Below are 57,671 nucleotides of genomic sequence, written 5' to 3' on the forward strand. Positions count from 1 at the left end.
TGCGCAGGGCGGGCGCGTGGACGACCTCGGCGCCGCGCCGCTCCAGCAGCGCGCCCAGCTCCTCGGCCCGGCGCGCTGCAGTGACCGCGACGGTGAACCCCGCCAGCGGGGGAACGGATCCCGTACGGCTCCGCGACGGGTCAGGTGCCGACACCGCGTCTCCTCTCAGTCCTTACGTGGGGGCTGCGTGCTGTTCATCGTCCCCCGACCAGCGTTTCCACCGTGTTTCGCGGGGCCGAGACCTCGATCACTCGGCCGGTCAGCCGCACTTCGTGGACGGGGAGCCGGACGGCCTCGTCGTCCAGGCAGCGGCCGGTCGACAGCTCGAAGGTCTCCTTGCCCAGCGGCCCGGTGACGACGGGGACACCGTTCCGGTCGCCGACGATGCCGTGGCAGATGACGGGTGCCCCGCTGAAGGGGTCCAGATTCCCGACGGCGTAGATCTCGCCGGTGTGCAGCCGGAAGAGGGCGACCGCGCTGCCGTCCGGCAGCAGTGCCGCGCGGCCCTGCTCGACGGGGAGGACGTCCAGCGGGCAGACGGCGGCCCAGTCGGTCGTGGGGCTGGTGGTCATGGCGGTCATGGCAGTCACCTTTCGGCTCGCAGGGACGGATGTCTTCATCGGGCGCTCGCGCCCTCGGCGGCGGGCATCTTCGGCATGCCGAGGGCCACCGGGCCGGGCACCGGGACCGGCTGCTCCCGCTCGACGGCGAAGGAGATCGCCGGGTCGGGGGTCTCGGGGGCGTTGACGAAGGAGGTGAAGCGGGCCAGCTTCTCGGGGTCCTCCAGGACGCCGCGCCACTCGTCGTGGTAGTCGGCGACGTGCCGTTCCATGGCGGCGTCGAGTTCGTCGCAGATGCCGAGCGAGTCGTCCATGATCACGGCCCGCAGGTGGTCGAGGCCGCCTTCGAGGGCTTCGAGCCAGGCGGCGGTGCGCTGGAGGCGGTCGGCGGTGCGGATGTAGAACATCAGGAAGCGGTCGATGGTGCGGACGAGGGTGTCATGGTCCAGGTCGGCCGCGAGGAGTTCGGCATGGCGGGGGGTGAAGCCGCCGTTGCCGCCGACGTAGAGGTTCCAGCCCTGCTCGGTGGCGATGATGCCGAAGTCCTTGCTGCGGGCCTCCGCACACTCGCGGGCGCAGCCGGAGACGCCCGCCTTGAGCTTGTGCGGGGCGCGCAGCCCCCGGTAGCGCAGCTCCAGTTCGATGGCGAGGCCGACCGAGTCCTGGACGCCGTAGCGGCACCAGGTGGAGCCCACGCAGGACTTCACCGTACGGACGGCCTTGCCGTAGGCGTGCCCGGACTCGAAGCCGGCGTCGGTGAGCCGGCGCCAGATGGCGGGGAGCTGTTCGAGGCGGGCGCCGAACAGATCGATGCGCTGCCCGCCGGTGATCTTGGTGTAGAGGCCGAAGTCGCGGGCCACCTCGCCGAGCACGATGAGGCGGGCCGGGGTGATCTCGCCGCCGGGGACGCGGGGCACGACGGAGTAGGTGCCGTTGCGCTGCATATTGGCCAGGTAGCGGTCGTTGGTGTCCTGGAGGCCGCCGCGTTCGCCGTCCAGGATGTGGGTGCCGCTGTCGCGGGAGGCGAGGATCGCGGCGACGGCGGGCTTGCACACGTCGCAGCCGCGCCCGCGCCCGTGCTCGGCCACCAGCTGCGAGAAGGTGGTGATGCCGGTGGCTGCGACGATCTCGAACAGCTCGGCCCGCGAGTGGTCGAAGTGCTCGCACAGCGCCTTGGACTGCTCGACGCCCGCTGCTTCGAGGATCTGCTTGAGCGCGGGTACGCAGGAGCCGCAGCCGGTACCGGCCTTGGTGCAGGACTTGAGTGCGGGGACGTCGGCGCAGCCCTGTTCGGCGATGGCCTCGGTCAGCGCGCCCTTGGTGACGGCGTGGCAGCTGCAGATCTGCGCGCTGTCCGGCAGCCCGGCCACCCCTCCCCCGGCTGCCGCGCCGCCCGCGGACTCGGGGGCCAGCAGCGTCGCCGGGTCGGCGGGCAGCGTGCTGCCGACCAGCGGGCGCAGCAGCGGGTAGCCGGAGGTGTCGCCGACGAGGATGCCGCCGAGCAGCGTCTTGGCGTCGTCGGAGACGACCAGCTTGCCGTAGGTGGCGGCGACCGGGTCGTTGAGGACGACCTCCAGCGCGCCCGGCGTGGTGGCGTGCGCGTCGCCGAACGAGGCGACGCCGACGCCGAGCAGTTTGAGCTGGGTCGCGGTGTCCGCGCCGGGGAAGCCGGCCTCGCCGCCCAGCAGCCGGTCGGCGACCGTCTCGGCCATGGCGTACCCGGGTGCGACCAGGCCGAGGGTCCGCCCCTCGATACAGGCGACCTCGCCGACGGCCCACACCCGCGGGTCCGTCACCGACCGGCAGCTCTCGTCCACGACGATGCCGCCGCGCTCCCCCACCTCCAGCCCGGCCTCCCGGGCGAGTTCGTCGCGGGGCCTCACGCCTGCGGCGAAGACCACCACATCGGTCTCCAGGAAGGTGCCGTCGGTCAGCTCCACGCCGCTCGCCGCGCCGGTCTCCGGGTCGGTGACGACCTGCTTGGTGCCGGTTCCGGTGTGCAGGGCCACGCCCAGCTCGCCCACCATGCGGCCGAGCAGCGCGCCGCCGCCCTCGTCGAGCTGGACGGCCATCAGATGCGGGGCCATCTCCACGACGTGGGTGGTCAGCCCCAGCAGCCGCAGCGCGTTGGCGGCCTCCAGACCGAGCAGTCCGCCGCCGACGACGACACCCCGACCGGTGGCCGACTTCTCGGCTGCCGCGCGGATGGCGTCGATGTCGTCCAGGGTGCGGTAGACGAGGCAGCCGGGGGACGTGGAGCCGGGCAGCGGCGGCACGAACGGCCGTGAGCCGGTGGCCAGTACGAGCGCGTCGTACGGCACCCTCTCGCCGGACGCGGTCAGTACGGCGTTCGCGTCGCGGTCGATCTCGGACGCCGGGTCGCCCAGCCGCAGGTCGATCCGCTCGGAGTCGTGCTCGGGCAGCCGCAGGGCGCTCTCGTCGGCACCGTCGAAGCAGGAGGAGAGGGCCACCCGGTCGTAGGCGGGACGCTGCTCCTCGGCGAGCACGGTGATCTCCCACTGCCGGTCCGCGTCACGGGAGTCGAGGGCTTCGACCAGCCGGTGGCCGACCATGCCGTGGCCGACGACGACGAGCTTGCGCGGGGCTTCAGGGTGCGAGTTGGTCATGGGGTTCACCTCGGGGCGGTCGTGGCAGGGGTGTCACGGCTGGAGAGCGGGTCGGTCTCGGCGAGCCATGCGGCGAGCTTCTCGACGGCGCCGCGGCAGCCGCCGCAGCCCGTGGTGGCGCGGGTGGAGTCGGCCAGTTCGCGGGCCGACCGGGCGCCGTCGTACCAGGCCGAGCGCAGGGCGCCCTTGGTGACGCTGTTGCAGCGGCACACCATCGCGTGGTCGGGCAGCGCCTCGCCGGTCTCGCCCGCCGTCTCGGGCGGCAGTGCCCGGCCGAGCATGAGGGCGAGCCGGTCGGAGGGGGCCGGGGCGCCCTTGTCGTAGAGCTGGACGAGACCGGCGGCGGCGTCGGGCACCCCGAGCAGGATGGCGCCGGTGACCCGGTCGCCGTGCAGCACGAGCTTGGCGTACCGCTCCCGAGACGGGTCCTCCAGCCGCAGGACCTCGGGGCCGCCGTCGTCCGCGAAGTCTCCCTGGGCTGGGCCGCCACCGGCCGGGGCGTGCCCCGCGAAACCGTCGTCGGCCACGAACGGGTCGCCCAGGCAGGCCAGTTCGATACCGGCCGCCTTCAGCCGGGTCACCCGCGGGCTGCCGAGGTAGCGCGCGTACGGGTCCTCGCCGGTCAGCCGGTCGGCGAGGACGGCCGCCTGTTCCCAGCCGGGCTGGATGAGCCCGGGTTCGGCGTCGGCGCAGTCGCCGAGCGCATAGATGTCCGGGTCGGAGGTGGTGAGGGTGTCGTCGACCGTGATCCCGGCCGGGCCCACGTCCAGCCCGCACTGCTCGGCGAGCCCGGTCTCGGGCCGCGCACCCGTGCACAGCAGCAGCCCGGCGGCGTTCAGCACGCTGCCGTCGTCCAGGTGCAGGCCCTTGCCGGGCTCCCAGCGCACCGCCATCACACCCAGCCGCTGCTCGATGCCGGTACGGCGCAGCGCCCGGCCCAGCACCCGCCCGGCGGGCGCGTCCAGCTGCCGGTCCATCACATGCGGCGCCGGGTGTACGACGGTCACGGCGACACCGCGGGCCACCAGCGCGCGGGCTGCTTCCAGCCCGAGCACGCCGCCGCCGAGCACGGCGATCCGGGCGCCGACAGCGCGGGCCCGGTCGGCGAGGCGGCGCAGCCTGCGCGCGTCCGCGAGCGTACGCAGCGCGGTGACGCCGCGCGCCAGTGTGCCGCTCCCCTCGTCCGTGTCGTCGCGCAGCCCGGGCAGCGGGGGTACGGCGGTGGCGGCGCCGGTGGCCAGTACGAGCCTGTCGTACGGGAGTTGCCGTCCGTCGGCGGTGCTGACGGTGCGGGCCGCGCGGTCGATGCCGGTGACGGTGGTGCCGGTCGCCAGCGGGCTCTCGCCGGGCGCTTCCGGTGCCAGATCGGCCTCCGTCAGCGAGCCGGACAGCAGCCCGGGCAGCAGCACCCGGTTGTAGCCGCCGACCGGTTCGGCGCCCAGCACGGTCATCCGCACCCGCCTGCTGCGCGGGTCGCGCCGCAGCGTCTCCTCCTGCAGCCGCGCGCCGACCATTCCGTTGCCGACGACCACGACGTTCAGTGCCCGGTTCACGCTGCCTCCCTCCGGCCGGCGGCGCCGCCCCCGTCGGCGCGCTCCAGCCGTACGGCGCTCAGCTTGAACTCCGGCATCCGGCTCACCGGGTCGAGCGCGGGGTTGGTGAGCGCGTTGGCGGCCCCGTCGCCCGGGAAGTGGAAGGGCAGGAAGACGGTGTCGGGGCGCAGGCTCGGCACGCAGCGGGTACGCGCGAGGACGGCCCCGCGCCGGGAGACGATCCGCGCGGTGTCCCCGTCGGCGAGCCCGGCGCGGCGGGCCGTGTCCGGGTGCACCTCCACGTACGGCTCCGGTGCGGAGGCCAGCAGTTCGGGCACCCGGCGGGTCTGCGCGCCGGACTGGTAGTGCTGCAACTGCCGCCCGGTGGTGGCGTACAGCGGGTGCTCGGCGTCGGGCAGCTCGGCCGCGTCCCGGTGCTCGACGGGCAGAAAGCGGGCCCGGCCGTCGGGGTGCGCGAACCGGTCGAGGAAGAGCCGCGGCGTGCCGACGGTGTCCGTGCCGCCGTCCCCGCCTTCGCGTACGGGCCAGTACACGGCCTCGCCCGCGTCCAGCAGTTCCGGTGCGGCGCCCGCGTAGTCGGCGGTGCCGCCGGCCGAGGCGCGGCGCAGTTCGTCGAAGACCGGCGCCGGGTCGGCGGGGAACTCCTGCTCGGCGCGGCCCAGCCGCACGGCGAGCCCGTGCAGCACCTCCAGGTCCGTCCGTACGCCCGGCGGCGGGGACTGGGCCGCGCGGCGCCGCAGCACCCGGCCCTCCAGATTGGTCATGGTGCCGGACTCCTCGGCCCACATGGTCACCGGCAGCACCACGTCGGCCAGTTCGGCCGTCTCCGAGCGGAGGAAGTCGGCGACAACGAGGAAGTCCAGCGCCCGCAGCCGCTCGACGGCGCGGCGTGCCCGGGGCGCGGAGACGGCCGGGTTGGAGCCCATCACCAGCAGCGCCGCGGGGCCGTCCGGTGTGCCGAGCGCGTCCAGCAGCTCCCAGGCGCTGCGTCCGGCACCCGGCAGCGACTCGGCCGCAACTCCCCAGATACTGGCGATGTGTTCGCGGGCCGCGGGGTCCTCGATGTGCCGGTAGCCGGGCAGCTGGTCGGCCTTCTGGCCGTGTTCCCGGCCGCCTTGCCCGTTGCCCTGCCCGGTCAGGCAGCCGTACCCGGAGCCGGGGGTGCCGGGCAGGCCCAGCGCGAGGGCGAGGTCGATCCAGGCGGAGACGGTGTCGACGCCCTTGCTGTGCTGCTCGGCGCCGCGCCCGGTGAGGATGTGGGCGCGCCGGGCGCGGGCCAGCGTGCCGGCGGCGCGGCGCAGATCGGCCGCTGCCACCCCGGTCAGCCGTTCCGTCCGCTCCGGCCACCAGCGCGCGGCGCACTGCCGCACGTCCTCCCACCCCACGGTGCGCTCCCGGCGGTAGGCGGTGCGCTGCGGCGTGTCCAGGTAGCCCTCCACCAGCGCGACATGGAGCAGCCCGAGCGCCAGCGCGAGGTCCGTGCCGGGAGCAGGCTGGAGGTGGATGCCGCCACCGTCCAGCGCGGCCTGCGCGGTCGCCGTACGGCGCGGGTCGACGACGATCAGCCGTGCGGGGTCGAAGTGGCCCATCAGCGGCGGCATCGTCTCGGCGGGATTGGCGCCGACCAGCACCACGGCCTCGGAGTCGTCCAGGTCGGTGACGGGGAACGGCAGCCCCCGGTCGAGCCCGAACGCCTTGTTCCCGGCCGCCGCGGCCGACGACATGCAGAACCGTCCGTTGTAGTCGATCTGCGAGGTGCCGAGCGCGACCCGGGCGAACTTGCCGAGCGTGTACGCCTTCTCGTTCGTCAGCCCGCCGCTGCCGAAGACGGCAACGGAGTCCGCGCCATGCGTCTCGCGCAGCGCCGCGAAGCGCCGGGCCACCAGGCCGAGTGCCTCGTCCCAGCCCGCCTCGCGGAGCGGAGCGCCCTTGGCGTCCCGTACGAGGGGGGTGGTCAGCCGCTCCGGCGAGTCCAGCAGATGTGCGGAGGTCCAGCCCTTCTGGCACAGACCGCCCCGGTTGGTGGGGAAGTCCCGCGGGGTGACGGTCAGCCCGGCCGGTGCGGGCCCTGAGCCGGTCTCGGGGGTCAGCGTCATGGCGCACTGGAGGGCGCAGTACGGACAGTGGGTCGGGGTGCCGGTCCCGCTGCCGGTCGTGGTGCCGGTCGCGGTCCCGGGGGCGGCGGCGGCCGTGGTCACGTCAGGCCCCCCGCTCGGCGCCTGCGGGCTCCGGCTGCCGCGTACCGACCGCCCGGTCGGCGCGCTCCGCCGCGGGCCGCCGCACGTATCCGACCAGGGTCACCACCAGGCACAGCAGATAGAAGGCGAGGAACGCGCCGATGGCCGCGTCCGCGCCGCCCGTCGACTGGTACGACTGGCGGAAGGCGAGGTTGATGGCCACGCCGCCCAGCGCACCCACCGCGCCGGAGATGGCGATGACGGCACCGGAGATCCGGCGCCCCCGGGCGCGGGCCTCGGCCGGGTCGGCGCCCGCCTCCACCGCGCTCTCGGCGCGCGCCGCGTAGATGGCGGGGATCATCTTGTAGGTCGACCCGTTGCCCAGCCCGGTCAGTACGAACACCACCGTGAAGACGGCGACGTATGCGGCGAACGAACCGGCGGCCGAGGCGATCAGCACACCACCGGCGCCGACCGCCAGCGCGAGGAACGTCCACGCGGTGACCCGCGCCCCGCCGAACCGGTCGGCCAGCCGACCGCCCAGCGGCCGGGAGAGCGAGCCCAGCAGCGGCCCGAGGAAGGTGAGCGCCGCGGCCTGCGCGGGGGTCTTGCCGAACTCGTTCTGCAGCACCAGCCCGAAGGCGAAGCCGAACCCGATGAAGGAGCCGAACGTCCCGATGTACAGCAGCGAGATGGTCCAGCAGTGGCGGTCCCGCGCAGCACTCCGGTAGGCGCCGTAGTCGGTCCGGTTGGTGGCCAGGTTGTCCATGCCCCGGCGCGCCAGCAGCGCGGCCAGCAGCAGCGCCGGTACGAACAGCAGCGGCAGGATCTCCGGGTGCGCGACCCCGGCGGTGGCCAGCACCCCCAGCCCGAGTATCTGCACCATGGCGACCCCGAGGTTGCCGCCACCGGCGTTCAGCCCGAGCGCCCAGCCCTTCTCACGCTCGGGGAAGAACTGGTTGATGTTGACCATGGAGGAGGCGAAGTTGCCCCCTCCCAGACCGGCGACGGCGGCGCACAGCAACAGCACCCACAGGGGCGTCTCCGGGCGCTGCACCAGCACGGTCGCCAGCAGAACCGGTATCAGCAGCACCAGCGCGGAGCACACCGTCCACGTACGCCCGCCGAACCGGGTGACGGCGAACCCGTACGGCAGCCGCAGCAGAGCGCCGATCAGGGAGACCACCGAGACCAGCAGAAACTTGTCGTCCGGGGTCAGCGAGAAGCCCGCCTCGGGGGTCATGAACAGCACCAGCACCGACCACAGGCTCCATACCGCGAACCCGATGTGCTCGGCGAACACGGACAACCACAGGTTCCGTCGCGCCGTGCGCCGCCCCTCGCGTTCCCAGAACCCCTGGTCCTCGGGCTCCCATCGAGTGATCCACCGTGCCCTCACGTCGTCTCCTGTCCGCTGGAAGGAAGACCGACGCTAGAAGCCCGCTGTTTCGACCTGCGTGTCCTCCCGTAACACGCAGGAAAGGGACTGCTCACTTCATCGCAGGCTGCGATGTGAGAACCACGGCCCGCTCACGGAGCGCAGCCGGCCCCGCGGCGACGGCGGCCCGGCGCTCGCCACCCCGCCGCACCACGGTCAGCACCCGCCGGAACGGCGGCGGACTTCCCTGCACGGGCACCCGGACGACCTGCGGATATCCGGCGGTCGACATCAGCCGCGGCACCAGACACACCCCCAGTCCGTACCCGATCATCGCCAGCACGGCAGGCCACTCGTCGGAGTGGTGCACCCGGCGCGGTGCGAAGCCCGAGGCGGCGCACAGCGCCTGGATGAGGCGGTCCTGGTAGTGGTGCGGAGTGATCCAGTCCTCCCCCGCGGCGGCGGCCAGATCGACCGGTCCCCGCCCGGCCAGCGGATGCCCGAGCGGGACGACGAGGTCCAGAAAGTCGTCCATGAGCGGACGCTGTGCGAAGCGGGGGTCGTCGACGGTGGGGCTGTCGGGGTGCGGAGTCAGTACGGCGATGTCCGCCTGATCCGCCAGCAGCCGCTGGTAGCTGCGCTGGGTGTCGGACTCGTGGATATGGACGCGGAGGGGCGGCCGTGCGCGCAGCAGTTCGCAGGCCGTGGGGGCCAGGAGCGAGGCAATGGTGGTGGTGAACCCCTCCACGCGCAGCGTCCGCAGCCCCTCCCCGCCGTGTTCGGCCAGGTCGGCGCGGGCCTGTTCCCACGTGCAGTACGTCCGCGTGCCGCAGCAGCACCCTCCCGGCGGAGGTCAGCCGCAGAGTCCGCCCGTCCTGGCGCAGCAGTTCGGCATCGGCCTGCTGAGCGAGCTGCCGCAGCTGCTGGGAGACGGCCGAGGGGGACAGATGGAGGGCCCGCGCCGCGGCGGTCACGGTGCCCTCGGAGTGGAGGACCCGCAGGGTGTGCAGGAGCCGTAGGTCGATCATGCACCAATTCAAAACGATCGCGTGCACAAAGATGCGATGGACCTGCATGCTGACCGGGGGTAACGCTGTCCGCATGGACAACCTCCGCAACCCTGGCGACGGGCGGTGCGCAACCTGCAGCTGGCCGCTGCACGACCCGTACGAGACCGTCTCCCGCCACCCGGTCACCGAGGGAACCGTCGTCTACTCCCGATGCGCCTGCGGCACCCTTCGTGTCTGGCTCCAGCGGCCCGGGGACACCGACCGGCTGCTCGTCGGCGCCCGCCACACCCTCAGGAACGGCACACGGGCCGGCTCCGATGGCCTCGGAGACTGAACCGGCCCCCTCCTCGGCCGGACCACGGCCGCGCACCCCGGCAGTCCCCGCGCCGCTGCTCGTCCTCGGCAGCGTCGTCAGCGTCCAGACGGGACAGGCCCTGGGCAAGGGCCTGTTCGACGCGGCGGGCGGCCCGCTCGCCGTGGTGGCGCTGCGCCTCGGCCCGGCAGCCCTGATCCTGCTGGCGCTGTGACGCCCCCGGCCGCCCACCGACCGCCGCACTCTGCTGCTCGTCGTGGCCTTCGGCACGGCCATCGCCGGGATGAACCTCTCCTGCCTCGCCATGGCGCATCTGCCGTTCGGCGTCGCCATGACGATCCAGCTCGCGGGCCCGCTCGCCGTCTCCCTGCTGATGTCGCGCCGCTGGACCGACGCGGCCAGCGGCCTGCTGGCGGCAGCCGGTATCGCGCTGTTCGCGCTGCCGGGCACGGGAGGGCAACCGCTCTCCCCCGCCGGGCTGGCCTGGGCGGTGGCCTCCGCGCTCTCCATGGGGGCCTACCTCCTCCTCAGCAGACGGGCCGGCGCGCGGATGGCAGGCGGCGGCCCGCTGGCCCTCGCCGTGTGCTGGGCCGCCGTGCTGACCCTGCCGTTCGGGCTGGCCCAGGCCGGAGCGCGGGTCGACGAGCCCCATGTCCTGCTCGCCGGACTCGGCGTCGCCCTGCTGTCGGCCGCAGCCCCCTACTCCCTCGAACTCGCCGCACTGCGCCGCCTCCCCGCCCGCGTGGTGGGCGTCCTCCAGTCCCTGGAGCCGGTCGCCGCGGGCTGCGCCGGACTCGTCCTGCTGGGCGAGCATCTGAGCGCGGCCCAGTGGCTGGCGGTCGGCTGCATCACCGCGGCGTCGAGCGGTACGGTCCTCGGCCACTGGGCCGGTGGACAAGGAATTCCGCTTCGCCAAACCGGAGACCAACGGCGAGTAGACGCGGCCACCGCCGGGCTACCGACGGCTATGGCATGCACGCGTGATGGCAAGGAACCGCATCCACCTGTCGACCAGCTCAATTCCATCGAATCCACCCTCGATCTGATCAACAGCTCATGAGCCGCTGGGGTCCAGCCCGAAGGCAGGGCCCCAGCAATCCGCGTGAAGGCGCACCAATGAGGGCGGGCACTCGCTGCTTGCCCTGGAACGCACGGCGTATCGTCGACAGGATGATGGATCTGTTTGGACGCGGCAGACGGCGAAGGGCCGCCGCGGCGCAGTGGGAAGCGCTCCGCGACGCGGCCGTCCGGCAAGCCGGTCAGAATGTCCACATCGCCTGGGTCGAGTCCATCTACCAACGGGCGAGGGCGGGTGACAAGGCCTGGATCATCTGGCAGAGGACCGGCGTGCGGCAAGACACGTGGTTTCACGGACGCGCACCATGCCCTGCCGGTACGTACGTCCTGCTGGGCGGCTCGGTGGGATTCGGGCCTCACAACAACAACCCTCGGGTGCTCTACGTCAGCCCAAGTGCCGTTCGCGGTACCGCTTCCGCCAAAGCGCTCAAGGAATGGCAGCGGCAGGCCGACCGCGGCTGACTCAAGGGAGCCACCGGCGGGCCTGCTCACGGCTGATGCGCGCCGCGTCGACGTGCCACAGACGCTTCTTGTTGTCCCATCGCGCGCGGAGCTGTTGCTTCGCCTCATCCTTCTCGCCATAAGGAACCTGGAGATAGAGCCGACCATCCACGACATCGCCGGGCGAAACGCTGTTGGGTGACGGCGTTGGCGACTTGGCCGCTCCACGCACATGCCCGCTGCCACTGTCACTGTCGCTGCCCACCGCTGTGCGCGGATTCCACGCGGCACGCTCCTTGCGGGCGCGTTCGATGACTCGGCTGACCCGTTCACACGACGCAGGGTCCGTGAACCGCATCATCAGGTCCGTCGGCCCATTGTTCGCCAGGAGGTTGAGCGAGCCGTGCCACAACACCTCGCCGTCGAGGATGAGGACCTTCTCGTGCATGCGCTCCCGGAAGTCCACCTCGCAGCCGACCGACAGAAGTTCGTCGATACGCTGCTGGTGGCGCTGGGCAGCGGCTTCGTCACGCTGTTCCTCAGCGGCTCGGGTGTGGACGACGACCTTGACACCGTCGGCAACGCGCCCACCCAGCAGGACAGACCATCTGCGGACCGGTCGCGGGTCGAGGAACGGGCAGTAGAGCTCGATGCTCGTGACCGCTCGCGCGATGTCCCACTCCACCGCCGCGTAGACCTCATCCGCTGGAAAGAACGCGGGCCTCGCCAGCTCCTCCTCGGAGAGTGTCGAAAGCTGGGCCGCGTCTCTCGTGGGCACAAGCTGATCGGCGGAGATCAGCTGCGCCTGGCCTTCCAGGTGGTCGAGCATGACCCGAGCCTCGCTGTGCGGGGCGAGATGCTTTCGCAGATGATCGAGGTCAGCCACCACGATCAGATGGTCCTGGGCCCGGCTGAGGGCGACATTGAGCAGCCGACACGTATGGGACGACAGGCCCGTCCCCTGGTAGAAGAAGCCGGGGTTCTTGCCCGCGCCGACCGCGGTGTCGAACACGACAATCGGGCGCTGGCTTCCCTGGAACCGGTGAATGGTGTCGACAAGGCCCTCGTACTCTTCGCCGAATCGGTACTTGAGACTGCCCTTCAGGGCCTGTACCTGCGCCTTGTAGGGAGCGATGACCCCCAATCGGTCGGTCGCACGCTCGCCCGTCTCGACGCCCTCCCACTTCCGGCCCGGGAGGACGCCTTCGTACTGGAGCCCGCGGACCAGTTCGTGGACGACTGCCTCGTTCACCGTGTTGGCCTTGTGGTCGGGCCCTGGGATGCGCTGCTTGGAGGTGTCGATGAGGATGACCGGCGCGTCGACCAGTGGGTTGAAGGGGATCCGGCTGTGGCGGTCGCGGCCAGTGGAGAGCGGCGCGTCGGGGTAGGCGACGACGTTCACGACGTCGCAGATCGGCTCGCGCATCCGGTACTGCGTGTCCAGCGCGACGAGTCGGGGGTCCTGGCGTACCGATCCGGACTCACTGACGAGGCCGGCCGCGTGGAAGGCGTCGCGGGACGCCCACTGCCGGGAGTGTGCACGCTCCCGCTCCGTCGCCTTCTTGTCACCTTCGCCCTTGGTCACAGCGGGGAGCTGCCGGAAGTCTCCAGCGACGACGACGCGCTTCCCGGCGAGTCCTGCGGCAAGCCAGGCTGACGGCAGATCGACCATCCCCGCCTCGTCCATGACGACGACATCCACCCGGTCCAGCAACTGCCGCGACTGGACAGCCTTGGCGACAGTGGCACCCATCACCCGACACCGGGAACGCACGGTGTCGTGGATCTTCCTGCGCTGTTGATCGAGGTCGTCGATCTGTTTCTGCAGGGCTTCGGCTTGCTGTGCCAGTACCTGGCGTGTCGCGACGCCGACGAGTCTGGCTCGGGCGGCGGCGAGGCGCCCGGTCAGCTCGCTGATGTTCGCCGCGGCCTCCCTCGCATCCCGTTCCACATCTGCGGCCTGCTTCCGCGCACCATGAGCAGCCGCCTCGGCCTGCGCGAGCTCACCGCTCAAGGTGGCGAGCTGGGCTTCCTTTCGTTTCGCGAACAACCCGCCCGGGGTACCCAATTCACTGATCTTGAGGCGGAGCCTCGCCACATCGGCTTCGGCTCGCAGCCCGTCCTTCTCAGCGGCCTCCTTCGATGTCGTCGCCGCGGAGCGAGCCGTACTGGCAGAGGCAAGCGCCTGTTCCAGCGATGCGAAATCGTCGTGCAAGGCGATGGCCGAGCGGGCGTTCTTCAACGCCTCCGTCGCGCGGGTGAGGTTTTCGTCGAGCTGAGCGGAGACCCGAGCGGCGATCCGGCCGGGGTCGACGAATTCGCCGTATCGGTCACGCAGGGACGGCACTTCGATATCCCCGGCACGTTGAACGAGTCCCTCAGCGAAGCGGTCTTCCGTCTTGAGGAGATCGCACACCCGCTCCAACGCCTGGTCGACGGCGACCTTCGTCGGCGCGAGGAACAAGATGTTGTGCCCTTGCCGGAAACATCCTTCGATGATGTGCCCGACGACATCCGTCTTCCCCGTGCCGGGAGGGCCCCAGAGGAAGAGGACCTGGCTCGCGAGGCCATGTTCGATGGCGAGCCTCTGGCGGGGATTCAGCCTCAGCCCCTGCCAGTTGGACACCCAGCGACCGGGGTCGGCTTCCCTGGTGACGGCGGGCTCCCCGAGTCCCACAATCCAGCCGGCGCTCTCGGCGCGGACGGGACTGTCCGCCTGTCCAACCGATTCCAGCCGCTCGGCCACCAGGGCCAGACCGGCCGTGTCGTCCTGCCGGATCTGGACGTTGGGTATGGACTGTCCCAAGTCCTCGGTGGCGATCAGCCGCACTTTCCCGTCCGGCATACGGGATGCTTCTGCCGTTGTCCAGAGTCCCCGGGAGCGCGAAGCGCGAACGAGCACGGAGGCACCATCCAGGGACTGATCCCACTTCTTGCATACGAAGACGTATTCGAATCTCCCAGCGGAAGAAGAGACAAGTCGACCGCCGGAGAGCGACACCTTTTGCCCGCCCTGGCCATCGCCGCGCCGCTCGGCCTGAATTTCCGAACGGACCGCCGTGAGAAGCTCCCCCACCGGATACGGCTGCTTGGCCCCCGTCATGCCACGTCCCCCATAACTCCCCCTGTCAGCGCAGCCGCTCCCCACCACGCGATACAAACATTCTTGAGTCGCCCTGTGAAAGTACGCGAGCGACATATCCGCCCAACCGCAGTGATTCCGCCTCAGCGGTGCCGGACTCAAGACCGGATTCCACCACGCACCACGGCATGGGGCAGCCCCAGCTCCGCGAAAGCCGTGAAGCCCCGGACCAGCCTCGCAACCATTACGATCTGGGCTGGGGATATTGCTGCCGAGCAGCCGAAATCAGTACAGATCGGCACAGATACGAAGCGGGGATGGCGCATGCGGGAGGGCCGGTGGGTCACGGTCACCGAATCCGAGTTCCAGCACGAGCGCCGGGGGCTGGAGGCCATCCGGGAGAAGCTCCCCGACAACGACCCGTGGCGGGCCTGGTCGAACTTCACCTTCACCGCGCACGCCGGCCACGTCAGAGAAGTGGATCTGCTCGTCGTCGCCCCGGGCGGGGTGTATCTGATCGAGTTGAAGGACTGGCACGGCTCGGTCGAGTCCCGTAACGGCACCTGGCTGCAGACCCAGCCCAGCGGACGGCAGATCACGCACGGCAACCCGCTGCACCTGGCGAACAAGAAGGCCAAGGAACTCGCGGGGCTACTGGCGCAGGAGGGCGAGCGGGTGTGGGTATCGGAGGCGGTCTGCTTCACCGACTCCTCGCTGAAGAACCGGCTGCCCGCCCACGACCAGCACGGCCTCCACACCATCCACCAGCTCGTCAAGATGCTGGAGGCTCCCCCGCACGACGAGCGCCGCCGCATCGACCGGACAAGGTCACGGCGGATCAAGTCGGCCCTGGAGCGGGTGGGCATCGCCCGCAGCGACGCCGAGTACAAGGTCGGCCCCTACCTGCTGAACCGGAAGTCGTTCGACTCGGGTCCGACCTGGGCGGACTACCTCGCGCGGCACAGCGAGCTGCCGGAGACCGCCCGGATCCGCGTCTACCTGCGAGAGCGCGGCTCCGACGCCGAGTTGCGGGCCTCGGTGGAGCGCGCCGCGCGGCGCGAGGCCGCAGTGCTGCGGCGCTTCAAGCACCCCGGAGTCGTCCAGCTGAAGCAATACGACCCGTCCGGGCACTCGGCAGGGCCCGCGCTGATCTTCGACTTCGATCCGCGAACGCTGCGCCTTGACGAATATCTGGCGCAGTACGGCGAGAAGCTGGACATTCTGAGCCGCATGGCGCTGGTACGGCAGCTCGCCGAGACCGTGCGTTCGGCTCATGGCCGCCGGATCTACCACCGCACGCTCGCGGCCCACGCCATCCATGTGATGCCACGCGCCCGGGGCCGGGCGGCGGGCGCAGACGGGAACGGGAACGGTGAGGAGGCGGCCTGGCTCAGCCCGTATCTGCAGATCTCGGACTGGCAGGTCGCCGTCCAGCGTGGCCCGGGGTCCGGCGCGCCGAGCGGTGGTGAGCGGTTCGCACCGACCACGCTTTCGCGTGCGGGCGCGCATCTCGCGGAGGGCGCGGACCCGTACCTCGCCCCCGAGCTGACCGCGCTGAAGGCCGACCCCGTGGCACTGGACATCTACGGCCTCGGTGTCCTCACCTACCTGCTGGCCACCGGCAAGGCCCCTGCCGCCAGCCAGGCCGAGCTGCTGGCCCGTTACGAGGCGGGCGAGGGGCTGCGGCCGAGCGCCGTGGTGGACGGCCTGTCGGAGTACATCGATGAGCTGGTGCAGGCGGCCACCGCCTACCACGTCGACGACCGCCTGGATTCGGTGGACGACTTCCTGGAGATGCTGGAGGTCGTCGAGACGGTCCTGACCGAACCCGCCCCCGCGGAGCCCGTACGACCTGTCGAGCCCGAGAAGGACCCGCTGGAAGCAGTCGCGGGCGATGTGCTGGCAGGCCGCTGGGAGGTCAGGCGCCGCCTCGGTACGGGGTCGACCAGCCGCGCGTTCCTCGTACGGGACCTGGCGGCAGGCCCGGACGTTCGCTTCTCGAAGACCCTCGCGGTGTTGAAGGTCGCCAACTCGGACAGCAAGGGCACAATGCTCGCCCGCGAGGCCGAGATCATGGGACGGCTGCGCCCCGATTCGCGGATCATCCGCCTCGTCGAGCCGGAGCCGCAGCGTATCGGCGGTCGCACCGTTCTCGTCATGGAGTACGTCGGGAACGAGCGCGAGGCCGATGGCGAACCGGCTGCGCCCGGGGAACGGAGGAGCAGGCGGCGCGAGGAGACCGTCGCCCGCCAGCTCCGGGAGTTCGGCCGCCTGTCCGTGGACCAGCTCGAGGCGTACGGCGACTATCTGTTCGGCGCGGTGGACTTCCTCGAGGGCGAGGGCGTGTGGCACCGCGACATCAAGCCGGACAACATCGCGATCCGCATCCGCCCGAACCGGACCCGTGAGCTGGTGCTCATCGATTTCTCGTTGGCCGGTTATCCGGTGCAGGAGACCGGTGCCGGGACGGACGGCTATCTGGACCCGTTCATCGGCACCCTCACCGAGCGCTCGGTGTACGACGGACACGCCGAGCGGTACGCCCTGGCCGTCACCCTGCACGAGATGGCCTCGCGCGAGCTTCCCGTCTGGGGCGACGGCAGGGTGTCGCCGCGCCAGACCGATCCCGAGAAGGAGCCACACCCCAAGATCGCAGCCGATGCCTTCGACCCGGCGGTGAAGGACGGACTGGCCGCGTTCTTCCGGAAGGCGCTGCACCGGGACGCGGCACAGCGCTTCCCCGACCTCAAGCCGATGCGGGACGCCTGGAAGAAGATTTTCCTGGCGATGGACGAGGCGAAGCCGTCGTCGCGCCGCTCCTGGCAGCCCGCCGCCGCGCCGGGCGGCGCGGTCGATACCAGGGAGGCGCCGGCAGAGGCCCAGAAAGCTCCGATCCCGGCAGCCGAGGAGGAAAGCGCCGAGCAGCAGCGCGACCGGCTGGCGGCCGAAGCCCATCGCAAGACTTCTATCTCGGCCTCGGGCCTCAGCCCGGCCGCCCAGTCCTTCGTCTACGGACTGCAGGTCAACGACGTGGGTGGTCTGCTCGACTACAGCCGCCATCAGCTCGTCAACGCGCCCGGCCTGGGCGCCAAGACCCGTAAGGAAGTCCTCCGCCGCATCAAGGAGTGGCGGCAGCGGCTCGCCGAGCAGCCCGCCGCCCCGCTCACCCCCGAGGGGCGCAAGGCGGCGAAGGAGGAGCTGTCGGCCGCGGAGACCGCGATCGCGACCGCGATGGCAGAAAACGGCGGCACGGAGGGCGTGCCCGAACGTGCCCTGCGCAGGGTCACCCTGGACACGCTCGCGACCATCTTCGTACCGGAGCTGAAAAAGGACGGGGCAAACCGCAACGAGTGCGAAATGGTTCGGCTGCTGCTCCGGCTCCCCGATGAGTCGGGCACGCTGCCCGACATCGGCGTCTGGCCCAAGCAGAAGGACGTGGCGAGTGCGCTGGGGCTGTCGGCGGGCCGCATCCCGCAGATGTTGAGGACTCAGCGCACCCGATGGAAGAAGCGCCCGGCGGTGCGGGTGCTGCGCGCCGAGATCCTCGGCCTGCTGCGGGACCTGGGCCGGGTGGCGTCCGCGGCCGAGATCGCCGATGCCCTGGCGGTACGCCGCGGCACCCAGCTCCCGGAGCGAGAGCAGCGCCGGGCGCTCGCGCTGGCCGCCGTACGCGCGGTGGTCGAGGTCGAGCAACTCGTACCGGACGAGGCCGAGTTCCAGCACGCGCCGAACCGTAACGCAGCCGACGAAGGCATGGGCGCGGGGCTCCTGGCCCTCGAGGTCGGCCCTGACGACGCTCCCGAGACTCCGTCCGGGCCGGGTCTGCTCCACTACGCCCAGCGGCTGGGCAAGGTCGCCGACCGACTGGCGAAGCTCGACACCCTGCCGACCGCGGCCACGGTGCTGGCCGAGCTGGGCGCCATCACACCTCCGAGCACGGCCGTGGAGTGGGACGAGCGGCGCCTCGTCGAGATCGCCGCAGCCGCCTCGCGCCGGGCCGCCGCGACGCCCCGACTGGAGATCTACCCCCGCAATCTGCCGCTCGTGCGCGCGCTGCGCCTCACCCAGGCCGGCCTGGTCCCGCTCATCCCCGGCATGCCCGACGAGCGGCAGCCGGGGCTGACGGCCAAGGACATCCACGAGCGGGTACGGGCTCGCTTCCCCGAGCTGCTGAATGAGCGGCGCGGTCACTCGCTGCCAACGGACGGGCCGCTGACGCGGGCGTTGCGGAAGGCCGGGTTCGACCTGGAGCTGAAGACCCGTGAGGGCCACGGGACGTTGCGCTATGTCCCGCGCCAGCGGGATGGCGGCTCCTCGTACCTGTCGTCGGGCGCCGCCCGGCAGGCCACCGGCCTCCTCACCGCCCACCGCTACTCCGACGATCCGCAGCTCGCGGGCGCGGCGGTGGCCGAGGAACGGCTGCTGTCCTCCGCCGACCGAGACGGCTTCCGGGTGCTGACGGTACGGACGGGGCTGGCGAACCACGCAGTGCGCGAGCTGACGACGGACCGCTTCGGTGCGGAAGCGGTGTCGGTGACCGACCTGTTCCTGCAAGCCCTGCACGAGCAGGTCGACCCGCGGCCGAAGCCGACATGGGAGACGATCCTGCGCGCGGACGCGGCGGAGCCGGGTTCGAGGGCAGCGATGCGGTTCGGTGAGTACGCGCGGACCAGTTGGGGTGCGGTGGAGCCCCGGCTGCGGGAGCTGGTGTCGGGGGCGCGGGGGGCGTCGGGCTCTCCTGTGCTGCTGACGGACGCGGGTGCGTTCGCACGGTACGACGCGATGGCGGTCCTGGAACGGCTGGCCGACGCGGCGCGTGACGGGGGGCGCGGGCTGTGGCTGCTGTGCCCGCAGAGCGACCCGGCGCGACCGCCGAGACTGGGCGCGGTCGCTGTGCCGTACCAGTCGGGGCTGGGAGAATGGATCGAGTTGCCCGAGTCGTGGGTGGCCAACGCCCACCGGGCGGAGGCGCTGGCAGCGCGCGCGGGCTTGTCGGGGGACGGCTAGCGGCGGGGTGGGAGCCGCCGGGGCAAAGGGCAATTGGGGACAACGGGGAACACGGGAGATGTGACGACGTGATTGACGCTCCAGCGCTGCGGACCGACCTGATCAAGCAGGTCAAGGCGATCGAGCTGGATCTCGCCAAGCAGGTCAAGGACGGGGAGTCGGTCCTCAAACCGCTGCGGCAGGAGTTCGAGAAGGCGAGCAAGGCGGATCCGGCGACTCCGAGGTGGAGTGCTTGGCTGGATGCGCGTTTGGGTTCGGCTGAGGGTGAGTTGTCGGCGGACCGCGTAGAGCGGGTGCGGGCGGCGGACTCGGTCGCGGGCAGGCTGCGGGCCGAGTACGACGAGGCCCGGAAGCTGGGGCGTACGGCGGCGACGTGGAACGCCTGGCTGGACGAGCGGGTCACGCAGGTCGCGGTGGCATGGGTGCTGGGCACGGTGTTCGTACGGTTCTGCGAGGACAACCGGCTGATTGCGGAGCCGTATCTGACGGGGCCGGATACGGAGCGCCGGGACCTGGCGGAGGCGCGGTACGCGCAGTACGTGGAGGAAGACCCGGACCCGACGTATCGCGGGTGGCTGGAGCGGGCCTTCGACGAACTGGGCGCGGGCCAGGCCGGGAAGCTGCTGTTCGACAAGCGGCGCAATCCGCTGTACCAGATTCCGCTGTCGCATGACGCGGCTCGGGCGTTGGTGGAGTTCTGGCGCGAGCGGGGTGAGGGGGAGGACGCTGACCGGCTGGTCCATGACTTCACCGACCCGTTGGATGAGGACGACCCTACGAAGGGGTGGGACACCCGGTTCTTGGGCGACCTGTACCAGTGGCTGTCGGAGTCGGCGCGGAAGACTTATGCGCTGCTCCAGACGCCGGAGTTCGTGGAGGAATTCATCCTCGACCGGACGATGGACCCAGTGGTGCGGGAGCTGGGCGGCAAGTTCGGCGAGCTGAAGATGATCGACCCGACGTGTGGGTCGGGCCACTTTGTGCTGGGTGCGTTCCGGCGGATGGTCCGGCTGTTCGCGGATCGGGAGCCGGGGCGTGATGTGCATGAGCGGGTGCGGGATGCGCTGAACGCGGTGCACGGGGTGGACATCAACCCGTTCGCGGTGGCTATTGCGCGGTTCCGGTTGCTGGTTGCGGGGATGACGGCGGCGGGTGTGCGGACGCTGGCGCAGGCGGGTAAGTACGACTGGCCGATTCACCTGGCGGTGGGTGACTCGCTGATTAAGGCGCGGCAGCTTGAGTTGACGCTGCTGGGTGAGGAGTCAGGGGACCCGTTGGCGGAGTTCTCGTACGCGACTGAGGACGTGCACGAGTACCCGGGGATTCTTGAGGTGGGGCGGTATGACGTGGTGGTGGGGAACCCCCCCTATGTGACAGTAAAAGACAAAGAACTCAATGCAGTCTATCGAAATCTATACAAGACATGCACAAGAGAATATGCACTGTCAGTTCCGTTCGCCGAGCGATTTTTTGAGCTGGCCAAACAAGGAGGCATCGAGGGCCACGACTTTGGAATGGTCGGGCAAATCACTGCCAACTCCTTCATGAAGAGGGGTTTCGGAACACGGCTAATCGAAGAGTATTTCGCCCACAAAGTCGAACTGACGGAAGTCATTGACACATCAGGGTCGTACATTCCAGGCCACAGCACGCCTACGGTCATTCTAATCGGAAGGCGACGCTCCGGTAGCGACCGTTCGACGACCATTCGGACAGTCCGAAGCATTCAAGGTGAGCCAACTACACCTCATAATGCCGAGGAAGGGGTGGTCTGGACAGCTATCACTGATCAGATCAACACTCCAGGATCCGCAAGCCCCTGGGTCTCCGTTGACGACTTGGAGCGTCAGCACTACTTCGGAAAGCACCCTTGGATCCTCTCCGATGGCGGCCTGGAACTTGTCGAGCAGATGGAGAAGAATAAAAGCCATAAACTCCAAAGCGCCCTTTCAATGAACATCGGCTTCGGCGCCATTTCCGGCGAAGACAACGCTTTCCTCCTTCCCGATTTGTCCACAACTCAACGCAAGGGTGTTGAACGGGCACTACCGATGGTTTCGGGCTCCTCTGTCCGTGACTTCTGCATCACCCCCTCAAGCGTAACAATTTGGCCGTACGATGATCAGTTCACTGCCCTCCAAGAAGAGCACGCGAAAGGGATCATCAAGACGCTTTGGCCATACCGTCGCCCCCTCCAAAAGCGTAGGCGCTTCGGCAAACCCCTCGAAACTATTTCGTCGCTCAAGTGGTTCGAGTATCGCGAGCTGTACTCCGAAAAGTTCGACACCCCCACCTCGATCCTCTTTGCAGAAGTTGCCACCCATAATCACTTTGCACTCGACCGTGGCGCAACGGTCTTCAATCAAACCGCTCCGGTGATCAAACTAGCGAAGAGCTCCAGCGATGAGGACCACCTTCAGCTACTCGGATTCCTCAACAGCTCTACAGTTTGCTTTTGGCTCAAACAGATTTGTTTCTGCAAGGGAAACGCCACGGCGTCAAGCGGCATGGCCGATCAGCCATGGTCATGGAATTACCAATTCAACAGTACCAATGTTGGACAACTCCCACTCCCGGAAGGGTCCGCAACCCCCCTCGCTACGACTCTCGAAGCCCTCACCCAGCAGCTCGCTACTGCCCACCCATTTACTCTAATTAAAACCGACACCCCGACCACGCATGTCCTTCGTGAAGCTCGCGCTCGGTGGGAAGCAACCCGGGCTCGCATGATTGCGGTACAAGAAGAGCTGGATTGGCAGGTGTACACTCTCTACAATCTCCACTCCGAAAATCTCCAATCCCTGGAAGCCGAAGCCCCCGAACTCGCACTCGGGGAGCGCGCCTTCGAGATTGTGCTCGCTCGACGTGCCGAGAAAGGTGAGGCATCCGGGGAGTGGTTTAAACGGCACAACTCCACGCCCATTACCGAACTGCCTGACCATTGGTCCGACGCCTACAAGGCCGTCGTCCAGAAGCGCATCGATGTCATCGAGACATCCCGCGCCATCGGCATGGTGGAGCGCCCCGAATACAAGCGCCGCTGGGCGACCGAGGGCTGGGACGTCCTCCAGGAGCGCGCACTCAAGTCCTGGCTGCTGGATCGGATGGAGAACCGCGAGCTGTGGTTCCCGGACGGGCAGCCGACCATCCTCACCCTCGACCAGCTCACCTCGGCGCTATCTCTCGATGAGGACTTCGTGTCCGTCGCGGAGCTGTACGCACCCCGGACGGAGCTAGCAACCATCGTCGCCGACCTCCTCACCGAGGAGCACGTGCCCTTCCTCCCCGCGCTCCGCTACAAGCCCAGTGGCCTGAAGAAGCGCGAAGACTGGGAGCACGTCTGGGATCTCCAGCGGAAGGAGGACGCCGCTCTGGACGAGCCTGCCAAGCGGAAGATCCGGGACACCATCCCGGTGCCGCCGAAGTACACCTCGGCCGACTTCCTCAAGCCGTCCTACTGGCGAGCCCGAGGCAAGCTGGACGTGCCCAAGGAGCGATTCATCTCCTATGCGACCGGCCCGATCTCCGGGACACCCAAACTGTTCGGCTGGGCGGGCTGGGACCACCGGGAACAGGCGCAGGCGCTCGCCACGTACTTCACGAACCATGACGGGCTGTCCTCCGAGGAGATGACGCCGCTGCTCGCTGGCCTGCTCGAACTTCAGCCCTGGCTCGACCAGTGGCACGACGACTTCGACCCGCTTTACGGCAGCTCACCCGCAGCCTTCTTCGCGGGCTACCGCGCCACCCAGCAAGGCGAACACGACCTGACCGATGACGATCTGCGGGCCTGGCGGCCCGCCCCGGCCACTCGCGGCCGGCGCTCGACCAAGGGCTGATCGCCTATCCCGGTGTGTCCTCGCCGTCTCTGCGCGGGGAGGACACACCGGCGTCTCGTACGGTCAACGGCGCGGTGGGATCGACCCGCAGCGCCGGGCCGTCGTCCAGCTCAAGCACGACAGTGCATCCATCGCCCGACGCAGAGCGCTTGGTACCCACGCCTCGGACCGTCCGCCAAGCACCCCACACCCGTACGCACTGACCCGGGCGGACCGCTGACGCAGCGATCTCAGCTCCGTCGCGCTCAGGAACGCGGTTTGGGGCCTGCAGCTCGGCCCAGACGGTTTTTCCAATCCCGCAGGCGCGTTGTTCGAAACCCCAACGATCAGCCAGCGCCTCCACGAGCATCAGTCCGCGCCCGCCTGTCTCGTCCTCGCCGGGCGCCCGCACCTCGGGCTTCCCTTCACCGGCGTCGCTGGCTTCCAGGCGCAGCAGGCCGTCTTCCGTCAGCCATGCGATCCGCACTCCGACCAGCCGGTCATGCGGCACACGCACTCGCATCGCGTTGGTCACCAGCTCCGAGAGGACCAGCTCAGCAGTCTCCGCCGCCTGCCCAATCCCCCAGTCACCGAGGGCGGAATGTAGTAACGCACGCGCTCTGGGCACGCTGCTCCGCCGACGAGGCAGCCGGAACTTCACTTCGTAAGCGGTGGAGTGCTCTGCCATGACGCCCCCTGGGGGTCGGTAGCTGTCGATCAAGTCCCTGTGGACTGGTAGCGGTTCGAACCGTCCTGAGCAGATTGCCCTCGCCACACAGACTTGCGCAACGTTGCATGAGTTATCGCTTCTCGATTCACTCGTTCGTGCTACTTGGGGAGCCATCAAGCCCCAGGCCCTGATAGGTAGTGACGTATGCCAACCGTCAAACCCTCCACCGTGCTGGGGCGCCAACTCGGCGACGAACTCCGCAGATTCCGCGAGAGCGCGGGCCTCTCCACCGCCGATGCGGCAGAAGTCCTCGACTGCACCAAGGGGAAGATCAGCCGCATCGAGAACGGTCACGTTCCCGTCCGCACGCCGGATCTGAACGCCCTCATGCACGCATACGATGTCGATGACAGCGAGGCACGCGAGCGCCTCGCTGCACTGGCGCGCAGGGCCAATCGTCGGCGACGCGACGGCTGGTGGCGTCAGTACGAGTCCGTGCTCGGCGACGCGTACCGCGACCAGATCGAGATGGAGGCCATCTGCGACAGCATCCGCACGTACGAAGTGCAACTCGTCCCCGGACTCCTGCAGACTGAGGAGTACGGGCGCGCAGTGACGGTGGCCTCGCGCTCCTGGCAGACGCCCGAGGAGATCGAACAGTTCGTCCAGGTGCGGCTCACCAGGCAAGAACGACTGGTCGGCGAAACGCCCATGGACTTCTGGGCCGTACTGTCCGAAGGGGTCCTGCGGCAGCAGGTTGGCGGCCCGGCCGTGATGCGAGCACAGCTGGAGCACATGGCCGTCATGACGGAACAGTCCAACGTCACTGTGCAGGTACTGCCGTTCTCACGCGGTGCGCACTCAAGTATGTTCGGGCCGTACCTACTTCTCAGCTTTCCGCAGTTGGCATCGCTGGACCTCGTGCTGTCAGAGACTCCGACCGGCAACATTTGGATGGAACGGGAGCTCGAAGTCGCTCGCTATCGAGAACTCTTCGATGACGCACGCACAACAGCTCTGCCGCCGACGGAATCGCTTGCCCTGATCCGTCGCGTCGCCAAGGAGTACCAGCCATGAGCAACGAAACCAGAATATCGCCAGACCTCATGGAAGCGGCATGGCGTACGAGTAGCTACAGCGGCGGGCAGGGCAACTGCGTCGAGATCGCTGACAACCTCTCCCGCGGTGTCTGGCTCCGCGACAGCAAGCGCCCCGCCGATCCCGTCATACGTGTCAGTCGCACGGCCTGGGACGCGTTCCTCAAACACCTGAGCTGAGACAAATCGCCCGCCACGCTCGTCGGCCCAGGGTAGACCCGCACCGCGCCCTCCCAGCCCCTTCCACCGCAACCCAGCCCGCCCCGCACACCGGTTCGCTCCCCCATCCAAACCGTTACGATCGTGGACGGGCCGCAGCCGTCTCACGACGACTGACGACAACACACCGGGGCCGCACGGAGACCACCCGTAACCGTCGCCGCCCCGGGCCAGGGGGGAGACCCTGCTGTCCAGGCCCACGCGCTCACGCGCACACAGGACGCAGGAACCAGGAGAAGCGAGACACAGATGGCCCCGAACGCCACCGGCACGGCACCTCTCCTCCGCGACGTCATCGACATCAAGACGTCGATCTCCACCTCCGACTTCGTGCTGAAGCTCGCCGAGGCCGTCACCGAGGAGGGGGCCGCCCGCGCGCTGCGGGACTACGTCGTCACGGAACGCCTCCTGGAGAACTTCGACGAAGCGCTCAGCCTCATCAAGGCGTCCCTCGACGGGCACACCTCGAAGGCCGCCTATCTCCACGGCTCCTTCGGTTCCGGTAAGTCCCACTTCATGGCGGTTCTCCACGCCCTCCTCCGGGGCGACACGGCCGTCCGCAGCCGCGGGGACTTCGACCCGGTGCTGACCAAGCACGAGTGGCTGGGCACCGACGGCAAGCGGTTCCTGCTCGTCCCGTACCACATGCTCGGCGCGAAGTCCCTGGAGCAGCGCGTCCTCGGCGGCTACGTCAGCCACGTCAAGTCCCTGCCCCAGCACAAGGACGCCCCGACCCCGCAGGTGTACCGGACCGACTCCCTCTTCGAGGACATCCGCTCCCACCGCCGGCGCGTCGGCGACGAAGCCTTCATCGCCGGTCTCGCCGAAGCCCCCACCCCCGGCGCAGCCAATGACGACGGGGACGACGACGAGTGGGGCGATCCGTTCACCTGGACACCCGAACTGCTCGACGCCGCGCTGGCCGCCGAGGAGCTGGACGGCGGCGAGGTGAACCTGAACCTCGTCAACCCAAGCACCCCGGCCGAGCTACGCGCGAAGCTCGTCCACGACGCGAGCATGACCTGGTTCCCGGGGTTCGCCCGGAACGCGGCCGAGGACGAGCACGGGTTCGTCTCCCTCGACGCCGGCCTCGCCGTCATCGCCGAGCACGCGAAGTCGCTTGGCTATGACGGGCTGATTCTCTTCCTCGACGAGCTGATCCTGTGGCTCGCGAACCGCATCCACGACCCGAAGTTCGTCTCCCGCGAGACGGACAAGATCACCAACTTCGTGGAGGGCGCCGACTCACGCCGTGCCATTCCCATCGTGTCGTTCATCGCCCGCCAGCGCGACCTGCGCGAACTCGTCGGCGAGGAGACCTCCGGCGCGGCCGAGACCGCGATCCAGGACAGTCTGAACCTGGCCTCGGGTCGCTTCGACAAGATCACGCTTGAGGACCGCAACCTCCCCCAGATCGCCCACGCGCGCCTCCTCACCCCCAAGGACGCGGAGGCCGCCGCCAAGCTGGACGCCGCCTTCGCGAAGGTCAAGCGGGTGGGCCCGCAGATCTGGGACGTGTTGCTCGGCTCGGACGAGACGACCACCGGGGCCGACGAGGAGTCGTTCCGGCTGACGTACCCCTTCTCCCCCGCGTTCATGGACACGCTCGTCCACATCTCCTCCGCGCTCCAGCGCTCCCGTACCGGCCTGAAGCTCATGGGACAGCTCCTCGCCAACCACCGGGACGACGCGACGTTGGAGAATCTGATCCCGCTCGGCGACCTCTACCCCGTGATCGCCGACGGCGGGGACAAGCCGTTCGTGGACAGACTGAAGGTGGAGTTCAAGGTCGCGGACAAGCTGTACCGGACCAAGCTGAGGCCGCACCTCCTCGGGACGTACGAGATCGACGAGAAGGACGTCGAGCGCTACCAGCACCGCCGCGAGACCATCACCGACCAGCAGCTCCTCGAACGCTGCCGGGGCTTCGTCGGCGACAACCGGCTGATGTGCACGCTGCTGCTGTCCGCGCTGGCCCCCGGCGTACCCGCCCTGCGCGATCTCACCATCCGGCGGCTCGGCGCGCTCAACCATGGCTCGGTCCTCTCCCCCATCCCCGGCGCTGAGGTCGGGATGATCAAGGCGAAGGTCGACGAGTGGGCCACGCATTTCGTGGAGATCAAGGCGACCGGCACCAAGCTGAATCCCGGCGTACGGCTTGAACTCGCCGGGGTGGACGTCGACTCCGTCATCGCCAATGCGAACGTGAACAACAACCGCTCCAACCGGCGGGCCCTGGCCAGGCGGCTTCTGGCCAAGGAGCTGGGGCTGGACGTGCACGAGCGGTTGGGCAGCGCGGACGATCTGACGCTCGTCTGGCGCGGTTCGAACCGCACAGCAGAGGTCGTCATCGGGGATGTCAACGACCAGGAGAACCTGCCCGACCATGAGTTCTCCCCCAGCCAGGACGGGCTGTGGCGACTGGTCATCGACCTGCCGTACCACGAGAGCGAGCACGGTTCCGTCGAGGCGGTCAACCGGCTGCGCGGGCTGCGCGAGCAGTCCGGAACCGGGCCCCGCACCGTGGGCTGGATCCCCACCTATCTGTCGGCCGCCCGCTACAAGGACTTCCAGAAGCTGGTCGTCATCGACTACGCACTGGCCGACCAGCGGCGCTTCGACACCCACTACGCCCAGCACCTCAACGCCGACAACCGCGCACGGGCCAGGGTGCTCCTCGAAGAGCAGCGGGAGTCCCTGGTCAAGACGGTGACGGCGGCCTTCAAGCAGGCGTATGGCTGTGCGGAGAAGAAGGCGTCCGATGTCGATGTGTCCTTCGAGGACCACTTCGAGTCGCTGCGTGACATGCCCGATTTGAAGGTCTCCATCGGCCAGACGCTGTCCGACGGTGCCCGGCACATCGTGAAGAAGCTGCTGGCGCACCAGTTCCCCGCGCACCCCGACTTCGACCCGGACGGCACCAGCACGGCGGTCGCGCCTGTGCAGGCCCGTACCGTGTTCGGGTACATCCGGGCGGCGGCGGAATCCGCCGAACGGCAGGTCGAGGTGGTCTCGAAGGACCGGATGCTGATGCGGCGGATCGCCGCGCCCCTCGGGCTCGGCCAGCAGAAGGAGGTCTTCTTCCGGCTCTCCAGCCGCTGGGTGGACCACTTCAACCTGCAGGCCCGCACCGACGGCGGTCCGGGCGACCTGAGCGTGGTCAAGCTGGCCGAGTGGATCGACCGGCCCGAGCGGATGGGCCTCGACACCTTCCTCGTCAACCTGGTCATCGCCTCGTACGCGGAGATGGACGACCGGGTGTGGGTGCGCGCCGGGTCGCTGCTCGACCCCGCGCCCGAACTGGCGGCCATCAAGCCCCAGGACGGCCTGCGCTCCCAGCCGCTGCCGGACGAAACGGTCTGGGAGGAGGCGGGGCGCCGGTTCTGGGACATCTTCGGTGAGCAGCCCCCGAAGCTGCGCCGCAGCCGACTGGTCAGCCACTTCGCCCGGCAGATCACCGCCAAGGCCCGCGAGTACAAGCCGCATGTGGACACGCTGGTCGAGGAGCTGGAGAAGCATGCGAAGCTGCTCGGCCTGGACGGGGCCGACGAATCCGCGTCGGGCAGGCTGACCCTCGCCCGCCGCTCGCGTGACCTGCTCAAGGAGCTGCGCGACCTCTCCGAGAGCACAGCGGGAGGTTCGGCGGCTGCCAAGCAGGTCATCACCTCCTTCGCCGAATTCGATCTGGACGAGGTGTCCGCCAGCCGCTACGGGGCCTCGATCAAGCAGGCGAAGGCCGTCGCCGACGCGCTGGTCGTCGCGGCCTGGGACATGCTGAAGCTCGCGCCCAACTACGGGCCGCAGGGCGAGGCGGTGCTGGAGGCGCTGCGCGGCGCGGCGCGCGCGGATCAGCGCACGATGCGGCTGGAAGACGCCTTGCGGGACGCACGGAAGTCCATCGTCTCGGTCATCGAGCGCAGCCAGGCGGCCGCACGACCCCAACCGGCCGCGCCTCACTCGACTCCCGCGTCCCCGGTGGCCCCACTCACCGAGCCCAACGCGGTGAGCCTGAGCGACGACACCGCCCAGCCGCCGGTGTCCACCAACCACCCGCTCCCCGGTCCTCGTACGGCGCGCCGGTCGGGCGGCGGACGGGCCAAGGCATCTCAGGCGATCGCCCAGCTGCGGGCCGAACTGGACGAACTGACGGCCACCGAACCCGACGTGACGATCGAGATCAGCTGGCGGGTCGTGGAATGAGCGGAACGAGGCGTGTGCGGTGACGACCACGACGACGAACACGAGCGCGAAGGCCATCACCAGTGCGGTGCGGCTCAACTCCGCCACCATCGCCCAGTACCTGGCGTCCCAGCGCGGCCTGAGCCCGGACAAGCGCCGCGCCGTACTGCTTCGCGCCGCGCCGCGCTGGGACGGCCCGGCCGAGCTGGCGTGGGGCGAGCATCGGCACGCGTCGGTGGCCACGGCGCCCTCGCCGCTCGCCGCGTACGAGCTGGTGCTGGCGCACCAGGCGACTGCGGCGCCCGGTCCCAATGTGCTGGTGGTACTCACCGACCGGGAAGAGGCCGAACTCGGCCCCGACCTGCTGGCCAAAGTGCACCGGCACCGTGTCAATGCGGTGGACACGTGGGACGTCGTCCGGGAATCCTTCGGCGCGGTCAGTACCGACCGTCGGCTGGTGGACGAGAACTGGGCTGCCGAGGCGCTGCTGGATGCCACCCCGCCGGGCGGCTGGCCGCGGCTTCCGGGCGGGGTGCTGTCCCGGAACAAGGCACTGAGCGAACTCACGCTTCGCAGGCTCGGCATCGGCCGGTACGACCCGGATCGCGACGAGCGGCATGCCCTGTCTGCGAACGGCGACGAACTCGACATCCACGCGCTTCTGCAGTGGTCGCTGGCGTCCGGCGGCCCGGACCGCTATCTGGCGCTGCGCGCGCCCGAGCGGGCCGGTATCCGTGAGTTCCTCGGCTCGTCGGACCAGGCGGGCCAGGCCGGACGGGCATTGCTTGCCCTGGTCGAGGCCGAGCATGGGCCGGACGCTGTCGCCTTCGGCCTGGTCTGCGCCGCGCTGTGGGTGCATGCTGACGCGGCTGCGGACGCGGAGAACTACCGGGCCCGGGGGCGGGCCGAGCGCTGGTTCGGGGAGGAGCCTCCCGCTCATGGCGAGGCCCTGGACATGCTGGTGGCGGCCTTCGGGCGATCCTGCGAGGAGTTCGTCTCGGGGCTGCTGCTGACGGGACGGTCGGTCCACGAGGAGTCGGCGGCATCCGCGCGGCGCCTCTCCGGTTCCGCACGCGACCGCGCGGCCTCCCTGGCGCGGCAGTTCGGCGCGGAGCAGGCCATCCGTACGAGCCCCCTGCTGGCCGCGGGGCTCGAGGCCCGTTTCACCGGCGTCGGGGAAGCGCTGCTGGCCGGAGAGCAGGTGCGGATCGCACAGGCGGTGGCGGCGCTCGACGACCACCGGCTCGCGCCTGAATCCGATGTCCGGCCCCGTATCGAACGGGCGCGTATGGCGCAGCGGCTCACCCGCTGGCTCTCCGCCCGGCCGGCGGTGGAGAGCGAGGCGGAGAGCCTGAGCGTGAAGGACAGCATCGGCCGGCATGTCTCCGACACCGGCTGGGTGGACCTCGCACTCGACCACATCGAATCCGGCGGGGACCCCGATGCGACGCTGAAATCCGCCTACGACGCTCTGGGCACCTCCGTACGCGACCGCCGTCGCGACATCAACCGGCACTTCGCCCGTTCCCTCGCGGCCTGGACGGCGGGCGGCAGGCCCCCGGAGGACATGCTGACGGTGGAGACCTTCCTGCCCAAGGTCGTCGCCCCCGTGGTGAAAGCGGGGAAGCGCCGGGTGCTGCTTCTGGTGCTCGACGGGATGAGCGCCGCCATCGCCGCCCAGCTCGGCGAGGAACTGCGCACCCACTGGGTGGAGTACGATCCGCTGCCCAAGGCGAAGGACACTCCCGTGCGCCGGGCGATGGCCGCCGCGCTGCCCACCGTGACGGCCGTGTCGCGAACCTCTCTGTTCGCCGCCCGCCTCACGAATGGCACCCAGGCAGACGAGAAGAGACTCTTCCCGGAGCACCGTTTCTGGGGCGAAGAGAGGGCCGCCGTCTTCCACAAGGACGACCTGCGTGGCGACACCAGCGGTGCCCCTCTCGGACCCGAGTTGCACGAAGCGCTGGTCAGTGACCGTACGCACGCAGCCGTTGTGCTCAACACCGTCGACGACCGGCTCGCCACTGAGCAGAAGCTCGGAGACGGCGCCTGGCGACTCGCGGACATAGGGCGGCTGCAGGACTTGCTGCGCTTCGCCGCCGCCCAGGGCCGAGCGGTCATCATCACCAGCGACCACGGCCATGTCATCGACCGGCACGGGGTGCGGGTCGAGGCGGACCCCGACCGTGTGGAATCCGCCCGGCACCGGTCCGGTGGGGGCGCGCTCGCCGAGACGGAGATCGCTCTCTCGGGACCGCGCGTGGTCGCCCCGGACTCCGGCGGGGAGATCGTCGCGCTGTGGGACGCCGACTCCCGCTACACCTCGCAGAAGGCCGGCCACCACGGCGGTGCTTCCCTGGCCGAGGTCGCCATCCCGGTGCTCGCCTTCCTCCCCTTCGGCGCGGAGCCGCCGAGCGGTTGGCGCGAGCTGGGCAGCCAGCAGCCGCCGTGGTGGTCGCTTGGCCCGGACACCTCCGAGCAAGCGCCCGTACGGCCTGTCGCAGCCGCCACCCCCGCGAAAGCGCCGTCGAAGCAGGCCGTCGAGCTGGCCAGGAGCCACGACTCGCTCTTCGAGGTGGCGTTGGGGCCCTCGAAGAACGAGGATGCCCTGCTCTCCGCCGAGCTGGTGTCCCCCGACGACACACTGGTCAGCGGCTTGCTGGCGTCCGAGGTCTTCGCCGCGCAGGTGCAGCTGCTCGCCCGCAAGCCCGATCTGCCCCGGGTGGAGAAGGCCGTTCGGGCCCTGCTGGACGCGGGCGGCACGCTCCCTGTGACGGCCCTGGCCCAGCGGATCGGCCTGCCAGCGTCCAGGGCGGCCGACGGATTCGCCGCCGTACTGCGGCAGTTGCTCAACCACGACGGCGTGCAGGTGCTGGAAACCCTGCCGGACGGCCGGACGCTGCGGCTGCACACGGGGCTGCTGCGGGACCAGTTTGAACTGATGTAACGGGCCCCGCGGCGAACGGCCGATGTCAGGTGAGCTGCCGCAGCAGCCCGACGAATTGGCGCAGCTCGTCGCTGAGTCTCTTCGACAGCGGCTCGGGGTCGAAGTGCGCGATCATGTTGCGGATCGCCCGCACCCGGTCGAGCTGGTGCACGAACTGGACCCGGTCCACTCCCGCCCAGCCGAGGGCCTGCCAATTCTGGTCGGCGAGAGGGCGGAGTGCCGGGTTCTGCTGGTGACCGTCAAGAAGCTTCACGTAGCCGTTGAACATCAGATCGGTTATCTGACCGGTCTTCTTGTTGTTGGGTTGCACCGCCCGGATATTGTCCGAATCAAGGGCCGTCCCCAGACACTTGCGGAGCCGGAACTCGATCTCTCCCACAACGAAGAAGGGCCATGCCGTAGCGTCGAAGCGCTCTGTGATATCCGCGCCCGTCACGATGCCGGTGAACTGCCCGCTGCTGTCGCGGACCAGGACGTACCCGTACTCACTGATGATGGGCAAGAGGGAGAAGAAGTCCTGGCGGGAGTCGGCGATCGGCGGATCGTCCACTATTGCGTTCACCAGCCCCGTCGCCGCATTGGTCTCATACATCTTGGCCACAGAACTCCAGGTGACCGCACCGTGCAGGGTCGTCATCCCCTCGATGACGGGAACTTGGGAGTAGTTCTTGGTGCGCATGAGGTACGTGGCCTGAGTCACCGTCGCGTCGGGCGGCACGGAATCGACTCCGCTATGCGAGGCCGGAAGGTCCCCGATCCGGAAGGACTGATGGGGCAGCGCTCCGGGCGTCAGCCCGTCCCCCTCTTGTTCTCCACCCTGAACGTCCGGCTCCTGATCCGGCTCGGCCACTGATTCGAGGGGCACGATATGTACATGAGCCCGGCCATTACAGTTCGCGAAGTAGGGAACGGTCGAAAGCCCGGCATCCTTCAGCGTCTGCGTGATGAACAGTACGGACTGGTCGTTTCTCACTCGCGTGCCGAAGAGCGTGAGAAGCTCGGCAACCGGGATCATCTTGCCCTGGAGCTCGCGAAGCCGCTCCTCGGACGGTGCCTGCGACATGTCTCACTCACCAGCCCGCCGTGTCACGGAAGACGGTGCGCTTGCCCATGGCGGACCTCACCAAGTCGAGCAGTTGCCTGGCCCGGTTCTCGTAAAAACGCTCAAAATCCGCTTCGTGCAAAGCCGACGGATCGATGAGATGCGTGGCGAGGACATCGTCGAACCACTCCGGTCGCATCCCGGACTCCAGCGTGAGCGACTTGAGGTATACGGCGGGAGATCCCACAAGGCTTCGGCTCACTCGGGCGGAAAGCGGTGCCTTGTTGACGATCGAGTCTGCCTTCTTCGCCTGCTCAGGAGCGTGCTTGGCGACCCATCCCTTGGGGAAAATCTGTCGCACGTCCACGTTGTACTCGAGCAGACGGCCGGCAGTGAGGGGGGCCTCGGTGAAGTACCAGTCCACTGCACCCTGCTTGACCAGCAACGCGTAAACGCCCTTGTACGCAGCGCTGTTGCGGGTGGTGAGGCTGTCCAGCCGGTCGTCCAGAAAGGCGGCTTCGGTGATCGTGTCGGGGACGGCCCGTTCCTCGCCGCGGATCCAGCCGATGAGCTGCTCCACATCACGTGTGAAGCGGCTCTCGGTCGATCCCCCGTACATCTCACCGAGCACGCCGCACCAGTACCACTGGGCGATCCGCTCATCCGCGCCAGGCGTGTCCAGTGCCTCTTCGAGGACGGCACGAACGGCGGCCAACGGCACCAGTTGGGTACGGTACGGAAGGTCGCCGGTGCGGACGATGCACTGCTGCTCCAGGAAGGACCCCACCCACTTGAACGCCTCCGCCACGCGGGGCGCGAGACGTCGGAAGTCTGCCAGGGGCAGGCGCAGCAGGTCGCGACGCTTACAGGCCACCGAGCTGCGCTGGCCGGCCTGCTTCTCCTCCCAGGTGCGGACCAAAGCCACCGCCTGCAAGAAGTCGCTGCTGCTCAGGCCGTCCTCGACACCAGCCTCCATGCGGCCGAACACCGGGTAGGAGGAGGTCAGATCCTTCTTGATCTGCTCCCACTCGACCGGGAGCCGGTAGTAGTCGCCGCGCTCCGCGACATGCTCCTGATTGCCCGCGTAAGTGGCGGTGAGCAGCTCAAAGACGTTGAGCGACACACCACCGGTGTTCACACGCTCGAACACGGCGCAAACGGCGTCCATCGTTGTCGAAGCCGAGAGCTTGATCATCGGTACCTGGAACTGCTGCACGTGGTTCAGAACAAGCTGCTGGAACTCACTCCAGACGCTCCAGTTCGCCGAATCGGCCTTCACGAACTCCTGGAGCCACTGGTTCACAAGGTGGGGGTGGAATGCGAGGTGGAGCGGGAAGTATCCTGCCGCGCACTCCTGCTCGACCGTGCTCAGGTCGCGGACGACCTTGCGAGCGAAGTCACCCCTGAGGATCCGGTCCTCGGGTACGGAGACGATGGCATCGTCACGGTCGGCGGGTGCACCGATGGCCTTGGTGATGTCGATGTAGTACCAGCGCTCAAGAGGCTTGTTTCGCCCGTCGACGGTCTCAACCGGTCGGTTTCGGTACAGGGCCTGGTACAGGGAGGTCAGTCGCTGTTGCCCGTCAAGGAGCAACAGTTCCGGCATGGTCCCCTCTGCGCCCTCAGCACCGTTGAGCGTACGAGGCTTGAACTGCGCGGTGCCGCCGGTCTGCAGCGCCATCACGACGCCGAGCGGGTAGTCGAGCGTCACCGTCGCGATGAGGGCCCTGATCCGCTCGTCGTCCCATTTCCAGTCTCGCTGGAAATCTGGGAGCTGAAGGGCTCCGGATGCGACGTCCTTGAGAACAGCGCCTAGATTCAGGCTGTCGAGCGCCACGCTGGGTCTTCCCCCCGATTGAGGCTGAACGGTGTGAACAGACGATTGCATCAAGTGACCAACTGCGCGTCAAGTGCTGCGACAGGCCGCCCGAGCCGACCGCCGCAGTGCGAGACTGATGGGGTGAGTGCAGACAGCCCCGGCCGAAGCGGACCCGTCAGCGCTGCCCGGCGCCGTGACGTGATCGATGCCCTGCGGCGCGGTGCCGTCCCAGAGAGCGGACTCGATCTTCTCGCAACTGGTCTGCAGCGGTTCGAGCAGGCTCTGGACACGGAACTCGACGCCGTCGCGTCGGGGGCGTCCGTCTTCAAGGCGGTCCGAGGTGAGTACGGATCCGGCAAGACATTCTTCGCTCGGTGGCTCGGCGAACGCGCCAAGCGCCGTAACTTCGCCGTCGCCGAGATTCAGGTCTCCGAGAACGAGACACCTCTGCACAAGCTGGAGACCGTCTACCGCCGCCTCACCGAACGGCTGGCCACCCCCGGTTTTCCGCCGAGCGCCCTGCGGCCCGTGGTGGACGCGTGGTCCTACGCCCTCGAAGAGGACGCCCTGGCCGCCGGAGCGGCAGAGGAGGAGCTGCCTGACGAGGTCGAACGGTTGATGACGGCCCGGCTCGCCGAGGTCTCCCGGCACGCCCCCTCGTTCGCCATCGCACTGCGGGGATACCGGAACGCTCTGGCGGCGGGGGACGAAGCCACCGCGTCAGCAGTCATGGCCTGGCTGGGCGGGCAGCCGCATGTCGCCGCAGCGGCCCGTAAGGCTGCCGGGGTGCGCGGGGATCTGGACCACTTCGGCGCGCTCGGCTTTTTGCAGGGCCTCCTCACAGTGCTGCGCGATTCCGGGCACGCGGGGCTCTTCGTCGTCCTGGATGAGGTGGAGACGCTTCAGCGGGTCCGCTCCGACGCACGTGATAAAGCGTTGAACGCGCTGCGCCAGCTCATCGACGAGGTGCATTCCGGGCGCTTCCCCGGACTCTATTTGATGATCACGGGAACTTCAGCTTTCTTCGAAGGTCAGCAGGGTGTACAGCGTCTGGCCCCCCTGGCCCAGCGTCTGGCCACCGACTTCACTACCGATCCCCGCTTCGACAATCCCCGCGCGGTGCAACTGCGCCTTTCCGGCTTCACTTTCGACTCGCTCGTCGGCCTCGGGTTGACCATCCGCGACCTGTACGCGAGCGGATCGTCAAGCCCGGAGCGCATCAAGGCCATCGCGGACGACGCCTACATCGCCGATCTGGCCAAGGCCGTAGGCGGAGCGTTGGGCGGCAAGGTGGGCATCGCGCCCCGGCTGTTCCTCAAGAAGCTCGTCGGCGATGTCCTGGACCGTATCGACCAGTTCGAGGACTTCGACCCGCGCGAGCACTACGTCCCGACCATGAACACGGCGGAGCTGAGCGAGGTCGAGCGTAACGCCGCCGCGGCTGGAAGCGCCGACGACATCGCGCTGGAGCTTCCGTGACGGACACGACCGAAGGCCCGGCTCCCTTGGACCGACTGCACCGAGGTCTGGTCCACCACATCGTGAACTCGCTCGGCTGGCCCGGTCTGCGGCCGCTTCAGGAGGAAGCGATCGCACCGCTGTTGGAAGGATCGGACGCCGTGCTGCTCGCGCCCACCGCCGGCGGGAAGACCGAGGCCGCTTGCTTCCCCCTGCTGTCGAGAATGGAGCAGCAGAGCTGGACCGGCACCTCGGTGCTGTACGTCTGTCCGCTCAAGTCCCTGCTCAACAACCTGCTGCCCCGGCTGGAAACGTACACCTCATGGCTCGGGCGCACGACCGCGCTCTGGCACGGCGATGTTCCGCAGACGCGCCGCAAGCGGATCCTGCGGGAACGGCCGGATGTCCTGCTGACCACCCCCGAGTCGCTGGAGGCGATGCTGGTCAGCGCGAACGTCGATCACCGGGCCTTCTTCTCGGGGTTGCGGGCGATCGTCGTCGACGAGGTGCACGCCTTCGCGGGTGACGACCGGGGCTGGCACCTGCTGGCCGTACTGGAGCGGCTGGAGCGCGTGGTCGACCAGCCAGTCCAGCGCGTCGGCCTCTCCGCGACGGTGGGGAACCCGGACGAGCTGCTGACGTGGTTGCAGGGGTCCGGGGCGGGCAAGCGCACCGCTCGGGTAGTCGCTCCGCACCTGCGTGAGACAACACCGGCTCCTTCTCCGTCCGGGGAGATAGAACTGGACTATGTAGGTTCGCTGACCAACGCGGCAACGGTGATCGCAGCCCTGCACCGGGGCGAGAAGCGGCTGGTGTTCTGCGAGTCGCGCCGACAGGTCGAGAAGCTCGGCGAGACGCTGCGCGCGAAGGGCGTGACCACCTTTCTGTCCCACGCCTCACTCTCCGTAGACGAACGGCGCCGTGCGGAGGAGGCCTTCGCCGAGGCCCGCGACTGTGTGATCGTCTCCACGAGCACACTGGAGCTCGGCATCGACGTCGGTGACCTGGACCGGGTCATCCAGATCGACGCACCCGCCACGGTTGCCTCGTTCTTGCAGCGCCTCGGCCGCACCGGACGACGCCCCGGCTCCACACGGAACTGTCTTTTCCTGGCCGTGGACGAGGCGGGTCTGCTGTCGGCGGCCGCCCTTCTTCTGCTCTGGTCCCGTGGCTGGGTAGAACCGGTCGTCGCGCCCCCGGAGCCGCGGCACATCGCGGCCCAGCAAGTCCTCGCCCTGTGTCTTCAGGAGCACCGGGTCGGGGACCAACTGTGGCGGGAGTGGTGGAGCGAGCTCGGCCCGTTCGGTGCTTCAGCGGAGCCGATCGTGCGTCACCTGATCGACGAGGGCTACGTGGACCTTGATGACGGGCTGATGTTCATCGGTCCGGAAGCGGAACGCCGCTTCGGATTCCGCCACTTCATGGATCTCACCGCGGTGTTCACCGCCCCGCCCGAATTCACTGTGCTGTCCGGCCGCACCCTGATCGGCACGACCGATCCCGGACTGCTCACCGACGAGGTGGTCGGACCGAGACGGCTGCTGCTGGCTGGACGCAGCTGGCAGGTGACCTACATCGACTGGTCACGGCGCCGCTGTTTCGTCGAGCCGGTGGAGGGCGGCGGCAGGGCCCGCTGGGGCGGGATGGGCTTCGCCCGCGCCGCCTCGTACGAACTGGCACAGGCGGCCCGAGACGTACTGCTCGGCGCGACTCCACCGGTCACCCTCACCCGTCGCGCCAAAGGCGCCCTCGCGCAGGCTCGCGACGCGTCCGCCGAGTTGGTGTGCCCCACCGGCACGGTGATCATGCGGGGCAGGCGCGACACGAACGTCCGCTGGTGGACCTGGGCCGGATACCGGGCCAATGCCACCCTGGCCGCCACGCTCACCTCCCTCGCCGACCCGCTACAGCGCCCCACGGACGCGTACGTCAGGCTGCGCGAGGACATCACCGCCCGGGAGTGGAAGCAGGCCGCAGCGGAGGGCTCCGAGCACCTCTGCCTGCCCGCGGTGGACCCCCGCGCTCTGACGGGCCTGAAGTTCAGCGCGGCCCTTCCGCAGCGCCTGGCAGAGGCGACGCTCGCCTCCCGCCTGGCCGACCTCGACGGAGCAGCGGCGGCACTCCGCGAGCCCGTGAGGTTCACGACCCATAGCGTCAGCGATGGTGGGTGACCAGACAACCGAAGCCGCAGGAGTCCGAGGTCTGACGTCGCCTCACGTCATCGCACTCCATGCGTCACCTCAACACACGGGGAATCGATGAACGCTTGAACGGCCGGATCGTCGAGGGAGTGGACCCGAGCCCGAGCGGCGCTCAGGTCACCGCCGTCCTGGACGACCGCTGCCGGGCCCCCAGATCAGTAACAGCGCGCGAAACAGCTAGCGGCCCCGGAGCACTCGAATAATTCGGCCGGTTCTACGAAGCGTGAAGCCCGTGCCTGGGTCCGCCTGCCGACGGCAGCAACAACCAAGAGCCCAGTCCAGTCCATGGGAGCACCTGCAGGTCAGGCTTCGGACATCCGATTGTTGAGTGTCTGGGGCGCAGCCTTGTGGGGCAGCAGTTCCTGCGCACTTGCCTGGGGCACAGCGGGCTGCTCCCCGCCCGCATATCGGTGTGCTCCAGTCCCTGGAACCGGTCGCAGCGGGCTGCGCGGGGTTCGTCCTGCTCGGCGAACGCCTCACAATGCTCCAGTGGACGGCGATGAGCTGCATCACCGTGCCATCGACAGGCACGGTCCTCGGCCACTGGGCCGGTCGGCGGAGTCCGCCCGGCGGGTCCGGAGTGTCGCGAGGTGCCACCGGCCCGTCCCGGTGGGGTGGAGAACGAGATGTCCGCACCGGCCGATGAGTTCTGCCGCCGGGGCGGGTCTGTATCCACAGACATCGCACCGACCCACCAGGAGGTCGCACCATGAAGCCGCAGAAGATCAAGACGTTCCTCTGGTACGACGGGCAGGCCGAGGAGGCCGCGAAGTTCTACACCTCGCTCTTCGACGACTCCCGCATCCTGGAGACCACCCACTACAACGAGGCGCACAACGAGGTGGCCCCCGGCAGGGCCGGCTCCGTGCTGACCGTTCTCTTCGAGCTGGCGGGACAGCAGTTCGTCGCCCTCAACGGCGGCCCGGAGTTCCAGTTCACCGAGGCGATCTCCCTCCAGGTGGACTGTGGCTCCCAGGAGGAGGTGGACACCCTCTGGGCCAAGCTGACCGCCGACGGCGGCGAGGAGGGCCCGTGCGGCTGGCTCAAGGACAAGTACGGCGTCTCCTGGCAGATCGTCCCCCGCCGGCTGTTCGAGCTCCTCGACGAGGGGGCGCCGGCCCAGGCCGAGGCCGTCACCAAGGCCATGCTCGGCATGCACAAGCTCGACATCGCCGCCCTGGAATCCGCCGCCAAAGCCTGAGGCCGGGCCACCGGGCCACCGGGCCGCACCCGAAAGGCGCCCCTCGGGGCACGCAGGGTGCGGCCGGTGTGCGACGGCGGCCCGCCACCAGCGGGTCAGCGGTTGCTCGCGGCCACCCACCGCTCCAGCACCGCGCGGGCCGACCCCGAGTCGATGGCCTCCGCGGCCCTCTCCATGGCCCCCGCAAGTTGCTCGGGCAGCGAACCGGCACCCGGCGACAGTGCCACCAATGCAGCGGCGGCGTTCAAGAGCACCGCGTCCCGCACGGGCCCGCGCTCCCCCTCCAGCAGCCGACGCGCGACATCCGCGTTGTACGCGGCGTCCGCGCCCCGCAGCGCCTCCACGGGAACCAGCTCGATGCCCACGTCGCGCGGGTCGAAGCTCTCCTCCCGTACGGCACCGTCGCGGACGACCCACACGGTGGATGTCGCCGTGGTGGTCAGCTCGTCCAGCCCGTCGTCCCCGCGGAAGACCAGCGCGGAGGAGCCGCGCGCTGCCAGTACCCCGGCGATGATCGGCGCCATCCGCGCATCGGCCACCCCGGTGGCCTGCGCGGCGACCCGGGCCGGATTGGTGAGCGGGCCGAGGAAGTTGAAGGGGGTGGCAACCCCCAGCTCCTTACGGGCCACACCCACATGCCGCAGCGCGGGGTGGAACTTGACCGCGAAGCAGAAGGTGATGCCCGCCTCGTCCGCCATCGCGGCAACCTGCTCGGGCGGCAGCTCCAGGTTGACGCCCAGCTTCTCCAGCACGTCCGAGGCACCGCTGGCGCTGCTCGCGGCGCGGTTGCCGTGCTTGACGACCTTGGCGCCGGTGCCCGCGACGACGATTGCCGACATGGTCGAGATGTTGACGGTCTTCGCCCGGTCACCGCCCGTACCGACGATGTCGACGGTGGCCCCGGGAACCTCGATGGTCCGGGCGTGCTCGTACATCGCTTCCACGAGACCGGAGATCTCCTCGACGGTCTCGCCCTTGGCCCGCAGCGCCACCGCGAAGCCGGCGATCTGCACATCGCTGGCCTCACCGCGCATGATCCGGTCCATCGCCCACGCGGTGGCGTCCGCGCTCAGGTCCTCGCCCGCGAGCAGCGTGCTCAGTACGTCGGGCCAGGTACGCGCCGCCATGGTGTCGCCTCCGGCGGGGGTAGCAGCGCTCATGGTGACCACTTCCTGGCAATAGGACCGACGCATTGGTGCCGCCACCCTACCGAGTCCGTGGGCCGAACCGACGGGCTGCTCAGCAAAGGCGGGAGGGGCTCACGGGACGTACCCGTGAACCCCTCCCGATGTGGCGGATTCAGCTGACTCAGCTGCGCGAACCGGTCAGTGGTGCCCGTGACCGCTCTCGATCTCGCGGTACTCCTCCCGGGTCGGCTTCGGGATCTGCCCCGACTCCCCGTAGTAGCCCTTCGAGAGCTTGGACCGCAGCTTCTGCCCGCGGGAGACCTTCCGCTCGACGCCGTTCTCGTCCTTCAGCGGGCCGATCTCCACCGGCTCGTACTGGTCGTGCGCGGTGAGCGAGTGCAGCTGCTCCTGGGAGAGCGGCTCGTGGATCTCGACGAACTCACCGTGCGGCAGCCGCTTGATGGTGCCGGTCTCGCGGCCGTGCAGCACCTTCTCCCGGTCCTTGCGCTGGAGACTGAGGCAGAAGCGCCGGGTGATCCAGAAGACCAGGACGGGCAGGACGAAGAACGCAATCCGTACGAACCAGGTGATCGCGTTGATCGACAGATGGAAGTGCGTCGCCCACAGGTCGTTGCCGCCGCCGACGAGGAGCACGAAGTACCAGGCGATCCACGCGGCGCCGAAGGCCGTACGCGTAGGTGCGTTGCGCGGCCGGTCGGCGATGTGGTGCTCACGCTTGTCCCCCGTCACCCATGCCTCGATGAACGGGTAGACGGCAATCGCGACCAGCACCAACGGGAAGATGATCAGCGGGATGAACACGCCGAGCACCAGCGTGTGACCCCACAGATTGACTTCCCATCCCGGCATGAACCGGATCAGGCCCTCGGAGAAGCCCATGTACCAGTCGGGCTGCGCGTTGGTGGACACCTGGTCGGGCCGGTAGGGCCCCAGCACCCAGATCGGGTTGATGGTGAACAGCGCCGAGATGGCCGCGATCACACCGAAGACCAGGAAGAAGAAGCCTCCGGCCTTGGCCATGTACACCGGCAGCAGCGGCATGCCGACCACATTGGTGTTCTTCCGGCCGGGGCCCGCGAACTGGGTGTGCTTGTGGTAGAAGACCAGGATCAGATGCGCCACCAGCAGCCCGAGCATGATGCCCGGCAGCAGCAGGATGTGGACCGAGTAGAACCTGGCCACGAAGTCGTGCCCGGGGAACTCGCCGCCGAACAGGAACATCGACAGATACGTGCCCACGATCGGCACGGACAGGACCGCGCCCTCCATGAACCGGACACCGGTGCCGGAGAGCAGGTCGTCCGGGAGCGAGTAGCCGGTGAAGCCGGTGAACATGCCCAGGACGAAGAGCAGGAACCCGAAGACCCAGTTGACCTCGCGCGGCTTGCGGAAGGCCCCCGTGAAGAAGACGCGCATCATGTGCACGAACATCGCCGCGAGGAAGATCAGCGCCGCCCAGTGGTGGATCTGCCGCACCAGCAGACCACCGCGTACGTCGAAGCTGATGTCCAGCGTCGAGGCGTACGCCTCCGACATCCGCACCCCGTGCATCGGGGTGTAGGCGCCGTGGTATTCCACCTCGTTCATCGACGGGTGGAAGAACAGCGTCAGATAGACGCCGGTCAGGATGATGATGATGAAGCTGTAGAGCGCGACCTCACCCAGCATGAAGGACCAGTGGTCCGGGAAGATCTTGCGCATGTTGGCCTTGGCGAGGCTGTAGATGCCCAGCCGTCCGTCGGCCCAGTCGGCGACCCGCTCGCCCGCGGGTGCCTTTTTCTTGCCCTCGGCAGCCGCGCTGCCCCCGGGCTCGGTTCCAGTACTCATCCGCGCTCCCAGAAGGCCGGACCGACGGGCTCCGCGAAGTCGCCCTGCGCTTCGAGGTAGCCGTCCTTGTTGACGCTGATGTTGAGCTGCGGCAGCGGGTGGCCGGCGGGTCCGAAGAGCACGCGCGCACCGTCGGACAGGTCGAACGTCGACTGGTGGCACGGGCACAGGACATGGTGGGTCTGCTGCTCGTAGAGGCTGACGGGGCAGCCGACGTGCGTGCAGATCTTCGAGAAGGCGACGATCCCCTCGTGCGACCAGTCCAGCTCGCGCTTGTCCTTGATGTCGTTCGGCTCCAGCCGCACGATCATCAGGGCCGCCTTGGCGATCTCCTTCGCGAACTCCTCGTCGCCGTGCTCGAGGCCCTCGGGCTTGGCGAAGGTGAGCGAACCGACGGCGATGTCCTCGGGGCGCAGCGGCTCGTCGGTGTTCTCGTTGACGAGCAGCTTGCCCTTCTTCCAGGCAGTGTGCCGCAGCTTGTCCTCGGGCAGCGGACCCAGATCGCGCAGCAGGACGACGCCGGAGAGCGGCACCAGGGCCACGGCACCGAACATCGTGTTGCGGATCAGCTTCCGGCGGCCGAAGGCCGACTCCTTGGCACCCTGCTTGAAGTCGGAGAAGACCTTCTCGCGCACCTCCGGGGAGGCGGCGATGGCGTGCCGCTCGTCGACCATCTCCTCGTCGGACATCAGCGTGCGGGCCCAGTGGACCGCACCGGCGCCGATACAGAAGAGGGCGACACCGAGGGTGAGGCCGAGTGCCAGGTTCAGCGCGCTGACGTTTCCGATCGGCCAGGCGTAGACGATCTGGTCGATCGGGAAGGCCACGAAGGAGGCGATGAAGCCCACCGTGGCCAGCATGGACAGCGTGAAGAGGAAGGCGACGGTGCGCTCGGAGCGCTTGGCCGCCCGCTCGTCGATGTCCTGGATGCGGTGCTCGTGCGGCGGCAGGCCGGGGTCCGCGAAGGGGTCGGTCTTCGCCAACTCCGCACCGTGGGATTCCTGCTCTGCAGGCAGGTTCTCGTCTGACACGTTCTCGTCTGGTCCAGTCTGGCTACTCATGACTTCTTGGCCTTTGCGGTCCGAGCGGCGACCCAGACAGCGACGGCGATCAGCGCGCCGAGACCGAAGATCCAGGCGAACATGCCCTCCGCGACGGGGCCGAAGCCACCGAGCTTGAACCCGCCGGGGCTCTCCGACTTGTCGCTGTTGACCTCCTTCACGTACGCGACGATGTCCCGCTTGTCCTTCTCGGGAAGCGCACCGTCGGTGAAGGACGGCATGTTCTGGGGGCCGGTCTGCATGGCCTCGTAGAGGTGCTTGGGGTCGACATCTTCGAGGTCGGGCGCGAACTTGCCGTGCGTGAGGGCACCGCCCTCGCCGGTGAAGTTGTGGCACTGCGAGCAGTTGGTGCGGAAGAGTTCCCCGCCCCTGGCGACGTCGGCACCGCTCGGGTCGTACATGTCCTTGGTGGGCTTGGTCGGGCCCGAACCCAGGGAGGCGACGTAGGCGGCGAGCTGGTTGATCTCGTCCTGGTCGTAGATCCTCTTCTTCTTGGGCACCTGGGCGCCGGGCTGCTGGGCAGGCATCCGGCCGGTGCCGACCTGGAAGTCCACTGCCGCGGCCCCGACACCGACCAGGCTGGGACCGTCGCTGGTCCCCTGGCCGCCGGTCCCGTGGCAGCTGGAGCACCCGGTGGCGTAGAGCTTCTTGCCCTCCTCGATGGCGAGGGACTTACTCGACTCCTGCTCGGCCTTGGCCTCGCCCGCGGGAGCGAACGCGGTGTACAGCCCCCCGGTGGCCGCCAGCGCGAAGAGTAGAACGACAAGCGCCGCCAGCGGATGGCGCCGTCGTGCGGAGAGCTTTTTCACGGATTACCCCGGTGTCAGGATCTTCTCGTCGATGCTGTGTCTGTCCGTCTGTTCCGTAGTCCGCCTGTGCGGTACGGCGCGCGGCGGTGCCGCGCCCGCGCGGTTACCGGATCAGGTAGATCGTGGCGAAGAGGCCGATCCAGACGACATCGACGAAGTGCCAGTAGTAGGACACGACGATGGCGGCGGTGGCCTGGTGGTGAGTGAACCGCCTGGCCGCGTAGGTGCGCCCCAGGACGAACAGGAAGGCGATGAGACCGCCTGTCACGTGCATCCCGTGGAAACCGGTGGTCAGGTAGAACACCGATCCGTACGGACTCGAGGAGAGTGAGGTGCCCTCCTTGACCAGCTCCGTGTACTCGAAGACCTGGCCGCCGATAAAGATCGCACCCATGACGAAGGTGACGATGAACCACGCGCGGAGCTTCTTCACGTCACCGCGCTCGGCAGCGAAGACGCCGAGCTGACAGGTGAGCGAGGAGAGCACCAGGATCGTGGTGTTCGTCGCCGAGAAGGGAAGGTTCAGCTCAGCGGCATGCTCCTTCCAGTACTCGGCTCCGGTCACCGACCGAAGGGTGAAGTACATCGCGAAGAGGGCCGCGAAGAACATCAGCTCGGAACTCAGCCAAATGATGGTTCCGACACTGGTGAGGTTCGGCCGGTTGACCGACGGGTGCGCGTGCCCGGTTTCTACTGCTGTTGCTGTCGCCACGACCGACATTATGTCGGTCGCTTATCCCGGCCTCACTTCGGGGGGTCCCGTTCGGTGTGTCCGTACCCGGCTCCTGCGCTGTGCCCTGGGAAGACGGCCCTCGCCCGGTCCTCTTACGGCCAAGTATCAGGGTGTGCTGACCGGTGTTGACGGTGCGTCGGAGGGAGTAGCATCCGAGCGGCGCCACCGCGAAAAGCGGCTTCTTGCCGCCCGGTGCGTCACGGTTCGCCCGATACGGACGCGGAGGAACGATGCAGCCGACCGCCACGGTGCTGGTCTACAGCGACAACGCCACCACCCGCGAGCAGGTGCGGCTCGCAGCAGGCCGCAGGCCCGCCACCGATGTGCCCGAGGTCCGCTACGTGGAGTGCGCCACCCTCCCCGCGGTGCTCGCCACGCTGGAGGAACTGCACGTGGACGCGTGCGTGCTGGACGGGGAGACCGCCCCGGCCGGCGGCATGGGCGTATGCCGGCAGATCAAGGACGAGATCTTCGACTGCCCGCCGGTGCTGCTGCTGATCGGCAGGCCGCAGGACGCCTGGCTGGCCACCTGGAGCCGGGCCGAGGCCACCGTCTCGCACCCGATCGACCCGGTGGCGCTGGCCGACGCGCTGGCCGGGCTGCTGCGGGACCGTACCGGCGACGGCACCCTCGCCCCGGCCTGAAGCCCGCCTGACGCTCCCGCCCTCCCCAGCCTCCGGCCGGGGCCCAGCTGAGCACCGGGCCGGGAGGCCCGCCAGGAGAAACGCCGCGCCCGTCTGTCCCCCGCGCGCGGGGGACAGACGGGCGCGCCTTTCTGTTCACAGATTTCCGGTCTTTCCCAGATTTCCGGTCACACCGGGACAGGTCATACCTGGGGACGCAGCCGCGCGGCGTCCGCGGGGCTGCTTCCAGCGGGTATGCCGTGGTTGACGGCGCTGCCGGCGCGCCATTTCTTCCAGCCCAGGTTCCAGTCCCCGAAGCCGTTGCCGAAGGGGACCATCTTCTCGCCCGCCGAATTGACGTGCTGGACGATGTCGCCCTGGCGGACGTTGTCGAAGAACCACTTGGCGTTGGCGCTGCTCATGCCGGTGCAGCCGTGGCTGGTGTTCGACACGCCCTGGGAACCGACCGACCAGGGGGCGCCGTGCACATACTCACCGCTGTTGGTGAGGCGGGTGGCCCAGTGGACCCCCAGGTCGTAGAAGTCGCCGGCACCGATGCTGGCGCTCGTCATCCGTACGAAGGGCTCCTTGGTGAGGATCACCTTGATGCCGTTGCGGGTCTCGTAACCCGCCTTGCCCGTGGTGACGGGTATGGAGCGGATGGTTCTGCCGTTCTTCCTGACGGTCATCACGTGCGAGGAGGCGTCGGTGATCGCTTCTATTCGGTCGCCGGTCTTCATCCGAACGGATTCGGCCTTGCCGCCGTAGAGGCCGTCGCGCACCTTCAGCCCTTTGAGTGACGAGCGGAGGGTGACGGAGGCGTGCGCGGGCCAGTAGGAGCTGGGCCGGTAGTGCAGCTCCTTGCTGTCCACCCAGTGCCAGGAGCCGTCCACATAGGGCTTGGACTCCACCTTCAGCGCCCGCTCGACGAGCTCGCGCTGTTTGCGGCCCTTGACGGGGTGGCTCAGCTCCGCCGTGAGGGGCTGTCCGACGCCATAGGTGCCGCTGTCCGGGCCCAGCTTGACGTCCAGATGCCTGGAGGCGGGCTTGGTCTCGAAACGCAGTGTGCGCCGCCCTGGGGCACCCTCGTCGTTCTCCGTGCTCACCTGGAGGGTGTAGCGCGCGCCGGCGGCCAGCGGCCCGGTGCTGTGCCAGCGCTTGCCGTCGGCGGACAGTTCGCCCGGCACCACATGGCCCGAGGCGTCGGTGGCGAAGATGTCGGTGAGGGAGTCGCCGTGCTGGGCGGTGACTTCGAGCGGCTGGTTCGGGTCGACGTCCTTGCTGTCGGCGTCGGCGTTGACGGCCACGGCGTCCGTGGCGTCGTAGGGGGTGGCGGCGAGCGAGTTGCCGCCGCTGCTGCCGCTGCAGGCGGCGAGCCCCACGGAGAGGGGTGCCAGCAGCAGGGCGCAGCTCTTCACCACCCGGCGCTTGTACTTACGGGACAGGGTTCGGGGGGTGAGGACCCCCTGTGCTATCGCAGTGCGTGGGCTGTGGCTCATGGGCCCAAAATATGAAGAATCGTCATTTCGGGCCCGCTGAGTGCGTACAAACGGGTCGGCCCCCCGGAGTGTCGGGGGGCCGATCCTTGCTTTCTCGGTTGTGTGGTGCTGCCGGTTGTGTGGTGCCGTCGGTTGCGCGGCGCCGCGTCCGGCTACTGGGTGCGGTTCTGACCGTGGTAGTACTCGAACACCCAGCCGAACAGGCCGATCAGCAGCACCGGGGCCGAGACGTACACCAGCCACCAGCCGAGGGCCACGCCCAGGAAGGCGAAGGCGCCACCGAGGCCCAGCACCAGCGGCTGCCAGCTCCACGGGCTGAAGAAGCCCAGCTCGCCGGCGTCGTCCGCGACATCGGCCTCTTTGTTGTCCTGGGCTCCGGTGTCGACCCGGCGCGCGGTGAACGCCAGGTAGTAGCCGATCATGATGGACAGACCGAAGGCCAGGAAGAGGCCGGTGGTACCGACCGGCTCCTTCGACCAGAGCCCGTAGGTGATGGCGACTGCCAGCAGGAAGACCGACAGCCACAGGAACATCTTGCCCTGGATCTTCACTTCCCGGCCTCCTTGCTGCCGGCGAGCGCCTTCTGTTCCCTGTCCACGTTCTCCAGCTCGTCAAGCGCGGAGATCTCCGGGTGGTGCAGGTCGAAGGCCGGGGATTCGGAGCGGATACGGGGCAGGGTGAGGAAGTTGTGCCGCGGAGGCGGGCAGCTCGTCGCCCATTCGAGCGAACGGCCGTAGCCCCACGGGTCGTCCACCTCGACCTTCTGACCGTACTTGTGCGTCTTCCAGACGTTGTAGAAGAACGGCAGCAGCGACATGCCCAGCAGGAACGAGCTGATGGTGGAGATGGTGTTCAGCGCGGTGAAGCCGTCGGCCGCCAGGTAGTCGGCGTACCGGCGCGGCATTCCCTCGGCGCCCAGCCAGTGCTGCACCAGGAAGGTGCCGTGGAAGCCGATGAACAGCGTCCAGAAGGTGATCTTCCCGAGCCGCTCGTCCAGCATCTTGCCGGTGAACTTCGGCCACCAGAAGTGGAAGCCGGCGAACATCGCGAAGACCACGGTGCCGAAGACGACGTAGTGGAAGTGCGCGACGACGAAGTACGAGTCGGAGACGTGGAAGTCCATCGGCGGCGAGGCCAGGATGACACCGGTCAGACCACCGAAGGTGAAGGTGATCAGGAAGCCGATGGTCCACAGCATCGGTGTCTCGAACGACAACGAGCCCTTCCACATCGTGCCGATCCAGTTGAAGAACTTCACACCTGTCGGCACTGCGATCAGGAAGGTCATGAACGAGAAGAACGGCAACAACACGCCGCCCGTCACGTACATGTGGTGCGCCCAGACGGTCACCGAGAGGCCGGCGATGGCGATGGTGGCGCCGATCAGACCGATGTAGCCGAACATCGGCTTACGGCTGAAGACCGGGATGACCTCGGAGACGATGCCGAAGAACGGCAGCGCGATGATGTACACCTCTGGATGGCCGAAGAACCAGAAGAGGTGCTGCCACAACAGCGCTCCGCCGTTGGCCGAGTCGAAGATGTGCGCCCCGAACTTGCGGTCCGCCTCCAGGGCGAACAGCGCGGCGGCCAGCACCGGGAAGGCCAGCAGCACCAGCACACCGGTGAGCAGCACGTTCCAGGTGAAGATCGGCATACGGAACATCGTCATGCCGGGTGCGCGCATGCAGATGATCGTGGTGATGAAGTTGACCGAGCCGAGGATGGTGCCGAAGCCGGAGAGGGCGAGGCCCATGATCCACATGTCGGCGCCGACGCTCGGCGAACGGACCGCGTCCGAGAGCGGCGAGTAGGCGAACCACCCGAAGTCGGCCGCGCCCTGCGGGGTGAGGAAGCCGCCCACCGCGATCAGCGAACCGAAGAGGTAGAGCCAGTAGGCGAACATGTTCAGCCGCGGGAAGGCCACATCGGGCGAGCCGATCTGCAGCGGCATGATCCAGTTCGCGAAGCCGGCGAACAGCGGGGTGGCGAACATCAGCAGCATGACCGTGCCATGCATGGTGAACGCCTGGTTGAACTGCTCGTTCGACATGATCTGCATGCCGGGACGGGCCAGTTCGGCGCGCATGAAGAGCGCCATGACGCCGCCGATGCAGAAGAAGACGAACGACGTGATCAGGTACAGGCTGCCGATCTTCTTGTGGTCCGTCGTTGTCAGCCAGTCGACAACGATCTGTCCTGGCCGCTTGGGGCGCCTGGGGGTTGTCGCCTCAGCCGTCGCGGCGGCGGCACCCTGGGGTTCGTTGAGGATGCTCACGGGTTATTCGTCTCCGCATTCTTGGCGCCGCCCGTGGTGGCGGTACCCGCCGGGATGTAGCCGGTCTGGCCCTTCTTCGCCAGATCCTCCAGGTGCTTTTGGTAACGCTCCGGGGAGACGACCTTCACGTTGAAGAGCATCCGGGAGTGGTCGACGCCGCACAGCTCGGCACACTTGCCCCTAAAGGTGCCCTCCCTGTTGGGGGTCACCTCGAAGCGGTTGACATGGCCCGGGATGACGTCCTGCTTCATCAGGAACGGCAAGATCCAGAAAGAGTGGATGACGTCGCGGGAGGTCAGGATGAACTGGACCTTCTCCCCCTTGGGCAGCCACAGGGTCGGACCCGGGTTGCCGTTCTGCGGGTTCTTGTCCGCCGGAGTACCGGCCGTGTAGACGCCCTCGGCCCCCTTGGGGAAGCCCTTGGTCATCCGGTCCGGGATGGCGCTCAGCTCCTTGTCCAGCGCCTTGTCCGTGTTGACGTCCGTCTTGGGGTCGCCGTCCACGTCCTCGACGTAGTTGAAGCCCCAGCTCCACTGGTAACCAACGACGTTGATCACGTGGGTGGGCTTCTTGGAGGTCGCCAGAAGCTTGGTCTCGTCCCGGGCCGTGAAGTAGAACAGCACCGCGATGATGATGATCGGGACCACGGTGTACAGAGCCTCGATCGGCATGTTGTACCGGGTCTGCGGCGGGATCTCGACCTTGGACCGGGAGCGCCGGTGGAAGATGACGCTCCACAGGATCAGACCCCACACCAGCACGCCCACGGCGAGCGCGGCCGCCCAGGAGCCCTGCCACAGGGAGAGGATCCGCGGCGCCTCGTCCGTTACCGGGGTGGGCATACCGAGGCGGGGGAAGTCCTTTGATGTGCAACCGGTCGCGGTCGCCAGGACCAGGCCCGCGGCCAGCGCCTGCTGCAGCTTCCGCCGCATCGGGCGCCGCGACGTGGGGGTACCGCCCACGGCGCCCGAAGGGCGCCCGTGGGGGAGGTCGGAGCCGTTGGGACTCACGTAGCGCCTTCCCGAGAGTCTCGCCCGCGTCGGTCGGGCGCGGCCCTCTTACGTGGTCGGGCGCCGGCCCAGGCGCGGGCAGGGGTTTGGATGTTTATGCGGACCAAACCCTAGCCGACGCCATTTGGGGTCGCGCGGGGAGGGGGCGTAACGCGCCGCGCGCCACCCTCGCGCCACCCTGATGGGGTGGAATGCCGCCCGGGCACCGCTGAACTGACGCTCTGCAGGCCGGTTCCCGGCTGATTGCGGCGCCGGATTCGCGCGGTGCGGATGCGGCGGTAGCGTACAAGTGTGTCCTATTTTGATGCCGCTTCCTCGCTCCCGCTCCATCCCGTCGCACGACAGGCGCTGCTGGCGTCGGTGGACGAGGGGTGGGCCGACCCGGGCCGTCCGCACCGCGAGGGCAGACGGGCGCGGATGCTGCTGGACGCCGCGCGCGAGACCGCGGCCGAGTCCGTCGGGTGCCGTCCCGACGAGCTCCGTTTCACTTCTTCGGGTACGCAGGCGCTGCACACCGGGATCACCGGGGCGCTGGCCGGACGGCGCCGGGCCGGGCGGCGGCTGGTCGTCTCGGCGGTGGAGCACTCCGCGGTGCTGCACACCGCCGAGGTACACGAGCGGGCCGGGGGTTCCGTGCGCCGCGTCGGCGTCGACCGTACGGGGCGGGTGGACGCACAGGAGTGGGCCCGGGCGCTCGGCGAGGACTGCGCGCTGGCCTGTCTCCAGTCCGCCAACCACGAGGTCGGCACCGTCCAGCCGGTGGCGGAGGTGGCCGCGGCCTGCGCCGAGGCGGGCGTCCCGCTGCTGGTGGACGCGGCACAGTCGCTGCCCTGGGGGCCGGTGGAGGGGGCCTGGTCGCTGCTGACCGGCAGCGCCCACAAGTGGGGCGGTCCTGCGGGCGTCGGGCTGCTCGCCGTACGGAAAGGGGTGCGCTTCGCTCCGCAGGGGCCGGTGGACGAACGGGAGTCCGGGACCGCGCCCGGCTTCGAGAACATCCCCGCCATCGTCGCCGCGGCGGCGGCGCTGCGGGCCGTGCGGGCCGAGGCCGACGCCGAGGCCGCCCGGCTGCGGGCGCTCGTCGACCGGATCCGGGCCCGGGTGCCCGAGCTGGTGCCGGACACCGAGATCGTCGGCGATCCGGTACGGCGGCTGCCGCATCTGGTGACCTTCTCCTGTCTGTACGTGGACGGCGAGGCCCTGCTGCACGCGCTGGACGCGGCGGGCTATTCGGTCTCCAGCGGCTCGTCCTGCACCTCCAGCACGCTGACTCCGAGCCATGTGCTGCGGGCCATGGGGGTGCTGTCGGAGGGCAACGTAAGGGTGTCGCTGCCCCCGGGGACGGCGGAGAGCGATGTGGACCGGTTCCTGGAGGTGCTGCCCGGCGCCGTCGAGGGCGTACGGGCACACCTGGGCGCCGCGGCCGGCACCGCCGCCGGACCTTCGCCGTCCGGTGCCGCATCCGAGGTCACCGTCGATGCGCTGGGCAAGCTGTGCCCGCTGCCGGTGATCGAGCTGGCCAAGGTCATCGAGGACGTGCCCGCCGGGGGCGTGGTCCGCGTCCTCGCCGACGACGAGGCGGCGCGGCTCGACATCCCCGCCTGGTGCGAGATGACGGGGCACGCCTTCGAAGGCGTGGAGGGCGTGGAGTACCGGGTGCGGCGGGCGGAACAAGACGCCGGTTGAGCCGCCCCGGCCGCCCTCAGAGGAAGGCGCCGGACGGGATGTACGGCGACGGAGGCCGCAGCCCGCGGAGGCAGACGAATCCCTCGGCGCGGAGTTCCAGCCCCGCGCGGAGCCCGACGTCGACGGCCCACTGCTGGTCCGCGGTGACGTCCTCCACCTCCACGACGACGCCCTCCGGCACGCCGAGCAGTGCCGCGCTCAGTACCCGGGTGGCGAGCCGCCGGGAGGTGGCGCCCAGCAGCTCGACCTTGCCCTCCTCGCTGATGTAGCAGTAGCCGCTGCCGGCCAGGTCGTCGGCGACGACCAGCCGGTTGTGCCGCATCAGGAACTCGTGGTCGGGTCCGTGTGCGCCGCCGCGCAACCGCCGGTCGACGGAGTCGAGCAGGTCGCGGTCGCGCGGGCCGCCCGCGACCGCCGCGCCCTCGACGGTGCCCAGCCCTGCCCGGTCGACGACGCCGCGCATCCGGATGGTGGGGTGCAGTTCGAACCCGGCCTGCCGGTAGATCCGGGCGGCGGCCGGGTGCCGGGAGCAGCAGATGATGCCGCGCAGACAGCCGCGCCCGTACTCCAGCGTGCGCTGGAGCAGCGCACGCCCGACACCCTTGCCCTGGAGGCCGGGCAGCACCACGAGGAGGGCCAGGCCCCAGGTGCCCTCCCGGATATGGGACTGCGCCGCGCCGACGGCCTGGCCGCTCTCGTCCTCGGCGAGCCAGCTGCCCGCGGGGTCGTGCCGGACGATGTGCCTTACCTTTTCGCGGCTGCGGGTCGCCTGCGGCGGGGCATCCCCTTTGAGGGCGTGCGGGGTCCCGAACGCCGCCTCGGCCAGCTTCCGTATGGTCTCCGCGTCGTCCTCGGTGTCCCTGACAGGTCGCAGCAACATCCGCGCACGCTACGCTGCGCGACGGGCCGCCTCAATGGTGTTGCTGAGGGGGTGCCCCTGCCCGACGTCGCAGACTGCGGGTGCACTGTGGCCGAGCGCGCAGTTCCCCGCGCCCCTTCGGGGCTACGGCAGGGCCAGCATCCGTTCCAAAGCCAGCTTGGCGTACTTCTCCGTTTCCGCGTCGACCTGGATGCGGTTGACGACGGTGCCGTCGGCCAGCGATTCCAGCGCCCACACAAGGTGGGGCAGGTCGATGCGGTTCATCGTCGAGCAGAAGCAGACGGTGCGGTCGAGGAAGACGATCTCCTTGTCCTCGGCGGCGAACCGGTTGGCCAGCCGCCGTACGAGGTTGAGCTCGGTGCCGATGGCCCACTTGGAGCCGGGGGGAGCCGCTTCCAGCGCCTTGATGATGTACTCCGTGGAGCCGACCTGGTCGGCCGCGGCGACGACCTCGTTCTTGCACTCGGGGTGCACCAGCACATTGACGCCCGGGATGCGCTCGCGTACCTCGCGGACCGACTCCAGGGAGAAGCGGCCGTGCACGGAGCAGTGGCCGCGCCACAGGATCATCTTGGCGTCGCGGAGCTGCTGCGCGGTCAGTCCGCCGTTCGGCTTGTGCGGGTTGTAGACGACGCAGTCGTCCAGCGACATGCCCATGTCGCGGACGGCGGTGTTCCGGCCGAGGTGCTGGTCGGGCAGGAAGAGCACCTTCTCCCCCTCGGCGAACGCCCACTCCAGGGCCCGCTTGGCGTTGGAGGAGGTGCAAATGGTGCCGCCGTGCCGGCCGGTGAACGCCTTGATGTCGGCGGAGGAGTTCATGTACGAGACGGGGACGGTCACTTCGGCGACCCCGGCCTCGGTGAGAACGTCCCAGCACTCGGCGACCTGTTCGGCGCTGGCCATGTCCGCCATCGAGCAGCCGGCCGCCAGATCGGGGAGGACGACCTGCTGCGCTTCGGAGGTGAGGATGTCGGCGGACTCGGCCATGAAGTGCACGCCGCAGAAGACGATGTACTCGGCCTCCGGGCGGGCCGCGGCGTCCCGGGCCAGCTTGAAGGAGTCACCGGTCACATCGGCGAACTCGATGACCTCGTCGCGCTGGTAGTGGTGGCCGAGCACGAAGACGCGGTCGCCGAGCTTCTCCTTCGCGGCGCGGGCACGGGCCACCAGGTCCGGGTCGGAGGGGGCGGGGAGGTCGCCGGGGCACTCGACTCCGCGCTCGCTCCTGGGGTCGGCCTCACGGCCGAGCAGCAGCAGCGCGAGCGGGGTCGGCTGTACGTCCAGCGGCTGGGCGGCACTCACAGGACCAGCCCTTTCTGTAGCTCAGTTCGACTTCGCGTCGGATTCTCGTCTAAGTGACGTTATCTATCATAACCGCTTCATGTCAGTTTGACGATGGCCATCGCGTCGATGTGACGCATTCCCAGCCGCTCCGGCGGTGTGCGAGCATGAAGTGACGCTCCTGGAATGAATCCGGGATGCCGACGGTTGAGCCGACGGTAAGAGAGCAGTCCGTACAACCCGGGAGAGAAGCAGATGTCCGTTTCGGACGAGACCGCTGTAAGCGAGGGCATCATCCTGTCCGACGCCGCCGCCGCGAAGGTCAAGAGCCTGCTGGAGCAGGAGGGCCGCGACGACCTGGCGTTGCGCGTCGCCGTCCAGCCGGGTGGCTGCTCCGGCCTGCGGTACCAGCTCTTCTTCGACGAGCGCGCGCTCGACGGCGACGTGGTCAAGGATTTCGACGGCGTCAAGGTCGTCACCGACCGGATGAGCGCGCCCTACCTCGGCGGCGCCTCCATCGACTTCGTCGACACCATCGAGAAGCAGGGCTTCACGATCGACAACCCGAACGCCACCGGCTCCTGCGCCTGCGGCGACTCGTTCAACTAAGGCCCCCGCGGTCGGCCGCTGCCGACCGTACGAGGCCGTGACAAGGGCGGCGGACTCCCCCCACCAGGAGTCCGCCGCCCTTGTCGTTCCCAGGGGCGGCGCCGGCCGCTACGCGCCGGCTGCCCGGATCACTTGCGGGGCAGCTTCTCGCCGTCCCGCGCGTCGACCACCTTGCGGTCGCCCAGCTTCTTGTCGAGCTCCACCTCGGCGGTCTGCCGCTTGGCGATCTTGACGCAGACCTTCTTGCCATCCTTCTTCTTGGCCTCGATCTTGACCTTCACCGTGGAGCCGGACTCGTCGGCGGTGGCCTTGTAGGTGTCGCACACCCCGCCCCAGAAGGTCAGCTTCAGGGTGCGGCCCTCCGTCTTGTACGACTCGATCGCCTGCGTGGGCTGCTTGCCGCCCGAGCCGACGTCACCGCTGCCCGGTTCCGAGGGGTGGCCGGAGGTCTTCGAGGGCTTGAGGTACTGCTGCTTCACGGCCGGGTGGGTGACCTTGAGGTCCCCGCCGCCGGGCCGCTTCACCTCGTAGATCCACGCCGGGACGAGCAGCGGCTTGCCGTGCGAGCGCTCCAGCGAGAGCCCGAAGGCGGCACCCCCGATCTTCGTCGGCTCGTCGCCCTGCTCCCCCTCGTCCCCATGACCGCCGCGCGACTGGCTCGCCTTGTTCATCTCGTCGAGCGTCGCGGTGGCACTCTGCACCGGGTAGACCTCGCCCTTGTCGGTCTTGTTCCAACTGCCCTGCGCCCGGGTGATGGTGCCCTTGTCGTCCACCACGAAGGTGCTGTCCCAGCCGTGTGTCGGCAGATGGTCCACCCTGGGCGAGGCAGTGACCGTACGAGTGCCGCCGACCGGCGACCCGGCGTCCAACGTGGCGTCCTCCAGCCCGAGCGCGCGCAGCGCGGGGCGTACGGCGTCCTCCGCCTTCTTCTCGGAGAGGGGCTTGCCGCCAGGTGCGGGGTCGGGGTCGGCGTCCAGCGGGACGGTCTGGCCGTTCTGGTACGTCCACGCGCCGCCGGCGCCCCCGCGCTCGGCGGTCAGCCGGGGTCCCTTGCCCTGGCCGCCGCCCGCCTGCCAGCGGCCGTCCTGGTCCTTGACGGCGCCCTTGACGTGCAGCGCCTCGGCGAGCTTCGCCACCTGCGCGCGGCTCACATCGTGGCCCGGCTTGTAGACGGCTGCGGCCTTGGGGCCGTCCGGCAGTTCGCCCTCGGCGCGATAGCCGCGCGGGCCCATCGGCTCGCCGGGCGCGACGCCCTCGCCGCTGTCCCGGGCCGAGGTGGTGGTGCCGTCCAGGGCCAGCCGCGGGGGGCCGCCGTCGGGGCTGCGGGCGGCATCCGTGCTGCCCGCGCCGTTCGTGCCGTCGGAAAAGGCGGTGGATGCCCAGTACGCACCGCCCCCTCCGGCCACCAGGACCGCGGCGGCCACGGCGCCGACGGTAAGCTGCCGCCGCCTGCTCCGGGGTGCCGGCCGGCCCTCGGTCTCGGGGGACTGGTCTGTACTCACCGAAAACTCCTTTGGCTCCGCGTCCATGAGCCCTCCCACATGCGGGGAACACTCATGCCCCCTCATGCGGGGGACGTGAGTGGGACGGGGACCGAAAGCGGACGGTTCCCGCACGGCGCGCTCCGTGACAGAGTCGGCCGTTCAGTCGCCGTACTCGGACATCCCGTCCAGGAGGCGTGCGGAGCGTATCGGGACCCGCACGCCGTGCAGCGAGGCCGGACGGACGGGGCGCCGTTCCTCGGGCACCGCGGGCCGGACCGTCCAGTGCGGGACCATCCGCGCGCAGTCGCCGAGCAGTTGCTCCATCGACTCGTGCTCGGCGTGCTCGACCGGGAAAGGCGCTGTTTTCCACATGAGGATCACGCTACGCATCGGATGAGCTGCCCGGAAGACCCTACTATGAGGTAGTTGTGTCCTGTTCGGCTCAGGGGACCCAGCGGGTAGCGTGGCGAGCGCCTTCCCCTCGTGCGCTGGACGTACGGGGGTACCCGATGTCTCTCAGGAGCAGAATTCGTCGTGCGTATCGCAGTCTGCGGCTCCATCGCAAACGACCACCTGATGACCTTCCCGGGGCGCTTCTCCGACCAACTGGTCGCCGACCAGTTGCACACGGTCTCGCTCTCCTTCCTCGTCGACCGCCTCGACATCCGCCGAGGCGGCGTCGGCGCCAACATCGCTTTCGGCATGGGCCAACTCGGCGTGCGGCCGGTCCTCGTCGGCGCGGCAGGAGAAGACTTCGAGGAATACCGCGCCTGGCTCGAACGGCACGGTGTGGACACCGAGTCCGTGCACATCTCCGAGGTCGCGCACACCGCACGATTCGTCTGCACCACCGACGCGGACAACAACCAG

At 69.0% G+C, this 57,671-nt stretch carries 41 protein-coding genes and 1 pseudogene (2 of these 42 running past the window's edge); 17 read left to right on the forward strand and 25 right to left on the reverse strand.

What is annotated here, in order from left to right:
* The 8 genes and pseudogenes from ACTWP9_RS17535 to ACTWP9_RS17570 form a co-directional block, all read right to left on the reverse strand.
* Positions 1–154: the beginning of a uroporphyrinogen-III synthase gene (locus ACTWP9_RS17535; protein ID WP_443247109.1), read on the reverse strand. It extends 1,019 nt beyond the left edge of the window; 154 of the gene's 1,173 nt are visible here — the first part of the coding sequence; it begins with the start codon at positions 152–154; the stop codon falls past the left edge of the window.
* 40 nt (positions 155–194) lie between these two features.
* Positions 195–581, reverse strand: coding sequence for a nitrite reductase small subunit NirD (gene nirD, locus ACTWP9_RS17540; RefSeq protein ID WP_443247110.1), 387 nt, complete (start codon positions 579–581; stop codon positions 195–197).
* A gap of 35 nt (positions 582–616) precedes the next feature.
* Positions 617–3,187, reverse strand: a complete 2,571-nt coding sequence (gene nirB / locus ACTWP9_RS17545) for a nitrite reductase large subunit NirB (RefSeq protein ID WP_443247111.1) — start codon at positions 3,185–3,187, stop codon at positions 617–619.
* Positions 3,188–3,192: 5 nt separating this feature from the next.
* Positions 3,193–4,740, reverse strand: coding sequence for an FAD-dependent oxidoreductase (locus ACTWP9_RS17550; RefSeq protein ID WP_443247112.1), 1,548 nt, complete (start codon positions 4,738–4,740; stop codon positions 3,193–3,195).
* Positions 4,737–6,938, reverse strand: coding sequence for a molybdopterin oxidoreductase family protein (locus ACTWP9_RS17555; protein ID WP_443247113.1), 2,202 nt, complete (start codon positions 6,936–6,938; stop codon positions 4,737–4,739). Before ACTWP9_RS17555 ends, ACTWP9_RS17550 begins: the two co-directional genes overlap by 4 nt.
* A 1-nt stretch (position 6,939) precedes the next feature.
* Positions 6,940–8,316, reverse strand: a complete 1,377-nt coding sequence (locus ACTWP9_RS17560; protein ID WP_443247114.1) for a nitrate/nitrite transporter — start codon at positions 8,314–8,316, stop codon at positions 6,940–6,942.
* A gap of 91 nt (positions 8,317–8,407) precedes the next feature.
* Positions 8,408–9,043: a LysR substrate-binding domain-containing protein gene (locus ACTWP9_RS17565; protein ID WP_443247115.1), complete on the reverse strand. Its 636-nt coding sequence runs from the start codon at positions 9,041–9,043 to the stop codon at positions 8,408–8,410.
* A 151-nt stretch (positions 9,044–9,194) separates the two neighbouring features.
* Positions 9,195–9,398, reverse strand: a pseudogene (locus ACTWP9_RS17570) (helix-turn-helix domain-containing protein); the annotation flags it as partial.
* On the opposite strand from ACTWP9_RS17570, the gene ACTWP9_RS17575 reads away from it, so the two are divergent.
* From ACTWP9_RS17575 to ACTWP9_RS17590, 4 genes are all read left to right on the forward strand, one after another.
* Positions 9,397–9,639 (forward strand): hypothetical protein, encoded by a 243-nt coding sequence (locus tag ACTWP9_RS17575; protein WP_443247116.1) that lies wholly within the window; start codon positions 9,397–9,399, stop codon positions 9,637–9,639. The pseudogene ACTWP9_RS17570 and the gene ACTWP9_RS17575 sit on opposite strands and share 2 nt — an antisense overlap.
* The gene (locus ACTWP9_RS17580; protein WP_443247117.1) at positions 9,623–9,832 is read left to right on the forward strand and encodes a hypothetical protein; all 210 of its coding nucleotides are present in this window, start codon (positions 9,623–9,625) and stop codon (positions 9,830–9,832) included. The genes ACTWP9_RS17575 and ACTWP9_RS17580 overlap by 17 nt, the downstream gene beginning before the upstream one ends.
* 42 nt (positions 9,833–9,874) lie before the next feature.
* A complete protein-coding gene (locus ACTWP9_RS17585) occupies positions 9,875–10,678 on the forward strand; it encodes an EamA family transporter (RefSeq protein ID WP_443247118.1) in 804 nt (267 codons plus the stop codon).
* 110 nt (positions 10,679–10,788) lie between these two features.
* Positions 10,789–11,157 carry a hypothetical protein gene (locus tag ACTWP9_RS17590; protein ID WP_443247119.1) on the forward strand — a complete coding sequence of 123 codons (369 nt, stop codon included), beginning with the start codon at positions 10,789–10,791 and terminating at the stop codon, positions 11,155–11,157.
* Between the two features lies 1 nt (position 11,158).
* Here ACTWP9_RS17590 and ACTWP9_RS17595 read toward each other — a convergent pair whose 3' ends face one another.
* The gene (locus ACTWP9_RS17595; protein ID WP_443247120.1) at positions 11,159–14,239 is read right to left on the reverse strand and encodes an AAA domain-containing protein; all 3,081 of its coding nucleotides are present in this window, start codon (positions 14,237–14,239) and stop codon (positions 11,159–11,161) included.
* Between the two features lie 303 nt (positions 14,240–14,542).
* Between ACTWP9_RS17595 and pglW the strand changes: the two genes are divergently transcribed.
* Together pglW and pglX are read left to right on the forward strand one after the other, a co-directional pair.
* On the forward strand, positions 14,543–19,225 hold the full coding sequence (gene pglW, locus ACTWP9_RS17600) for a BREX system serine/threonine kinase PglW (protein ID WP_443247121.1): 4,683 nt from the start codon (positions 14,543–14,545) through the stop codon (positions 19,223–19,225).
* A 68-nt stretch (positions 19,226–19,293) separates the two neighbouring features.
* A complete protein-coding gene (gene pglX, locus ACTWP9_RS17605; protein WP_443247122.1) occupies positions 19,294–23,064 on the forward strand; it encodes a BREX-2 system adenine-specific DNA-methyltransferase PglX in 3,771 nt (1,256 codons plus the stop codon).
* Positions 23,065–23,068: 4 nt separating this feature from the next.
* Here pglX and ACTWP9_RS17610 read toward each other — a convergent pair whose 3' ends face one another.
* The gene (locus ACTWP9_RS17610) at positions 23,069–23,731 is read right to left on the reverse strand and encodes an ATP-binding protein (protein ID WP_443247123.1); all 663 of its coding nucleotides are present in this window, start codon (positions 23,729–23,731) and stop codon (positions 23,069–23,071) included.
* A gap of 186 nt (positions 23,732–23,917) precedes the next feature.
* On the opposite strand from ACTWP9_RS17610, the gene ACTWP9_RS17615 reads away from it, so the two are divergent.
* The 4 genes from ACTWP9_RS17615 to pglZ all read left to right on the forward strand — a co-directional run bounded on the left by ACTWP9_RS17615 (position 23,918) and on the right by pglZ (position 32,155).
* Positions 23,918–24,790 (forward strand): helix-turn-helix domain-containing protein, encoded by an 873-nt coding sequence (locus ACTWP9_RS17615; RefSeq protein ID WP_443247124.1) that lies wholly within the window; start codon positions 23,918–23,920, stop codon positions 24,788–24,790.
* Complete coding sequence (locus tag ACTWP9_RS17620) at positions 24,787–24,990, forward strand: DUF397 domain-containing protein (RefSeq protein ID WP_443247125.1); 204 nt, start codon at positions 24,787–24,789, stop codon at positions 24,988–24,990. The genes ACTWP9_RS17615 and ACTWP9_RS17620 overlap by 4 nt, the downstream gene beginning before the upstream one ends.
* Positions 24,991–25,278: 288 nt before the next feature.
* Positions 25,279–29,229 carry a BREX-2 system ATPase PglY gene (gene pglY, locus ACTWP9_RS17625; RefSeq protein ID WP_443247126.1) on the forward strand — a complete coding sequence of 1,317 codons (3,951 nt, stop codon included), beginning with the start codon at positions 25,279–25,281 and terminating at the stop codon, positions 29,227–29,229.
* Between the two features lie 19 nt (positions 29,230–29,248).
* A complete protein-coding gene (gene pglZ / locus ACTWP9_RS17630) occupies positions 29,249–32,155 on the forward strand; it encodes a BREX-2 system phosphatase PglZ (protein WP_443247127.1) in 2,907 nt (968 codons plus the stop codon).
* Positions 32,156–32,180: 25 nt separating this feature from the next.
* On the opposite strand, the gene ACTWP9_RS17635 is transcribed toward pglZ, so the two are convergent.
* Together ACTWP9_RS17635 and ACTWP9_RS17640 are read right to left on the reverse strand one after the other, a co-directional pair.
* The gene (locus tag ACTWP9_RS17635; protein WP_443247128.1) at positions 32,181–33,218 is read right to left on the reverse strand and encodes a CBS domain-containing protein; all 1,038 of its coding nucleotides are present in this window, start codon (positions 33,216–33,218) and stop codon (positions 32,181–32,183) included.
* Between the two features lie 7 nt (positions 33,219–33,225).
* Positions 33,226–35,034 carry a GmrSD restriction endonuclease domain-containing protein gene (locus ACTWP9_RS17640; RefSeq protein WP_443247129.1) on the reverse strand — a complete coding sequence of 603 codons (1,809 nt, stop codon included), beginning with the start codon at positions 35,032–35,034 and terminating at the stop codon, positions 33,226–33,228.
* A 123-nt stretch (positions 35,035–35,157) separates the two neighbouring features.
* Between ACTWP9_RS17640 and brxD the strand changes: the two genes are divergently transcribed.
* The 3 genes from brxD (at position 35,158) to ACTWP9_RS17655 (ending at position 39,876) form a co-directional block, all read left to right on the forward strand.
* Positions 35,158–36,495 carry a BREX system ATP-binding protein BrxD gene (gene brxD, locus ACTWP9_RS17645; protein WP_443247130.1) on the forward strand — a complete coding sequence of 446 codons (1,338 nt, stop codon included), beginning with the start codon at positions 35,158–35,160 and terminating at the stop codon, positions 36,493–36,495.
* Positions 36,492–38,645, forward strand: a complete 2,154-nt coding sequence (locus tag ACTWP9_RS17650) for a DEAD/DEAH box helicase (protein ID WP_443247131.1) — start codon at positions 36,492–36,494, stop codon at positions 38,643–38,645. The genes brxD and ACTWP9_RS17650 overlap by 4 nt, the downstream gene beginning before the upstream one ends.
* Positions 38,646–39,384: 739 nt before the next feature.
* Positions 39,385–39,876 (forward strand): VOC family protein, encoded by a 492-nt coding sequence (locus ACTWP9_RS17655; RefSeq protein ID WP_443247132.1) that lies wholly within the window; start codon positions 39,385–39,387, stop codon positions 39,874–39,876.
* A gap of 95 nt (positions 39,877–39,971) precedes the next feature.
* On the opposite strand, the gene trpD is transcribed toward ACTWP9_RS17655, so the two are convergent.
* From trpD to ctaE, 5 genes are all read right to left on the reverse strand, one after another.
* Entirely contained in the window at positions 39,972–41,036 is a 1,065-nt protein-coding gene (gene trpD / locus ACTWP9_RS17660) for an anthranilate phosphoribosyltransferase (protein WP_443247133.1), read from the reverse strand.
* A 165-nt stretch (positions 41,037–41,201) separates the two neighbouring features.
* Positions 41,202–42,851, reverse strand: coding sequence for a cytochrome bc1 complex cytochrome b subunit (gene qcrB / locus ACTWP9_RS17665; protein ID WP_443247134.1), 1,650 nt, complete (start codon positions 42,849–42,851; stop codon positions 41,202–41,204).
* Positions 42,848–43,912, reverse strand: a complete 1,065-nt coding sequence (qcrA, locus tag ACTWP9_RS17670) for a cytochrome bc1 complex Rieske iron-sulfur subunit (RefSeq protein ID WP_443247135.1) — start codon at positions 43,910–43,912, stop codon at positions 42,848–42,850. The genes qcrB and qcrA overlap by 4 nt, the downstream gene beginning before the upstream one ends.
* Positions 43,909–44,721, reverse strand: a complete 813-nt coding sequence (gene qcrC, locus ACTWP9_RS17675; protein WP_443247136.1) for a cytochrome bc1 complex diheme cytochrome c subunit — start codon at positions 44,719–44,721, stop codon at positions 43,909–43,911. The genes qcrA and qcrC overlap by 4 nt, the downstream gene beginning before the upstream one ends.
* A gap of 103 nt (positions 44,722–44,824) precedes the next feature.
* The gene (gene ctaE, locus ACTWP9_RS17680; RefSeq protein ID WP_433105811.1) at positions 44,825–45,442 is read right to left on the reverse strand and encodes an aa3-type cytochrome oxidase subunit III; all 618 of its coding nucleotides are present in this window, start codon (positions 45,440–45,442) and stop codon (positions 44,825–44,827) included.
* Between the two features lie 242 nt (positions 45,443–45,684).
* Here ctaE and ACTWP9_RS17685 point away from each other — a divergent pair, with 242 nt between their 5' ends.
* Complete coding sequence (locus ACTWP9_RS17685) at positions 45,685–46,098, forward strand: hypothetical protein (protein ID WP_443247137.1); 414 nt, start codon at positions 45,685–45,687, stop codon at positions 46,096–46,098.
* A 182-nt stretch (positions 46,099–46,280) separates the two neighbouring features.
* On the opposite strand, the gene ACTWP9_RS17690 is transcribed toward ACTWP9_RS17685, so the two are convergent.
* From ACTWP9_RS17690 to ctaC, 4 genes are all read right to left on the reverse strand, one after another.
* A complete protein-coding gene (locus tag ACTWP9_RS17690) occupies positions 46,281–47,576 on the reverse strand; it encodes an Ig-like domain-containing protein (protein ID WP_443247138.1) in 1,296 nt (431 codons plus the stop codon).
* Positions 47,577–47,728: 152 nt separating this feature from the next.
* A complete protein-coding gene (locus ACTWP9_RS17695; protein ID WP_209264814.1) occupies positions 47,729–48,127 on the reverse strand; it encodes a cytochrome c oxidase subunit 4 in 399 nt (132 codons plus the stop codon).
* A complete protein-coding gene (ctaD, locus tag ACTWP9_RS17700; RefSeq protein ID WP_443247139.1) occupies positions 48,124–49,854 on the reverse strand; it encodes an aa3-type cytochrome oxidase subunit I in 1,731 nt (576 codons plus the stop codon). Before ctaD ends, ACTWP9_RS17695 begins: the two co-directional genes overlap by 4 nt.
* A complete protein-coding gene (ctaC, locus tag ACTWP9_RS17705; protein ID WP_443247140.1) occupies positions 49,851–50,864 on the reverse strand; it encodes an aa3-type cytochrome oxidase subunit II in 1,014 nt (337 codons plus the stop codon). The genes ctaD and ctaC overlap by 4 nt, the downstream gene beginning before the upstream one ends.
* A 291-nt stretch (positions 50,865–51,155) precedes the next feature.
* Here ctaC and ACTWP9_RS17710 point away from each other — a divergent pair, with 291 nt between their 5' ends.
* On the forward strand, positions 51,156–52,547 hold the full coding sequence (locus ACTWP9_RS17710; protein ID WP_443247141.1) for a cysteine desulfurase/sulfurtransferase TusA family protein: 1,392 nt from the start codon (positions 51,156–51,158) through the stop codon (positions 52,545–52,547).
* Between the two features lie 16 nt (positions 52,548–52,563).
* Here the strand turns inward: ACTWP9_RS17710 and ACTWP9_RS17715 are convergent, their stop codons facing one another.
* On the reverse strand, positions 52,564–53,427 hold the full coding sequence (locus tag ACTWP9_RS17715; RefSeq protein ID WP_443247142.1) for a GNAT family N-acetyltransferase: 864 nt from the start codon (positions 53,425–53,427) through the stop codon (positions 52,564–52,566).
* A 123-nt stretch (positions 53,428–53,550) separates the two neighbouring features.
* On the reverse strand, positions 53,551–54,729 hold the full coding sequence (gene nadA, locus ACTWP9_RS17720) for a quinolinate synthase NadA (protein ID WP_443247143.1): 1,179 nt from the start codon (positions 54,727–54,729) through the stop codon (positions 53,551–53,553).
* Between the two features lie 234 nt (positions 54,730–54,963).
* Here nadA and ACTWP9_RS17725 point away from each other — a divergent pair, with 234 nt between their 5' ends.
* Positions 54,964–55,317: a HesB/IscA family protein gene (locus tag ACTWP9_RS17725; RefSeq protein WP_443247144.1), complete on the forward strand. Its 354-nt coding sequence runs from the start codon at positions 54,964–54,966 to the stop codon at positions 55,315–55,317.
* A 128-nt stretch (positions 55,318–55,445) separates the two neighbouring features.
* Here the strand turns inward: ACTWP9_RS17725 and ACTWP9_RS17730 are convergent, their stop codons facing one another.
* Positions 55,446–56,819 (reverse strand): hypothetical protein, encoded by a 1,374-nt coding sequence (locus ACTWP9_RS17730; RefSeq protein WP_443247145.1) that lies wholly within the window; start codon positions 56,817–56,819, stop codon positions 55,446–55,448.
* A 141-nt stretch (positions 56,820–56,960) separates the two neighbouring features.
* Complete coding sequence (locus ACTWP9_RS17735) at positions 56,961–57,173, reverse strand: hypothetical protein (RefSeq protein WP_443247146.1); 213 nt, start codon at positions 57,171–57,173, stop codon at positions 56,961–56,963.
* A 162-nt stretch (positions 57,174–57,335) separates the two neighbouring features.
* On the opposite strand from ACTWP9_RS17735, the gene ACTWP9_RS17740 reads away from it, so the two are divergent.
* Positions 57,336–57,671: the beginning of a carbohydrate kinase family protein gene (locus ACTWP9_RS17740; RefSeq protein ID WP_443247147.1), read on the forward strand. The gene runs 639 nt beyond the window's last position; only the first 336 of its 975 coding nucleotides appear in the window; the start codon lies at positions 57,336–57,338; its stop codon lies off the right edge, out of view.

Source organism: Streptomyces sp. 3N207, assembly GCF_052246355.1.
Taxonomy (GTDB): domain Bacteria; phylum Actinomycetota; class Actinomycetes; order Streptomycetales; family Streptomycetaceae; genus Streptomyces.

Bases quoted from the DNA above. Each gene is read 5' to 3' on its own strand.
- nirD (WP_443247110.1), bottom strand. From the start codon at position 581: ATGACCGCCATGACCACCAGCCCCACGACCGACTGGGCCGCCGTCTGC.
- nirB (WP_443247111.1), bottom strand. From the start codon at position 3,187: ATGACCAACTCGCACCCTGAAGCCCCGCGCAAGCTCGTCGTCGTCGGC.
- ACTWP9_RS17575 (WP_443247116.1), top strand. From the start codon at position 9,397: ATGGACAACCTCCGCAACCCTGGCGACGGGCGGTGCGCAACCTGCAGC.
- ACTWP9_RS17580 (WP_443247117.1), top strand. From the start codon at position 9,623: ATGGCCTCGGAGACTGAACCGGCCCCCTCCTCGGCCGGACCACGGCCG.
- ACTWP9_RS17590 (WP_443247119.1), top strand. From the start codon at position 10,789: ATGATGGATCTGTTTGGACGCGGCAGACGGCGAAGGGCCGCCGCGGCG.
- ACTWP9_RS17595 (WP_443247120.1), bottom strand. From the start codon at position 14,239: ATGACGGGGGCCAAGCAGCCGTATCCGGTGGGGGAGCTTCTCACGGCG.
- pglW (WP_443247121.1), top strand. From the start codon at position 14,543: ATGCGGGAGGGCCGGTGGGTCACGGTCACCGAATCCGAGTTCCAGCAC.
- ACTWP9_RS17610 (WP_443247123.1), bottom strand. From the start codon at position 23,731: ATGGCAGAGCACTCCACCGCTTACGAAGTGAAGTTCCGGCTGCCTCGT.
- ACTWP9_RS17615 (WP_443247124.1), top strand. From the start codon at position 23,918: ATGCCAACCGTCAAACCCTCCACCGTGCTGGGGCGCCAACTCGGCGAC.
- ACTWP9_RS17620 (WP_443247125.1), top strand. From the start codon at position 24,787: ATGAGCAACGAAACCAGAATATCGCCAGACCTCATGGAAGCGGCATGG.
- pglY (WP_443247126.1), top strand. From the start codon at position 25,279: ATGGCCCCGAACGCCACCGGCACGGCACCTCTCCTCCGCGACGTCATC.
- ACTWP9_RS17635 (WP_443247128.1), bottom strand. From the start codon at position 33,218: ATGTCGCAGGCACCGTCCGAGGAGCGGCTTCGCGAGCTCCAGGGCAAG.
- ACTWP9_RS17655 (WP_443247132.1), top strand. From the start codon at position 39,385: ATGAAGCCGCAGAAGATCAAGACGTTCCTCTGGTACGACGGGCAGGCC.
- trpD (WP_443247133.1), bottom strand. From the start codon at position 41,036: ATGAGCGCTGCTACCCCCGCCGGAGGCGACACCATGGCGGCGCGTACC.
- qcrB (WP_443247134.1), bottom strand. From the start codon at position 42,851: ATGAGTACTGGAACCGAGCCCGGGGGCAGCGCGGCTGCCGAGGGCAAG.
- qcrA (WP_443247135.1), bottom strand. From the start codon at position 43,912: ATGAGTAGCCAGACTGGACCAGACGAGAACGTGTCAGACGAGAACCTG.
- ctaE (WP_433105811.1), bottom strand. From the start codon at position 45,442: ATGTCGGTCGTGGCGACAGCAACAGCAGTAGAAACCGGGCACGCGCAC.
- ACTWP9_RS17685 (WP_443247137.1), top strand. From the start codon at position 45,685: ATGCAGCCGACCGCCACGGTGCTGGTCTACAGCGACAACGCCACCACC.
- ACTWP9_RS17690 (WP_443247138.1), bottom strand. From the start codon at position 47,576: ATGAGCCACAGCCCACGCACTGCGATAGCACAGGGGGTCCTCACCCCC.
- ACTWP9_RS17715 (WP_443247142.1), bottom strand. From the start codon at position 53,427: ATGTTGCTGCGACCTGTCAGGGACACCGAGGACGACGCGGAGACCATA.
- ACTWP9_RS17725 (WP_443247144.1), top strand. From the start codon at position 54,964: ATGTCCGTTTCGGACGAGACCGCTGTAAGCGAGGGCATCATCCTGTCC.
- ACTWP9_RS17735 (WP_443247146.1), bottom strand. From the start codon at position 57,173: ATGTGGAAAACAGCGCCTTTCCCGGTCGAGCACGCCGAGCACGAGTCG.